Annotated in this window: 55 protein-coding genes and 1 other RNA gene (1 of these 56 cut by a window edge); 26 read left to right on the forward strand and 30 right to left on the reverse strand. The window is 72.4% G+C overall.

Annotation, left to right across the window (positions count from 1 at the left end):
- Positions 1-602: 602 nt before the first annotated feature.
- The 3 genes from GXW74_RS11255 to GXW74_RS11265 are packed head-to-tail and all read right to left on the reverse strand — an operon-like array spanning position 603 to position 1,719.
- On the reverse strand, positions 603-959 hold the full coding sequence (locus GXW74_RS11255; protein WP_338148208.1) for a Rieske (2Fe-2S) protein: 357 nt from the start codon (positions 957-959) through the stop codon (positions 603-605).
- On the reverse strand, positions 956-1,387 hold the full coding sequence (locus GXW74_RS11260; protein WP_211846601.1) for an EVE domain-containing protein: 432 nt from the start codon (positions 1,385-1,387) through the stop codon (positions 956-958). Before GXW74_RS11260 ends, GXW74_RS11255 begins: the two co-directional genes overlap by 4 nt.
- Positions 1,384-1,719 carry a YciI family protein gene (locus GXW74_RS11265; RefSeq protein WP_246523207.1) on the reverse strand — a complete coding sequence of 112 codons (336 nt, stop codon included), beginning with the start codon at positions 1,717-1,719 and terminating at the stop codon, positions 1,384-1,386. The genes GXW74_RS11260 and GXW74_RS11265 overlap by 4 nt, the downstream gene beginning before the upstream one ends.
- Before the next feature lie 61 nt (positions 1,720-1,780).
- Here GXW74_RS11265 and GXW74_RS11270 point away from each other — a divergent pair, with 61 nt between their 5' ends.
- From GXW74_RS11270 to ccmI, 7 genes are all read left to right on the forward strand, one after another.
- On the forward strand, positions 1,781-2,584 hold the full coding sequence (locus GXW74_RS11270) for a heme ABC transporter permease (RefSeq protein ID WP_408903868.1): 804 nt from the start codon (positions 1,781-1,783) through the stop codon (positions 2,582-2,584).
- Positions 2,581-2,724 carry a hypothetical protein gene (locus GXW74_RS11275; RefSeq protein ID WP_211846602.1) on the forward strand — a complete coding sequence of 48 codons (144 nt, stop codon included), beginning with the start codon at positions 2,581-2,583 and terminating at the stop codon, positions 2,722-2,724. Before GXW74_RS11270 ends, GXW74_RS11275 begins: the two co-directional genes overlap by 4 nt.
- An 84-nt stretch (positions 2,725-2,808) precedes the next feature.
- Complete coding sequence (ccmE, locus tag GXW74_RS11280; protein WP_211846603.1) at positions 2,809-3,324, forward strand: cytochrome c maturation protein CcmE; 516 nt, start codon at positions 2,809-2,811, stop codon at positions 3,322-3,324.
- A gap of 253 nt (positions 3,325-3,577) precedes the next feature.
- Positions 3,578-5,536 (forward strand): heme lyase CcmF/NrfE family subunit, encoded by a 1,959-nt coding sequence (locus GXW74_RS11285; RefSeq protein WP_211846604.1) that lies wholly within the window; start codon positions 3,578-3,580, stop codon positions 5,534-5,536.
- Positions 5,533-6,117: a DsbE family thiol:disulfide interchange protein gene (locus GXW74_RS11290; protein ID WP_211846605.1), complete on the forward strand. Its 585-nt coding sequence runs from the start codon at positions 5,533-5,535 to the stop codon at positions 6,115-6,117. The genes GXW74_RS11285 and GXW74_RS11290 overlap by 4 nt, the downstream gene beginning before the upstream one ends.
- 194 nt (positions 6,118-6,311) lie before the next feature.
- Positions 6,312-6,821, forward strand: coding sequence for a cytochrome c-type biogenesis protein (locus GXW74_RS11295; protein WP_246523208.1), 510 nt, complete (start codon positions 6,312-6,314; stop codon positions 6,819-6,821).
- Positions 6,818-7,618 carry a c-type cytochrome biogenesis protein CcmI gene (ccmI, locus tag GXW74_RS11300; RefSeq protein ID WP_211846607.1) on the forward strand — a complete coding sequence of 267 codons (801 nt, stop codon included), beginning with the start codon at positions 6,818-6,820 and terminating at the stop codon, positions 7,616-7,618. The genes GXW74_RS11295 and ccmI overlap by 4 nt, the downstream gene beginning before the upstream one ends.
- A gap of 342 nt (positions 7,619-7,960) precedes the next feature.
- Here the strand turns inward: ccmI and GXW74_RS11305 are convergent, their stop codons facing one another.
- The 3 genes from GXW74_RS11305 to GXW74_RS11315 form a co-directional block, all read right to left on the reverse strand.
- A complete protein-coding gene (locus GXW74_RS11305; protein WP_211846608.1) occupies positions 7,961-8,545 on the reverse strand; it encodes a protein-S-isoprenylcysteine O-methyltransferase in 585 nt (194 codons plus the stop codon).
- Positions 8,542-9,735, reverse strand: coding sequence for a hypothetical protein (locus GXW74_RS11310; protein WP_211846609.1), 1,194 nt, complete (start codon positions 9,733-9,735; stop codon positions 8,542-8,544). The genes GXW74_RS11305 and GXW74_RS11310 overlap by 4 nt, the downstream gene beginning before the upstream one ends.
- A gap of 528 nt (positions 9,736-10,263) precedes the next feature.
- A complete protein-coding gene (locus GXW74_RS11315; protein WP_338148209.1) occupies positions 10,264-10,848 on the reverse strand; it encodes a TlpA family protein disulfide reductase in 585 nt (194 codons plus the stop codon).
- Positions 10,849-10,864: 16 nt separating this feature from the next.
- Between GXW74_RS11315 and argH the strand changes: the two genes are divergently transcribed.
- Complete coding sequence (argH, locus tag GXW74_RS11320) at positions 10,865-12,253, forward strand: argininosuccinate lyase (RefSeq protein ID WP_338148210.1); 1,389 nt, start codon at positions 10,865-10,867, stop codon at positions 12,251-12,253.
- Entirely contained in the window at positions 12,250-12,378 is a 129-nt protein-coding gene (locus GXW74_RS28390; protein WP_272877267.1) for a hypothetical protein, read from the forward strand. The genes argH and GXW74_RS28390 overlap by 4 nt, the downstream gene beginning before the upstream one ends.
- A gap of 317 nt (positions 12,379-12,695) precedes the next feature.
- Here GXW74_RS28390 and GXW74_RS11325 read toward each other — a convergent pair whose 3' ends face one another.
- Positions 12,696-13,406 (reverse strand): GntR family transcriptional regulator, encoded by a 711-nt coding sequence (locus GXW74_RS11325; RefSeq protein WP_211846612.1) that lies wholly within the window; start codon positions 13,404-13,406, stop codon positions 12,696-12,698.
- Between the two features lie 103 nt (positions 13,407-13,509).
- On the opposite strand from GXW74_RS11325, the gene GXW74_RS11330 reads away from it, so the two are divergent.
- The 3 genes from GXW74_RS11330 to GXW74_RS11340 are packed head-to-tail and all read left to right on the forward strand — an operon-like array spanning position 13,510 to position 17,020.
- Positions 13,510-15,231, forward strand: a complete 1,722-nt coding sequence (locus GXW74_RS11330) for an acetolactate synthase catalytic subunit (RefSeq protein WP_211846613.1) — start codon at positions 13,510-13,512, stop codon at positions 15,229-15,231.
- 2 nt (positions 15,232-15,233) lie between these two features.
- On the forward strand, positions 15,234-16,265 hold the full coding sequence (locus GXW74_RS11335; RefSeq protein WP_211846614.1) for a zinc-dependent alcohol dehydrogenase: 1,032 nt from the start codon (positions 15,234-15,236) through the stop codon (positions 16,263-16,265).
- Positions 16,262-17,020, forward strand: a complete 759-nt coding sequence (locus tag GXW74_RS11340) for an SDR family NAD(P)-dependent oxidoreductase (protein ID WP_211846615.1) — start codon at positions 16,262-16,264, stop codon at positions 17,018-17,020. Before GXW74_RS11335 ends, GXW74_RS11340 begins: the two co-directional genes overlap by 4 nt.
- 145 nt (positions 17,021-17,165) lie before the next feature.
- On the opposite strand, the gene GXW74_RS11345 is transcribed toward GXW74_RS11340, so the two are convergent.
- From GXW74_RS11345 to GXW74_RS11370, 6 genes are all read right to left on the reverse strand, one after another.
- A complete protein-coding gene (locus tag GXW74_RS11345) occupies positions 17,166-18,131 on the reverse strand; it encodes a Bug family tripartite tricarboxylate transporter substrate binding protein (protein ID WP_211846616.1) in 966 nt (321 codons plus the stop codon).
- 25 nt (positions 18,132-18,156) lie between these two features.
- Positions 18,157-19,098, reverse strand: a complete 942-nt coding sequence (locus tag GXW74_RS11350) for a Bug family tripartite tricarboxylate transporter substrate binding protein (RefSeq protein ID WP_211846617.1) — start codon at positions 19,096-19,098, stop codon at positions 18,157-18,159.
- A gap of 280 nt (positions 19,099-19,378) precedes the next feature.
- Complete coding sequence (locus tag GXW74_RS11355; RefSeq protein ID WP_211846618.1) at positions 19,379-20,935, reverse strand: acyl-CoA carboxylase subunit beta; 1,557 nt, start codon at positions 20,933-20,935, stop codon at positions 19,379-19,381.
- A gap of 34 nt (positions 20,936-20,969) precedes the next feature.
- On the reverse strand, positions 20,970-21,506 hold the full coding sequence (locus GXW74_RS11360) for a biotin transporter BioY (RefSeq protein WP_211846619.1): 537 nt from the start codon (positions 21,504-21,506) through the stop codon (positions 20,970-20,972).
- 16 nt (positions 21,507-21,522) lie between these two features.
- Positions 21,523-22,905, reverse strand: a complete 1,383-nt coding sequence (locus tag GXW74_RS11365) for an acetyl-CoA carboxylase biotin carboxylase subunit (RefSeq protein WP_211846620.1) — start codon at positions 22,903-22,905, stop codon at positions 21,523-21,525.
- Between the two features lies 1 nt (position 22,906).
- The gene (locus tag GXW74_RS11370) at positions 22,907-23,128 is read right to left on the reverse strand and encodes a biotin/lipoyl-binding carrier protein (protein WP_211846621.1); all 222 of its coding nucleotides are present in this window, start codon (positions 23,126-23,128) and stop codon (positions 22,907-22,909) included.
- Between the two features lie 90 nt (positions 23,129-23,218).
- Between GXW74_RS11370 and GXW74_RS11375 the strand changes: the two genes are divergently transcribed.
- The 4 genes from GXW74_RS11375 to GXW74_RS11390 all read left to right on the forward strand — a co-directional run bounded on the left by GXW74_RS11375 (position 23,219) and on the right by GXW74_RS11390 (position 28,488).
- Complete coding sequence (locus GXW74_RS11375; protein WP_211846622.1) at positions 23,219-23,902, forward strand: GntR family transcriptional regulator; 684 nt, start codon at positions 23,219-23,221, stop codon at positions 23,900-23,902.
- A gap of 79 nt (positions 23,903-23,981) precedes the next feature.
- A complete protein-coding gene (locus GXW74_RS11380; protein WP_211846623.1) occupies positions 23,982-26,351 on the forward strand; it encodes a CaiB/BaiF CoA-transferase family protein in 2,370 nt (789 codons plus the stop codon).
- Positions 26,352-26,405: 54 nt separating this feature from the next.
- A complete protein-coding gene (locus tag GXW74_RS11385; RefSeq protein ID WP_211846624.1) occupies positions 26,406-27,374 on the forward strand; it encodes a Bug family tripartite tricarboxylate transporter substrate binding protein in 969 nt (322 codons plus the stop codon).
- 7 nt (positions 27,375-27,381) lie between these two features.
- Complete coding sequence (locus GXW74_RS11390; protein ID WP_211846625.1) at positions 27,382-28,488, forward strand: enolase C-terminal domain-like protein; 1,107 nt, start codon at positions 27,382-27,384, stop codon at positions 28,486-28,488.
- 196 nt (positions 28,489-28,684) lie between these two features.
- Here GXW74_RS11390 and GXW74_RS11395 read toward each other — a convergent pair whose 3' ends face one another.
- The 7 genes from GXW74_RS11395 to ffs form a co-directional block, all read right to left on the reverse strand.
- Positions 28,685-29,584 (reverse strand): protein-L-isoaspartate O-methyltransferase family protein, encoded by a 900-nt coding sequence (locus GXW74_RS11395; RefSeq protein WP_211846626.1) that lies wholly within the window; start codon positions 29,582-29,584, stop codon positions 28,685-28,687.
- Complete coding sequence (locus GXW74_RS11400; protein WP_211846627.1) at positions 29,581-31,956, reverse strand: spermidine synthase family protein; 2,376 nt, start codon at positions 31,954-31,956, stop codon at positions 29,581-29,583. Before GXW74_RS11400 ends, GXW74_RS11395 begins: the two co-directional genes overlap by 4 nt.
- Complete coding sequence (locus GXW74_RS11405; protein WP_211846628.1) at positions 31,956-32,792, reverse strand: alpha/beta fold hydrolase; 837 nt, start codon at positions 32,790-32,792, stop codon at positions 31,956-31,958. Before GXW74_RS11405 ends, GXW74_RS11400 begins: the two co-directional genes overlap by 1 nt.
- Positions 32,793-33,052: 260 nt before the next feature.
- Positions 33,053-33,646 carry a recombination mediator RecR gene (gene recR / locus GXW74_RS11410; protein ID WP_211846629.1) on the reverse strand — a complete coding sequence of 198 codons (594 nt, stop codon included), beginning with the start codon at positions 33,644-33,646 and terminating at the stop codon, positions 33,053-33,055.
- Positions 33,647-33,892: 246 nt separating this feature from the next.
- Entirely contained in the window at positions 33,893-34,216 is a 324-nt protein-coding gene (locus tag GXW74_RS11415; protein WP_211846630.1) for a YbaB/EbfC family nucleoid-associated protein, read from the reverse strand.
- Positions 34,217-34,228: 12 nt separating this feature from the next.
- Entirely contained in the window at positions 34,229-36,163 is a 1,935-nt protein-coding gene (locus tag GXW74_RS11420) for a DNA polymerase III subunit gamma/tau (RefSeq protein ID WP_211846631.1), read from the reverse strand.
- A gap of 47 nt (positions 36,164-36,210) precedes the next feature.
- Positions 36,211-36,307: signal recognition particle sRNA small type (gene ffs / locus GXW74_RS11425), an RNA gene on the reverse strand.
- Between the two features lie 97 nt (positions 36,308-36,404).
- Between ffs and GXW74_RS11430 the strand changes: the two genes are divergently transcribed.
- The gene (locus GXW74_RS11430; RefSeq protein ID WP_211846632.1) at positions 36,405-36,875 is read left to right on the forward strand and encodes a YHS domain-containing (seleno)protein; all 471 of its coding nucleotides are present in this window, start codon (positions 36,405-36,407) and stop codon (positions 36,873-36,875) included.
- A 507-nt stretch (positions 36,876-37,382) separates the two neighbouring features.
- On the opposite strand, the gene GXW74_RS11435 is transcribed toward GXW74_RS11430, so the two are convergent.
- Positions 37,383-37,829, reverse strand: coding sequence for a MarR family winged helix-turn-helix transcriptional regulator (locus tag GXW74_RS11435; RefSeq protein WP_211846633.1), 447 nt, complete (start codon positions 37,827-37,829; stop codon positions 37,383-37,385).
- Positions 37,830-37,915: 86 nt separating this feature from the next.
- Here GXW74_RS11435 and GXW74_RS11440 point away from each other — a divergent pair, with 86 nt between their 5' ends.
- The 4 genes from GXW74_RS11440 to GXW74_RS11455 all read left to right on the forward strand — a co-directional run bounded on the left by GXW74_RS11440 (position 37,916) and on the right by GXW74_RS11455 (position 41,076).
- Entirely contained in the window at positions 37,916-38,863 is a 948-nt protein-coding gene (locus GXW74_RS11440) for a PLP-dependent cysteine synthase family protein (RefSeq protein ID WP_211846634.1), read from the forward strand.
- A gap of 408 nt (positions 38,864-39,271) precedes the next feature.
- On the forward strand, positions 39,272-39,796 hold the full coding sequence (locus tag GXW74_RS11445; RefSeq protein WP_211846635.1) for a hypothetical protein: 525 nt from the start codon (positions 39,272-39,274) through the stop codon (positions 39,794-39,796).
- A 63-nt stretch (positions 39,797-39,859) separates the two neighbouring features.
- On the forward strand, positions 39,860-40,783 hold the full coding sequence (gene nudC, locus GXW74_RS11450; protein WP_211846636.1) for an NAD(+) diphosphatase: 924 nt from the start codon (positions 39,860-39,862) through the stop codon (positions 40,781-40,783).
- Complete coding sequence (locus tag GXW74_RS11455) at positions 40,780-41,076, forward strand: hypothetical protein (protein WP_211846637.1); 297 nt, start codon at positions 40,780-40,782, stop codon at positions 41,074-41,076. Before nudC ends, GXW74_RS11455 begins: the two co-directional genes overlap by 4 nt.
- 702 nt (positions 41,077-41,778) lie before the next feature.
- Here the strand turns inward: GXW74_RS11455 and GXW74_RS11460 are convergent.
- Positions 41,779-42,288, reverse strand: coding sequence for a DUF2244 domain-containing protein (locus GXW74_RS11460; RefSeq protein ID WP_211846638.1), 510 nt, complete (start codon positions 42,286-42,288; stop codon positions 41,779-41,781).
- A 39-nt stretch (positions 42,289-42,327) separates the two neighbouring features.
- Between GXW74_RS11460 and nth the strand changes: the two genes are divergently transcribed.
- Together nth and GXW74_RS11470 are read left to right on the forward strand one after the other, a co-directional pair.
- Positions 42,328-43,035: an endonuclease III gene (gene nth / locus GXW74_RS11465; RefSeq protein ID WP_408903869.1), complete on the forward strand. Its 708-nt coding sequence runs from the start codon at positions 42,328-42,330 to the stop codon at positions 43,033-43,035.
- A 128-nt stretch (positions 43,036-43,163) separates the two neighbouring features.
- Positions 43,164-44,537, forward strand: coding sequence for an amidase (locus tag GXW74_RS11470; RefSeq protein ID WP_211846639.1), 1,374 nt, complete (start codon positions 43,164-43,166; stop codon positions 44,535-44,537).
- A gap of 250 nt (positions 44,538-44,787) precedes the next feature.
- Here the strand turns inward: GXW74_RS11470 and GXW74_RS11475 are convergent, their stop codons facing one another.
- Both GXW74_RS11475 and GXW74_RS11480 read right to left on the reverse strand, forming a co-directional pair.
- The gene (locus tag GXW74_RS11475; RefSeq protein ID WP_211846640.1) at positions 44,788-46,386 is read right to left on the reverse strand and encodes a GMC family oxidoreductase; all 1,599 of its coding nucleotides are present in this window, start codon (positions 46,384-46,386) and stop codon (positions 44,788-44,790) included.
- 132 nt (positions 46,387-46,518) lie between these two features.
- A complete protein-coding gene (locus tag GXW74_RS11480; protein ID WP_211846641.1) occupies positions 46,519-47,469 on the reverse strand; it encodes a LysR family transcriptional regulator in 951 nt (316 codons plus the stop codon).
- 111 nt (positions 47,470-47,580) lie between these two features.
- Between GXW74_RS11480 and GXW74_RS11485 the strand changes: the two genes are divergently transcribed.
- Positions 47,581-48,015, forward strand: a complete 435-nt coding sequence (locus GXW74_RS11485; RefSeq protein WP_211846642.1) for a DoxX family protein — start codon at positions 47,581-47,583, stop codon at positions 48,013-48,015.
- A gap of 161 nt (positions 48,016-48,176) precedes the next feature.
- On the opposite strand, the gene GXW74_RS11490 is transcribed toward GXW74_RS11485, so the two are convergent.
- Together GXW74_RS11490 and GXW74_RS11495 are read right to left on the reverse strand one after the other, a co-directional pair.
- Positions 48,177-49,010, reverse strand: coding sequence for a lipid-binding SYLF domain-containing protein (locus GXW74_RS11490; protein ID WP_211846643.1), 834 nt, complete (start codon positions 49,008-49,010; stop codon positions 48,177-48,179).
- 459 nt (positions 49,011-49,469) lie between these two features.
- Positions 49,470-50,105, reverse strand: a complete 636-nt coding sequence (locus GXW74_RS11495) for a histidine phosphatase family protein (RefSeq protein ID WP_211846644.1) — start codon at positions 50,103-50,105, stop codon at positions 49,470-49,472.
- Positions 50,106-50,178: 73 nt separating this feature from the next.
- Here GXW74_RS11495 and GXW74_RS11500 point away from each other — a divergent pair, with 73 nt between their 5' ends.
- Positions 50,179-50,679: a GNAT family N-acetyltransferase gene (locus GXW74_RS11500; RefSeq protein ID WP_211846645.1), complete on the forward strand. Its 501-nt coding sequence runs from the start codon at positions 50,179-50,181 to the stop codon at positions 50,677-50,679.
- A 36-nt stretch (positions 50,680-50,715) separates the two neighbouring features.
- Here GXW74_RS11500 and GXW74_RS11505 read toward each other — a convergent pair whose 3' ends face one another.
- Positions 50,716-52,164, reverse strand: a complete 1,449-nt coding sequence (locus tag GXW74_RS11505) for a glycosyltransferase (protein ID WP_211846646.1) — start codon at positions 52,162-52,164, stop codon at positions 50,716-50,718.
- 53 nt (positions 52,165-52,217) lie between these two features.
- Here GXW74_RS11505 and GXW74_RS11510 point away from each other — a divergent pair, with 53 nt between their 5' ends.
- Positions 52,218-53,012 carry a hypothetical protein gene (locus tag GXW74_RS11510; RefSeq protein ID WP_211846647.1) on the forward strand — a complete coding sequence of 265 codons (795 nt, stop codon included), beginning with the start codon at positions 52,218-52,220 and terminating at the stop codon, positions 53,010-53,012.
- A gap of 154 nt (positions 53,013-53,166) precedes the next feature.
- On the opposite strand, the gene GXW74_RS11515 is transcribed toward GXW74_RS11510, so the two are convergent.
- The 3 genes in view from GXW74_RS11515 to GXW74_RS11525 are tightly spaced (at most 46 nt apart) and all read right to left on the reverse strand, a layout consistent with a single transcriptional unit that may run on beyond the window.
- Positions 53,167-53,997, reverse strand: a complete 831-nt coding sequence (locus GXW74_RS11515; RefSeq protein WP_211846648.1) for an ABC transporter permease — start codon at positions 53,995-53,997, stop codon at positions 53,167-53,169.
- A complete protein-coding gene (locus tag GXW74_RS11520) occupies positions 53,997-54,749 on the reverse strand; it encodes an ABC transporter ATP-binding protein (protein WP_211846649.1) in 753 nt (250 codons plus the stop codon). Before GXW74_RS11520 ends, GXW74_RS11515 begins: the two co-directional genes overlap by 1 nt.
- A 46-nt stretch (positions 54,750-54,795) precedes the next feature.
- Positions 54,796-54,982 carry the end of a hypothetical protein gene (locus tag GXW74_RS11525; RefSeq protein WP_211846650.1) on the reverse strand. Its footprint extends 995 nt past the window's final position, so 187 of the gene's 1,182 nt are visible here — the last part of the coding sequence; its start codon lies off the right edge, out of view; it ends in the stop codon at positions 54,796-54,798.

Below are 54,982 nucleotides of genomic sequence, written 5' to 3' on the forward strand. Positions count from 1 at the left end.
AGGGAGGATGAGACCGGCCGGCACAGGCGCCCGCGAGGCGGCGGCAAGGTGCTTTCGGGGCGATCGCGGCGGATCGGTGGCGGGCGTGGCGGATCGGTGGCGAGGCGATGATGCGGCCTCCCTGGACACGGGAGCGCGTCGGGGCTGCGGGGAGGGGCCGCGCGCCGAAGGGCGGAAAGTTGAAGGGGCGCTGCCCCTCCAAGCCAGCCCGCCAGGGGCCCACGGGCCCCTGGACCGCGGCGAATTGGCACCGGGCATCGCGGTTCGGCGATTGTCACAGATTGCCGACGCGAGGCCGAGGGCCGGAAGTCCTGCGCCTACGATGCAGGATGCGCCTGAATCGTCCTGTCCCAACCTTGTGGCCCGGCGCCGGGTCCCGGTTTCCAGAGGCCCTGCGGCCTTTGGTGGGGAGAGGTCCGGAGCGGGGCAAAGCCCCTCTCCGCCTGCGATCTCCGCGCCTGCGGGCCGCCGCCCCTTCGCCCGTCCTCATGCTCATGCCCATCGGGCCTGACCGGGTTTCCCCGCAGGTCCGCTCGGAGCCCGTTTGGAAACGCGCCTCGCGGCGAGCTTCCGGGGCCGGTGCCGGACTTTCCGAACCGTCTCTAAAGCCCCGCATCCTCCGGCACCAGCACGCGGCCGTCCTCGTCGATACGCGCGTGCACACGCTCCAGCGCCTCACCGTAGCAGGGGCCGGAGGTGCAAATGCCGTCCTCGATGCGGAAGCGCGCGCCGTGGGTCGAGCAGACGATGTTCTGCTTCCTGGTGTCCAGGAAGCGGTCGGGCACAGGGTCCAGCGGCACGCCGATATGCGGGCAGGAATTCACGTAGACCCAGACCTGGTGGCCGCGGCGCACGGCGAACAGGCCGGTGAAGGCCCCGGGCGCCGCCGGGAAGCCCCTGGAATTGCCGTCCGGGATATCCTCCAGCGTGCAGAGCACGCGCTCGGCAATCGTCTTCACCGGCCGGTCCACCCGCCCATCTTCGCCAGGATCTGCCAGTGCGCCGGCGAGATCGGCATGACCGAAAGCCGCGACATCCGCACCAGCGCGATCCCTTCGAGCTTCGGTTCCGCCTTGATGGCGGCGAGCGTCACCGGCTGCGGCATCGCCGCCACCGCCTTCATGTCGACGCAGACCCAGGGGCTGCCGGCCTCGGCGCTGGGGTCGGGGTAGGCTTCCCGCACCACCTCCACCACGCCGACGATCTCCTTGCCGACATTCGAATGGTAGAAATAGGCGAGATCGCCAAGCTTCATCGCCGCCAGGTTGGCCTTGGCCATGTGGTTGCGCACGCCGGTCCAGGGTTCCACCCCGTTCCCGACCTGCTGATCCCAGGAGAAGGCGTCGGGCTCGGACTTCACCAGCCAGTAGTTGCGACCCCTGGTCATTCGGCCTTCATCCCGTCCTTGAAGACGATGCGGTACGGGTTGATCGACACCCGCGCGAAGCAGCCCGCCTTGGCGAAGGGGTCGCCAGCCGTCAACGCCTCCACCGCGGCGCGGTCCGGCGCCTCGATCACGCGGACGGAGCCGATCGAGTTGCCCTCGGCGTCCATCACCGGGCCGGCGATGACCAGCATCTCCCGGTGCTGCTCCAGCCAGTCGAGATGCGCCGCCCGCACGGCGCGGCGCGTCGCGGCCATGCCGGTCCTGTCCTCGATGGTCACGGCGAAGAGCATCCCACCCCCTGTCGCCCCGGCAGGGGGCGTCGCGATCGCCATCGGACGTAACGCCGCCAGGGCGCGGCTTCAATAACCCGCGCCTTTCGCCTAGTTAGGGGATGTGGATGGACGCCTGACCGCCGGCACCGGAGCCACCGCCGCCCGGCCGAACCCCGGGGGGCGGAGCCTCCACCGTTTCGCCAATCCCGGCCGCTTCCTGCGGGCGACCGGGCGGCTGATGCCGTTCCTCTGGGCGGCCGCGCTGCTGGTGCTTGGCGCCGGTCTGGTCTGGGGTCTGGTGCTTTCGCCGGCCGATTGGCAGCAGGGCGAGACCGTCCGGATCATGTACGTCCATGTCCCGATGGCCTGGCTCGCCATGGGCGGCTACACGGGGCTCGCCGCCCTGTCTGTCATGTCGCTGGTCTGGCGGCATCCGCTGGCGGACCTGACGGCGCGGGAGCTCTCCCCCGTCGGCGCCGCGGCCACCGCGCTGTGCCTCGCCACCGGCAGCCTCTGGGGCAAGCCGATGTGGGGCACCTGGTGGGTGTGGGATGCGCGCCTGACCTCGGTGCTGGTGCTGTTCTTCCTCTGGCTCGGCCATGCCGCGCTGGTCCGCGCCTTCGACGACCCGGAGCGCGGCGCCAGGGCCGGCGCCATCCTCGCCCTGGTCGGCATCGTCAACGTGCCGATCGTGAAGTTCTCGGTGGATTGGTGGAACACGCTGCACCAGCCGGCCTCCGTGGCACGGCTGGATGCGCCGGGGATGCATGTGGACATCCTCTATCCGCTCCTGGTCTGCGCGATCGGCTTTTCGCTGCTCTTCGCCGCCGTGGTGCTGGCGCGCACCCGCGCGGCGGTGATGGAGCGGCGCGTCCGTGCCCTGCAGCTCGCCCGCGCGCGGCGTGAGGAAGGGGCACCGGCATGACCCTGCACTGGTGGCACATCGCCGTCTCCTACCTGCTGACGCTGGTGGTCTTCGGTTCGCTCGCGATCGGCGCCGCCGCGCGGCACCGCGCGGCGAAGCGGCTGCTGGCGCAGCTCGACCCGCGGGGCGAACGGCCGTGACTTGCGCTGCGTCAACGCCGGGGGCACCCGGCCTTCATATCTGCAGGGCGCCGGATACCGCACCGGCCTCCGAGGCATAGACCCATGACCCGCAAGAAGCGCCGGCTGATGGTCCTGCTCCTGGCAGGGCTCGGGCTCGGCACCGCCACCGCGCTGACGCTGACGGCCTTCCAGGACAACCTGGTCTTCTTCCTCTCGCCCTCCGACGTGATCGCCCAGCGCCCGCCGGCCGAGCGCGCCTTCCGCCTCGGGGGCCTGGTCGAGGCCGGCAGCGTCGAACGCGTCACCGCCAGCGACGGCCGGCCCAGCGCGACCTTCCGGGTGACCGACGGGCCGAACACCATCACCGTGACCTATACCGGCGTGCTGCCGGACCTGTTCCGGGAAGGCCAGGGGGTCGTCACCCTCGGCAGGCTGCAGCCGGATGGCAGCTTCCGCGCGAGCGAAGTGCTCGCCCGCCACGACGAGACCTACATGCCGCCCGAAGTCGCCGACGCGTTGCGCCGCGCGGGGCATTGGAACCCGGCCCAGGGGGCAGCACCGCCGGCGGCGAGCTGGAACACGGCGCCACGCCAGCCGGATGGACGGAGCGGGGGATGATGCGGGCCGCTCGTTCGGCGGCGGGCGAACGGGGGGCCAGCCCCCCGCCCCCCCCGCCGGGAGGCAGAAGCCTCCCGGACCCTCGATTCCGATGGGGCGGGGCGCCGGTGGCGTATGCTGCGCCCCTCGATGTGGTCGTGCACGCGTGCCACTCGCCCCATTCATGGAGGGGCCCGGGGAGCCTGTCGGGTCCCCGGCGGGGGTCCAGGGGGCAGAGCCCCCGGTCACCCCACCCCGACCGGAACCACCCCGCATGATCCCGGAACTCGGCCATTTCGCGCTGGCCCTCGCCTGTGTCATCGCTGTCGCGCAATCCGTGCTGCCGGTGGTCGGTGCCGCGCGGCGCGATGCGCGCTGGATGGCGACGGCGGTGCCGCTGGCCCTGGGTCTGCTGCTGTCGGTCGGCACTGCCTTCGGCAGCCTGCTCTGGGCCTTTGCGGTCAACGACACGACGGTCGCCAACGTCGTCGCCAACAGCCATTCGGCGAAGCCGCTGATCTACAAGCTCTCCGGGAGCTGGGGGAACCACGAGGGGTCCATGGTCCTCTGGGTGCTCATCCTCGCGCTGTGCGGGGCGGCGGTGGCGGGTTTCGGGCGCAACCTGCCGACAGCGCTCAAGGCGCGGGTGATCGGCGTGCTCGGCTGGATCGCGACGGGCTTCCTGCTGTTCATCGTCTTCACCTCCAACCCCTTCGAGCGGGTCTGGCCGCCGCCGATGGACGGGCGCGGGCTCAATCCGGTGCTGCAGGACCCGGGCCTCGCGATGCATCCGCCGACGCTCTACTTCGGCTATGTCGGCTATGCGGTGACCTTCGCGTTTGCCGTGGCGGCACTGCTCGAAGGCCGCGTCGATGCCGCCTGGGGGCGCTGGGTGCGCCCCTGGGCGCTCGGCGCCTGGTGCTTCCTGACCGTCGGCATCACCATGGGGTCCTGGTGGGCCTACTACGAGCTCGGCTGGGGCGGCTACTGGTTCTGGGACCCGGTGGAGAACGCCTCGCTGCTGCCCTGGCTCGCCGGCACGGCCCTGCTGCATTCGGCGATCGTGGTCGAGAAGCGGGACACGCTGAAGATCTGGTCCGTGCTGCTCGCGATCCTCGCCTTCGCGATGAGCCTGCTCGGGACGTTCCTGGTGCGCTCGGGCGTGCTGAACAGCGTGCACGCCTTTGCCAACGATCCGGCGCGCGGCGTGTTCATCCTGGCACTGCTCATGGTCTATGTCGCCGGCGCCTTCGCGATCTTCGCCTGGCGCGCGCCGCGGCTCGCGCCGACCGGCATCTTCGCGCCGATCTCGCGGGAGGGCGCGCTGGTGGTGAACAACCTGCTGATCTGCTCGATCGCGGCGGTGGTGCTGGCCGGCACGCTGTGGCCGCTCTTCGCGGATATCCTGACGGGCGCGAAGATCTCGGTCGGGCCGCCCTTCTTCAACACGGCGACGGCGCCGCTCGCCATCCCGCTCGTCGTCGCCATGCCGGTCGGCGCGATGCTGCCGTGGAAGCGCGCGGATCTGTGGGCGGCGCTGCAAAGGCTGTGGTGGGCGGCGGCGGCGGCGCTGCTCATCGGCTTCCTTTCCCTGGCGGCGGCCGGGTATCCGGTCTGGCCGGCGCTCGGCATGGCGCTGGCGGCCTGGCTCGTGGCCGGCGCGGCGGCGGACATCGCCGACCGCATCGGCCTGCTCCGCCGCCCCTCCCAGGCCTGGCGCCGCGCGCTGAGCCTGCCGCGCGCGGCCTGGGGCGCGGCCATCGCGCATGGCGCGCTCGGCGTCAGTCTCGCCGGCATCGCGGGGATGGGGGTCGCGACCGACACGCTCGTCCAGCTCAACCCCGGCCAGAGCACGCGGCTCGCCGGCTACGAATGGCGCATGGACGGCCTGTCCGACGTGACCGGCCCGAACTACCGCGCGCGCCGCGCGACGGTGACGGTGCTGCGCGACGGCGCGGTGGTCACGGTGCTGCGGCCCGAACGCCGCAGCTTCGTCGTCGACAATCAGACCACCGCCGAGGCCGCGATCCACACCAACGCGATGCGCGATCTCTATGCCGTGCTCGGCGAGGAACGGGACGGCGCCGCGGTGCTGCGCCTGCATCACAACCCCTTCGCGCCCTGGATCTGGTTCGGCGGGCTCATCATGGCATTTGGCGGCATGCTCTCCCTGTCCGATCGGCGCATGCGCGTGGCCGCGCCGGCGCCGAAGGGCGCCACGGTGCCGGCATGAGCGAAACCCCCGCCGCCGCCCCGCGCAGCCGGCGCTGGATGCTCTACGCGCCGCTCGGGCTCGCCGCCGCCGGTGGCGCGGGCTTCTGGGCGATGCTGCGCGGCCTGCAGACCGGCGAGTACGACCCGCGGGGGGTGCCCTCCGCGCTGCTCGGCAGGGCAGCGCCGGATTTCGACCTGCCGGAGCTCGAAGGCGCCGGCCTGCCCGCGCTGTCCGCCGCCGACCTGCGCGGCCCGCTGCCGGCGCCGGTGCTGGTGAACTTCTGGGCGTCCTGGTGCGTGCCCTGCATCGTCGAGCACCCGCAGCTCATGCGTCTCGCCCGCGAAGGCGTGCGCATCCTCGGCATCAACTACAAGGACCGCGCGGCCGACGGCGCCGCCTTCCTGCAACGCCACGGCAATCCCTTCGCCAAGCTTGGCCGCGACGAACCGGGCCGCGTCGCGATCGACTGGGGACTCTACGGCGTGCCCGAAACCTACCTGATCGACCGGCAGGGGCTGATCCGCTGGCGCTACGCCGGGCCGATCACGCCGGACACGCTGGACCGGGACCTGCGGCCGCTGCTGCGGAGGTACGCGTGACGAATGTGGCGCGCGGGACCGGAGAGGGGCTTTGCTCCCCTCCGGACCTCCCCCCACCAGAGGCCACAGGGCCTCTGGACACCATGAATTGGGCAGTGGGAGGCAGGGGCGCCGAGCGACCGCACGCAGGGATGGGCATGCCGTCCCTCTCCCTCCAGCCACCCAGGTGTCGGTTTCCAAAGGCCCTGCGGCCTTTGGCGGGTGGGGTTCCGGGGAGGGCAGGGCCCTCCCCGCTTCACCGCGCCGCGATCATCCTCGCGTTCCTGCTGGTCGCCGCCCCGGCCCTGGCCGCCGTCGGCCGCCCCGAGGACCGTCTGCGCGACCCGGCGCTCGAATCGCGTGCGCAGGAGATCGGCCGCGAGCTGCGCTGCATGGTCTGTCAGAACCAGTCCATCGAGGACAGCGACGCGGACCTGGCGCGCGACCTGCGGCGCATCGTGCGGGAGCGCGTCGCGGCGGGGGACGACAATGCGGCGGTGATGCGCTTCATCCACGACCGCTACGGCGACTTCGTCCTGCTGCGTCCGCCCTTCACGCCGGTGACGGCGCTGCTCTGGGCCATGCCGCTGATCGCCCTGGGCGGCGGGCTGGCGGCGATCCTGCTGCGCCGGCGGCGCCCTGGCGCGTCGGGGATCGAGCCCGCGCCGCTGACCGAGGCGGAACGGCGCCGCCTCGCGGAACTGGAGCGCGGCAACGGCGCATGACCACCTGGATCCCGCTGGCCGCGCTGGCCGTGGCGGCGCTGCTGCCGCTTGCCTTCGCCCTGTTCCGTCCCCGCGCCGCGCGCGGGCGGCGGGAGGCCGACATGGCGCTCTACCGCGCCCAGCTCGACGAGCTCGACCGCGAGAAGGAAGCCGGACGCCTGGATGAGGCCGGCCACCGCGCGGCGCGCATCGAGGTCCAGCGCCGGCTGATCGCCGCCGCCGACCTGGCGGAGACCGGGACCACCTCGGGCCCCGCCAGCGCGCTGCTGGTCGCGCTGTTGCCGCTGATCGCCGCCGCCGGGCTGGGGCTCTATCTGTTGCGCGGCTCCCCCGGCATGCCCTCCGCGACCTTCGAGGAGCGCGCGGCGGCGGCGGCACGGGAGGACGGGCTGCTGGCGACGGTGCGCCAGCGGCTGGCGGCCCTGGACCCGCGCAGCGAACAGGCGCGGCAGGGCTATCTGCTGCTCGGCAATGCGGAACGCGGGCGCGGCAATGCGGAGGCGGCGATCGCCGCCTGGCGGATCGCGATCGAGGCACGCTTCGACGCCGGGCTCGCCGGCGACATCGCGGAGCTCGAGATCGCCCGCGGCGCCCCGGCCGAGGCGACGCCGTGGATCAGCCGCGCCCTTCAGGCAGCGCCGAACGATCCTCGGCTGCGCTTCCTTGCCGGGCTGGTGGAGGCGGAAAGCGGCCGGCCGGCCAATGCGCGGGCGCTGTGGCAGGCGCTGCTGGCGGAATCGCCGCCGGATGCGCCATGGCGCGGGCTGGTGGAGCGGCGGCTCGGCGCCCTGCCCTGACCGGCGGCGCCGGTGCCAGGACGTCCCGAAGGCCGGCCGGTGCCGGACTTTCCAAGCGGACTCCTATACCAATGGCCCGTTTGCCTGACCTGTGAAACCGAGAGGGGCCTTGCCCCTCTCGGGCTCTCCCCACCAAAGGCCCGAGGCCTTTGGAAACCGATACTTGGCGCCGTGCGCCACTGTCAGGATCAATGCCGAAACCTGCCCGAAGCGATTGGACTGCCTGAACCGCGCGACACCAAATGATGGTTTCCAAAGGCCTCGGGCCTTTGGCGGGGTGGCTTGGAGGGGCAGAGCCCCTCCAATTCCGCCCTCCCCGGTCATTCCAAAGGGCCGTTGGTGTTAGAGCAGGAATGGGACCACCCTGGCGGTGCGCGCCGCGTAGGCGTCCCAGGCGGCGCCGAAGGTTTCGCGCATCAGCGCTTCCTCCCGCCCGACGCGGAACAGGTAGAGCGTGCCGAAGCCGATCAGGCCCGCCGGGCCGACCAGCCAGTTCTGCAGCGTCAGGGCCTGGGCGATCGCCCACATCCAGAAGGCCGAGTACATCGGGTGGCGGACGAAGCGGTAGACGCCCTCGGTCACCAGCGAGTGTTCCTGCCGCACCGCCAGGGTGACCGACCAGTTGCGCCCGAGCGCCTTGTGCGTGGCGTAGAACAGCGCGAGCGCGGCGACGAAGACCAGAAGCCCCGCGATGGCGCGCGCCGGCGAGAAGGGCTGGTCCAGCGCCGCCGGGAAGCCGCTCGCGATGTAGATGGCGGGAATCACGCCCAGGCCGGTGAGGGAGATGCCCAGCAACAGCTTCTCCCGCACGTCCATGGCATCGCGCAGCAGCACGTTGCGCTTGGACTTGCGCTCGAATGGCCGGCGGATGACCCACCAGGCGACCATGCAGAGCCCGTGCAGCAGCTTGGCGATCAGGGGTGTCACGCGGCGTGCTCCAGCGGGGCGGTGGCGAGCCCGCCATCGGGGCCGATCAGGCGGTCGGGGAAGGGGTCGTGCCCCGCCGCGCCCGGCCCGCAGGCGAGCAGCCCCCAGTCGTAGAAATAGCGCCGGCCATTGCCGGTCACGTAGATGCGGTGGGCGCGCAGCACGGATCGCCGCACGCGGCGCCAGGCTGCGGTTCCCAGCATGGCGCGGGGGTGGATGCGCTCCAGCCGCGGCCCGCGGCCCGACAGGCCCAGCACCGCCACCGGATCGGCCCGGTGGAAGGAGACGAGATCGCGGCGGGAGGTGAATTCCAGCCAGGCAAGGTCCGGCGCAGCGGCGATGCGCGCCACCGCCGCCCGCAGCCGCCCCGCCTCCGGCATCAGCGCGATCTTGAGCAGGGAGGATCCGAGCCCGACCAGAGCCAGGCGCGGTGCCGGCCGCGGCGGCTCGGGTTCCTGCGCCAGGGCGGCGGCGAGCGCCTCGGTCAGCAATGCCATGCCAAGGCTGTGGCCGATCAGCACGACCTCATCCACGTCGGGCCGGCGGCGGGCAGCGACGATCTCGGCCGCGAAGCGCGCGACGCGGGCGGCGTGTTCCGGCCGCGTGCCGCGTGCCAGGTCGCGGGCGAAGACCCAGTCGGCGAAGAGGTGGCCAAGATGCAGCCGCCGGTCCGCGGCGAACACCAGCGCCATGCCGAGCGCGAGCCCAAGGCCGACCCCTGCCCAGCCGCCGAGCAGCAACGCCGCGGCAAGCCCGGCGAACAGCGCCCCCGCCAGCATGGCCACCGGCAGCGCGACGAAAAGCAGGTAGCGCCAATGTGCCGCGCGGTAGCGCGCGAGCGTGCCGTCCACCAGCAGGCGCATGAGTGCGACGCCGCCCCGCAGGATCCGTGCCGGCAGCGGCACGGCAAGGTCCCGGGCAATCAGGTCGTCCCAGGATAGGATGCGGATCTCGGCCTCGGTCGCCCAGTCGGGGCCGGTGAGCCGGGTGGGGAAGGTGAGCACCACGCCGTCGGCCGAGGCCTCTCCGGTGCCGGCCATGGCGGTCAGCCCCCAGCTTGCGGCGGTGCGGTGCAGCGTGCGGGCCAGCCGCCGGCGCTGAGTCTCGGCCGACAGCGGCTCGTAGCCCGGCACGTGCAGCACGAGGCGCCTCCGGACGGGCAGGAAGGTTCGTACTGGCGGGATCGTCATGGCGCCGCCTCCCCCTCGGGCCTTCCGGGGCGAGGTGTCAACCGGATTTCCGGCCCGATCGAAGCAATACCCTCAAGGCGGCATCGCCCGAACGGAATTCATGCGCCCGAGCTTCGTCGGCCGGGAAGCGCGGATCGAGGGGGCACCGCCCCATGCGCGCGAAGGCAAGGCAATGAGCGGACCGGAGAGGGGCTTTGCCCCTCTCCCGGCCTCACCCCACCAAAGGCCGAAAGGCCTTTGGAAGCCATGACTTGGTGTTGGGCAGGGCGGGAGTTTCGCGGTGGCGAAGGAGGTGCCGTGCACGGCGCCCGGCATTCCTTCCGGGCGTCCTGCCCGCAGCACACATTTTCATCTCGGCATGGCAGTCGTGCCCGGCACCAGGCGCCGGCGGTCCAGGGTGCACTGCACCCTGGCGGGGTGAGGTTTGGAGAGGGGCAGAGCCCCTCTCCGATCACCGGCGCCAGAACGTCCTGCCTATGGGGCCACGCCCGATCCGGAACTGCCGACCGGCGCCCATGCGGCAGGCTGCTAGGCGCCGCGCGTCGCCTCCGCCGGCCGCTGGCCGGCCAGGCGACGAATGAGGGCGACGAATTCCGGCGTGTCCCAGGCGGCATCGCCTTCGAGCCGCGCCCTTTCCCGCCCGCGCCGATCCACGATGACGGTGGTCGGCAGGCCCCGCGCCCCGAGTGCCCGCGCCGCGGCACCCCGCGGGTCGAGCCAGATGCCGAGCGACTGCAGCCGCGCCCGCTCATAGAAGGCCTGCACCACCGGCGCGCCGCCGCGGTCGGAGGAGAGCGGCAGCACCAGGATCGCCTCCCGCGCCAGGGCGGCCGCCAGGCGGTCGAGCGCCGGCATCTCGGCCACGCAGGGCGGGCACCAGGTCGCCCACAGGTTGATCACCAGCCCGCGACCGGCGAAATCCGCGATGCCATGGGCCTTGCCTTGGGCATCCGTGAAGGTCAGATCCGGCAGGTCGGCCTCGCCTTCCCGCAGGCGGTTCATGCCGTGGGGGGCGGCGATGGCTTGCCGCGCCGGAAGCGCGGCGGGTAGGGTCCCGCCCGCCGCCAGCGCCGGGGCGGCCTTGAGGACGGAACGGCGCGTCGGAACCAGCACGAAAGATATTCCCCCAGTGAGCAGCAACGCCAATCGGCAGTGGGGCGGGCGCTTCGCGGAAGGCCCCTCCGCCATCATGGAAGCGATCAATGCCTCGATCGGCTTCGACCGCAAGATGTGGCGTCAGGACATCCGCGGCTCCCTCGCCCATGCCGCGATGCTGAAGCATGTGGGGATCATCTCGGCGGATGACGAGGCGGCGATCCGCGACGGCCTCGGCAGGATCGGCGACCGCATCGAGAAGGGGGACTTCCCCTTCGACGAGGCCCTGGAAGACATCCACATGAACGTGGAGGCGCGGCTGTCCGCCATGATCGGCGACGCCGGCAAGCGCCTGCACACCGCGCGGTCGCGCAACGACCAGGTGGCGCTGGATGTCCGCCTCTGGGTGCGGGACGCGATCGACGGGCTCTCGGGCCAGGTGCAGGACGTGATGCGCGCCTTGGTCGCCCGCGCCGAGGAGCATGCCGGCACGGTGATGCCGGGCTTCACGCATCTGCAGCCGGCGCAGCCGGTGACGCTGGGGCACCATTTCCTCGCCTATGTCGAGATGCTCTCGCGCGACCTGTCGCGGCTGCGGGATTGCCGGGCGCGGATGAACGAATGCCCGCTCGGCGCCGCGGCGCTTGCCGGCACGGGCTTTCCGATCGACCGGCACATGACGGCGAAGGCGCTCGGCTTCGATGGGCCGACGCGCAACAGCCTCGATTCCGTCGCCTCGCGCGATTTCGCCGCCGAGTTCCTCTTCTGCTGCGCGATGTGCGCGACGCATCTGTCGCGCCTGGCCGAGGAGATCGTGATCTGGACGAACCCCTATTTCGGGTTCGTGAAGCTGTCGGATTCCTTCACCACCGGCTCGTCCATCATGCCGCAGAAGCGCAACCCGGACGCGGCCGAGCTGGTGCGCGGCAAGACCGGGCGCGTGGTCGGCGCGCTGGTGGGCTTGCTCACGGTGATGAAGGGCCTCGCCATGACCTATTTCAAGGACATGCAGGAGGACAAGGAAGGCGTCTTCGACGCCGCCGAGACGCTGACGCTCAGCCTCGCCGCCATGGCCGGCATGATCCGCGACCTGAAGCCGGATGTCGGGCGCCTCGCGGCGGCGGCCGGCGCAGGCTTCTCCACCGCGACCGACCTCGCGGACTGGCTGGTGCGGGAACTGAAGATGCCCTTCCGCGACGCGCACCACGTCACCGGCGCGCTGGTGGCGAAGGCGGAGGGGCTCGGCGTGGACCTCTCGGGCCTGACCATCGAGGAGATGCGCGAAGCGGAACCCCGCATCCACGAAGGCGTGTACGACGTGCTGTCGGTCGCCGCCTCGGTGCGGTCGCGCACCTCCTACGGCGGCACGGCGCCGGCCAATGTCGCGGCCATGGCCGCGGAGTGGAAGGCGAAGCTGGCATGACACGCGGGGTGCTGGCCGTGCTGGCGCTGGCGCTGCTGGTCGGCGCCTGCGGCAAGGTCGGGCCGGTGCGGCCGCCCGGGCCGCCGGAGCAGGTCACCTATCCGAGGCCGTATCCGAACCGCTGAACGCGACAAGGTCGGGGGGAGGGAACTCCCCCCGGTCCCCCCCTCCTTCCCTGGTCACCTGGATGGAGGTGCCGGCGTTGGCGGGCCGGCACTCATACCCGCGGCACGAGACATTGCCTCATGCCGAGGCCGTGACTGGGAACCCGGAATGCGGCCCGCCGGTGGTCCGGCGAAGCCAAGCAAACCGGAGGTTTGCGCCCGGCGTCTGAGGGCACGAAACGGCTGATACCGGCGGTCGCGAACAGCGGCCGATGCTACCAGACAACTGCGCGGGGATCCGGCTGCGGCACCACTTGGTGCCCGGCCTGTCCGCTCTGTCACCCCAGGGTGCCGGCATCGGCGGGCGGCCCGCTGCGGTTCGCCTTGAGCAGTTCGGCAAGCAGCGCGCCATGCTCCCGCAGATCGCGCACGATGGCGGCGCGCGCCCCCTCGGCGTCGTGCGCCTCCAGGGCATCGAGCAGGGCGGCGTGCGGATGGCCCTGGAGCGAGGTCGGCTGCGGCGGGTCGAACAGCAGGTTGATGGTCGGGCCCGCCTGCACCCACAGGCTCTCGACCACGCGCTGCAGCACAGGCATGCGCGCGATGGCGATGATCCTGAAGTGGAACCGCTCATTCTCCGTGAGCACGGTCTGCGCGTCGCCGATGCGCCGGCCCTCGATCAGCCGCGCATGGATGGCGCGCAGCTCGGCGACCTCCTCCGCCGTCACCAACCCCGCAGCACGGGCCGCGGCGCGGCCCTCGAGCTCGGTGCGCAGGTCCATGATCTCCGCGTAGCGGTCCGGCGCGAGGCGAGGGACCCAGGCGATGCCGCGCGCATCCAGGTCGAGCGCGCCCTCGGACACCAGGCGGAGCAGCGCCTCGCGCACCGGGGTCGGGCTCACGCCCAGCTCCTGCGCCAGCATGCGATGGACGAGCCTCTGCCCCGGGGCGAGCCGGCCGGACATGAGCGCGGCACGCAGGCGGCGATAGACCTTGCCCGCAAGGCTTTCCTCGCGATCGACCGGGGCCAGGGCGGTGTCCATGTCCATGAGGCGTGGATTGTTCGCGCGCCCCATTGACGCGTCAAGATGTTTGCCGTTTGCTATTGCAAACAACAAACGCAAATACCCCTCGCGATCAGGAAATGTCCCGATGCCCGACACCGGTGCCCCCGCCAACGCGACCGTCGCCCTGCGCCTGGCCGAAGCCTTCGCCCGCCATGGCGTGACCGTGACCTTCGGGCAGAGCCTGCCCTCGGCCTTCCACCTCGCCTCCCCCCATGCCGGCATCCGGCAGACCGTCTATCGGCAGGAGAACATGGGCGGGACCATGGCCGACGGCTACGCCCGCATCTCGCGCAAGGTCGGCGTCGTCACGGCGCAGAACGGCCCGGCCGCGACCCTTCTCGTGCCGCCGCTGGCGGAGGCGATGAAGGCGAGCGTCCCGGTCATCGCCCTGGTGCAGGAGGTGAACCGCGACACCGCCGACAGGAACGCCTTCCAGGAACTCGACCACATCCGCATGTTCGACGCGGTGGCGAAATTCGTCCGTCGCATCGACCGCGCCGACCGCCTCGACGACTACGTGGACATGGCCTTCACGGCGGCGACCTCCGGCCGGCCCGGCCCGGCCGTGCTGCTGGTGCCCGCTGACCTGCTGCTCGAACAGGCGGCGGCCTCGTCGCGACGGCGGGCCAGCCTCGGCGCCTTCCCGCTCGACCGGACGCTCGCGGATCCGGCGCGTATTGCGGAGGCGGCGGCGCTGCTCGCCAAGGCCGCGCGTCCGCTCGTCATCGCCGGCGGCGGCGTGCACCTCTCCGGTGCCGCGGAGGAGCTCGCCGCGCTGCAGCAGGATGCGCACCTGCCCGTCGCCACCACCTTCATGGGCAAGGGCAGCGTGGACGAGACGCATCCGCTCTCGCTCGGCGTGGTCGGCAACACGATGGGCCTCGGCGCCCGCACGCGCGACCTGCGGCCGATGGTCGAAGGGGCCGACGTCGTGCTGCTGGTCGGCAACCGCACCAACCAGAACGGCACCGATTCCTGGACGCTCTACCCGCGCGGCGCGCGCTACATCCACATCGATCCCGACCCGATCGAGATCGGCCGCAACTACGAGGCGCTGCGCCTGGCAGGCGACGCGAAGCTGACGCTCGCCGCGCTGCGCGAGGCGATGCTGGCGCAGGATCTCTCCGCGCGCGCCGCCGCGCGTCCGAAGGTGGAAGTGGAGATCGGCAAGGCCATCGATGGCTGGCGCAATCTCGTCGCCGGCGTCACCACGCGCGATGGCGGCCCGGTGCGCCCCGAACGCATCGCCGCCGAGATCGACAGGCGCCTGCCCGCCGATGGCATCATGGTGGCGGACGCCTCCTACTCGTCCAACTGGATCAACATCTACATGACGGCGCGCCGCGCCGGGCAGCGCTTCCTCACCCCGCGCGGCCTCGCCGGCCTCGGCTGGGGCGTGCCGCTGGCGATCGGGGCGCAGGTCGCGGCGCCGGACAGCCGCGTGGTCTGCCTCTGCGGCGATGGCGGCTTCGGCCATTCCTGGGCGGAGCTCGAGACGCTGCGCCGCCTGAAGCTGCCGGTCACCGTGGTGGTGCTGAACAACGGCATCCTCGGCTTCCAGAAGCACGCCGAGGACACGAAGTACGGCGACCACACCATCGCCTGCGACTTCGCCGAGGTGGACCACGCCGCCATCGCCCGCGCCTGCGGCGTCGCAGGCCTTCGCGTCGAACGCGGCGAGGATGTCGGCCCGGCGCTCGATGCCGCCTTCGCCTCGGGCAAGCCGGCGCTCATCGAGGTCATGACCGACCCGGACGCCAAGCCTCCGCTGACCATGTACCATGGCCACTACCCGGAGCCCTTCTGACCATGCTCGCGCTCTGCAAGACGCGCGCGGGCTTCGGGCTGGAGGCGCTGGACCTGCCGGCGCCCGCCTCGCCCGGTCCGGGCGAGGCGCTGATCGAGGTCGAGGCCGTCGGCATCTGCGGCAGCGACGTCCATGCCTATGAGTGGACCGACGGGTATGGCCACATGGTGCCGTACCTGCCGGTGATCATGGGCCATGAATTCGCCGGCCGTGTCGCCGCGGTCGGCGACGGCGCGCGCATCGCCGAAGGCACGCGCGTCGCCGTGCATCCGGCGGTGTTCCTCGGTGACGGCAAGGCGGCCTGGCCCGGCGATCCGCGCATCGGCGCCGAGCGGCGCGTGCTGGGGCTGACCGCGCAGGGTGGCTTCGCCCGCTTCGTGAAGGTGCCGGCGAGCAACCTGCTGCCGCTGCCGGCGGCGGTCGACGCCGAGCTCGGCGCGCTGGTGGAACCCCTCTCCGTCGCCGCGGAGGCCGTGCTGGTCGGCGATGTCGGGCTCGGCGACACCGTGCTGGTGCTCGGCCCGGGCACGATCGGACAGGGCCTTGCGCTGATGGCGCGCGCCGCCGGCGCCGGCCGCGTCATCGTCGCCGGCCGCGCCGATGCGCCGCGCTTCGAGGTGCTGCGCAGCCTCGGCGTCACCGACACGATCGACGTGGCGGAGGGCCCGCTCGCCGACCAGGTCCTGGCGCTGACCGGCGGCCGGCCGGTGGATGTCGTGCTGGAAGCGACGGGCCACCCGCCCTCCATCACGGATGCGCTGCCGGTGCTGAAGCGCGGCGGTGTGCTGGTGGTGGCCGGCATCCACGCGGCGCCGCTCTCCCTCCCGCTCACCACCTTCGTGCGCAACCGGCACCAGCTTCGCGCCTCGCACGGTTCGGAGCACGCCACCTGGGAACGGGTGATCGCGCTGCTCGCCCGCGACCCGGAGGCCTTCCGGCCGATGATCACGCACCGCCTGCCCCTCGAACGCGGGCTCGAAGGCTTCGAGCTCGCCCGTCAGCGGGCCGCCAGCAAGGTGATCCTGACCCCATGAGCAACGCCGATCGCGTCGCCCTCGTCACCGGCGCCGCCCGCGGCCTCGGCGCGGCCGTCGCCAGGCGGCTCGCCGCCGCGGGGCATCCCGTCGTCCTCGCCGACATCCTCGACCGCGTCGAGGAGACCGCCGCCGCGATCGTGGCGGAGGGCCACCAGGCCCGCGCCATCCGCCTCGACGTGGCCGACGAGGCCGCCATCGAGGCCCTGCCGGAGGTGCTGGGCGAGTGGTGGTCCCGGCTCGGCGTGGTGGTGAACAACGCCGGCATCTCGCCCAAGGTCGATGGCCGCAAGCGCCTGGTCGAGGAGATCCCGACCGAGGAATGGCGCCGGGTGATGGATGTGAACCTCACCGGCCCCTTCATGCTGTCGCGTGCGGCGATCCCCGTGCTCAAGCAGCGCCGCTGGGGCCGCATCGTGATGATGACCAGCCAGGCCGCCCGCGTGCCGAGCACCATCACCGGCGCCTACTACGGCGCCTCCAAGACCGGCCTGATGGGCTTCGCGCGCAACCTGGCGGCGGAGCTCGGCCCCTTCGGGATCACGGTGAACAGCGTCGCGCCGGGCCGCATCAACAGCGACATGGTCGCCGGCGCGGCCCCCGGCATGAACGAGGCCTTCCTCGCGCGCATCCCGCTCGGCCGCCTGGGCGAACCGGAGGAGGTCGCCGAGGTGGTGAACTTCCTCGTCTCCGATGCCGCCGGCTACCTGACCGGCACCACCATCGACGTGGGCGGCGGCAGCTTCATGCCCTGAACGGCCGCTCGGGAAGGCCGACCCGGCCACCCGGCCGGGATGCCGTCCTCGGGAGGCCGGACGGCAGCGTGCGCCGATGCAGGCATCGGGAATGCGCCGTTCGGCGCATTCCCGGACAGGGTTCCGGACTGCACGCCGGGCGCTGCTACTCCGCCCGGATCCCCGCCGCCCGGATGGTCTCGCCCCAGGCCTGGCGGTCGCGGGCGATGGTGCGGGCGAAGGTGGCCGGGTCCTCGAAGTTCGGCGCCAGGCCACTGTCGATCAGGCGGCGGCTGAGCGCGGGATCGGCCACCGTCGCGCGGATGGCGGCTGCCCAGCGCGCGATCGCCTCCTCCGGCATGCCGCGCGGACCGCAGACGCCGAACCAGCCGATCACCTCGAGCCCCGGCACGATGTCCGGCAGGCGCGGGGCGTCGGGGAATTCCGGCCAGCCCGCCCGGTCGCCCATCGCCAGCAGGCGGAGCTGCCCACCCTGGATCTGCCGGATGACGTCGCCGAGATTGGTGATGAGGATGTCGGCGCGGCCGGCGATGACGTCCACAGCGGCCGGCGCCGCACCGCGGTAGGGCACGTGCACCATGTCGATGCCCGCCATGCGCTTCAGCCGTTCGGTGGACAGGTGTTGCGCCTGGCCGTAGCCGGCGCTGGCATAGGTCAGCGCGCCGGGCCGCGCGCGCGCCGCGGCGATCAGTTCGCCCAGCGTCCGATAGGAACTGCCGGCGCCCGTCACGACGACGTAGGAGGAACGCGCGACATTGGCGACCGGCACCAGGTCCTGCCCGACATCGATCGGCAGGTGCATGCCCGGCATCTCGGGGCTGATCGTCATCGGGCCCATGGGGCACAGCAGAACCTGGGACCCGTCGGCCGGGCCGCGCACCACGAACTCCGCGGCGATGAAGCCGTTGGCGCCGGTGCGCGTATCCACCACCGCGCGGTGGCCGAAGGCGGCCGCGACACCCTCCGCGACGACGCGCGCGGTGATGTCCGTGGTGCCGCCGGGGGCGTAGCCCACGACGATGCGTGCCGGCCGGTCCGTCGGCTGCGCCATCGCCGCGCCCGCGGCGAAAAGGGCGGCGCCCAGGCACGCCGCGATCCATCGTCTGTTCATGTCCGTCCTCTCCCCTTGTCGGTGTTCACTCGACGCGGATGCGCGCGGCGCGGATGGTCTCGCCCCACATCGCGCGGTCGTCGGCAATGGTGCGGGCGAAACGCGCAGGATCCTCGAAGCGCGGCGTCAGGCCGTTCTCCAGCAGCCGCCGCTGCAGCGCCTCGTCGGCGAAGCCCGTGCGCAGGGCTTCCACCCAGCGCGCCACCGCGGCCTCCGGCATGCCGCGCGGACCGCAAAGGCCGAACCATCCGCTGATGGCGTAGCCGGGCAGCGCCTCCGAAACCTGGCCGGCATCCGGGAAGCGCGGGGAACCGATGCCGTCCGCGAAGGCCAGCAGCCGCAGCCCCTCGCCCACCTGCCCGGCCACGTCGCCGAGATTGGTGATGATGAGGTCGGCCCGCCCGGCCGCGACGTCCAGCACTCCCGGCGCCGCGCCGCGATAGGGCACGTGCACGAGCTCGAGTCCGCCCATCTGCGCGAAGCGCGCGCCGGAAAGGTGCGAGACCGCGCCGATGCCCGCGCTCGCATAGGTCAGCGTGCCGGGCCGCGCGCGCGCCGCCGCGACCACCTCCGCCACGCTGCGATAGGGCGAGCGGGCGGACACGACGATCACCTGGGTGGAATGCACGAGGTTGGCGATGGGCACGAGGTCGCGCGCCGGATCGATCGGCATCTGCGCACCGGGCAGCTCCGGCGTGATGGTGAGCAGCCCGGTCGAGCACTGCACCACCGTGTGCCCGTCCGCCGGGCTGCGCGCGGCCTCGGCGGCGGCGATGAAGCCGTTGGCGCCGGTGCGGATCTCGACCACCGGGCGCTGGCCGAAGCTGGCGGCGACCGCCTCGGCGGTCAGCCGGTTGACGATGTCGCTGGTGCCGCCGGCGGCGAAGCCGCCGAGGATGCGCACCGGGCGGTCGGGGAAGGCCGCGGCAGGCGCGGCGGCGAGGATGGCCGCGGCGAAGACGGCCATGCGGGTGGCGCGGGAGGGGCGTCGCCCCTCCCGGGCCCACCCCACCAAAGGCCCGGGGCCTTTGGAAACCATCACCTGGCGCCCGGCGCCATTGGCGGAACCGGCATCTGCGCGCAGAGGGCGTCGAGACGGGACGGAATGCCCGCCGCGCCCGGCACCAGGAGACGGCTTTCCAAATGACACGGTCATTTGGTGGGGAGGGTTCGGGAGGGGCGAAGCCCCTCCCGCCCAAGGGTTGCTCATGTGCATCATTGTCGTTTCCCCCCGGAGTCGCGGCCCGTCAGGGCCGCATCTGCAATCGCGACGGTACCGGCTGGCGCAACGGATCGGCCATGCGCGCGAAGTCGCAGAGCAGCGGGCGCGTCGCCCGCGGGTCGATGATCTCCTCGACCCAGAAGGTCTCCGCCGTGCGGAAGGGGGAACGGAGCTGGTTCAGCCGCTCCTCGATCTCCGCGAGTTTCGCGGCCTTGTCCTCCGCCGCGTCGATCTCGGCGCGGTAGGCCGCCTCGATGCCGCCTTCCAGCGGCAGCGAGCCCCAGCGCGCCGACAGCCAGGCATAGCGCAGCGAGAGCCGGCCCGCCGGTTGATGCGCCGCGCCCGCCACGCCGAAGGCGTTGCGCACGATGATGGTGCACCAGGGCACGGTGGCCTGGTTCATCGCCGCCATGGCGCGCACGCCGTGGCGGATGGTGGCGCTGCGCTCGGCCTCGAGCCCCACCATGAAGCCCGGGCAGTCCATCAGGTAGACCACCGGCAGGTGGAAGGTCTCGGCGAGGTCGATGAAGCGCACCGCCTTCTGGCAGGTGTCAGAGGTCCAGGAGCCGCCGTAGAAGAACGGATCGCTCGCCATCAGCGCGACCGCCCGGCCGTCGAGCCGCGCAAGGCCGGTGATCAGCGACCGCCCGAACAGCTTGCCCATCTCGAAGAAGGAGCCGCGATCGACCACGCTCTCGATGATCGGCCGCATCTGGTAGACGCGGCGCCGGTCGCGCGGCACCGCGTTCATCAGCTTCTCGTCGCGGCGCTCCGGATCGTCCTCGCAGGGGATGACGGGCGAGACATCGTGCACCGAGGACGGCATGTAGGAGAGGAAGCGGCGGGCGCAGTCGAAGGCCTCCTCCTCCGTCTCCACGGCGTGGTCCACGCCGCCGGCCTTGCACTGGGTCTCCCAGCCGCCGAGTTCCTCCTTGGTGACCGGCGCGCCAAGGCGCGAGACGACCGGCGGTCCGGCGACGAACATCGCGGACTTCTTGGTCATCACGGAATAGTGGCTGGCGGCGAGACGCGCCGCGCCAAGCCCCGCGACGGAGCCAAGCCCGAGCCCCACCACCGGCACGGCCGAGAGGTTGAGCGTGGTGTAGTTGAACAGCCCGGTGCCGCCGACGCCGCCGGGCAGGTTGGCGCGGCCCGTCGTCTCGATGGTCTTCACCGAGCCGCCGCCGCCCGAACCCTCGATGATGCGGATGATGGGCATACGGAATTCATTGGCCATCCGCTCCGCCATCAGCGGCTTCTCGCGGATGGTGGCATCGGCGGAGCCGCCGCGCACGGTGAAGTCGTCGCCGACCAGCACGACGCGGCGGCCGTCCACCGTCGCGCGACCCCAGACGCAGTTGGACGGGGTCAGCTCGACCAGCCGGCCCTGCGCATCGTAGCTCGCCTTGCCGGCGATCGCGCCGACCTCGTGGAAGGAGCCGGGATCGGCGAGCTTCTCGACGCGCTCGCGCACGGTCAGGCGGCCGGCATCGTGCTGGCGCTTGACCTTGTCCTCGCCGCCCATGCGGCGGGCGAATTCCTCGCGGATCCGCAGTTCCTCGAGTTCGGGCTGCCAGGTCATCGGCCTGGCCTCGCTGGTGGTCTTTTCCGGACGATCAAGCACGACGCATACCTCGCAGAGCCGACAGCAGCGCGACGCCCAGCGCGGTCTTCACCGCGGTGCCGGGCAGGAAGGGGAGCAGCCCGACCGCGATCGCGCGATCGAAGCCGATCATCAGGCCGAGCCAGGCAAGGCCGCAGGCGAACAGCACCGCGTGCCCGGCCAGGAAGGTCGCGGCGCTGCGCGCCACCCCGCGCGTCCAGCCCTGTGCTGCGAGCCAGCCCGCCAGGGCTGCCGCCGGCACGAAGCCGACCAGGAAGCCGCCGGTCGGCCCGGCCAGCGCGGCGGGCCCCGCGCGGAAGCCCGCGAAGACCGGCAGGCCCATCAGCCCCTCGGCGAGGTAGAGCAGCACCGTCGCGGCGCCGAGGCGCCAGCCGTAGGCCGCGCCGACCAGCAGCACGACCAGGCTCTGCATCGTCATCGGCACCGGCTGCATCGGCACCTGGATCTGCGCCGAGGCGGCGATGGCAAGGCTGCCGCCCAGCGCCAGCAAGGCAGGGCGGACGAGATCGAGGGCACGGCTGGCGATCATGTCGGGTCTCCGTGGATCAGGCGGCGCTGCGCGCGGCGGCGTCGCGCGCGCGGAAGTCTTCGAGGAAACGGGTGTCGACGCCGCCGGCCTGCATGTCCGCGCTGCGCAGCACCCGCGCGAGGAAGGCCGCGTTGAGGCGGACGCCTTCCGCCGCGCAGCTCTCCAGCGCCGTGGCGAGGCGCTCCAGCGCCTCCGCCCGCGTCGGCGCGTGGGCGATCACCTTGGCGATCATCGGGTCGTAGAAGGGCGTCAGCGTGTCGCCCGCTCGCACCCCGGCATCCACGCGCAGGCCGGGACCGGGCTCCGCCAGCCGCAGCGCGGCGATGCGGCCGGGCGAGGGCAGGAAGTTGCGCGCCGGGTCCTCGGCGCAGAGCCGCGCTTCCACGGCATGGCCCGCCAGGGCGACCTGGTCCTGCGCCAGCGGCAGCGCCTCGCCGGCGGCGATCCGCAGCTGCCATTCCACGAGGTCGAGGCCGGTCACCATCTCGGTCACCGGATGCTCGACCTGCAGGCGCGTGTTCATCTCGATGAACCAGATGCGCTCGGCCGCCAGCGGCTGGGAGGCATCGGCGACGAATTCCACCGTGCCGGCGCCGACATAGCCGACCTGCCGCGCCAGCGCGGTCGCGCGGCGGCCGAGCTCGGCGCGCAGCGCGCCGTCCATGCCGGGCGCGGGGGATTCCTCGACGAGCTTCTGGTTGCGCCGCTGCGGCGAGCAGTCGCGCTCGCCGAGATGGACGACGCCGCCGGCGGCGTCGGCGAAGACCTGCACCTCGATGTGGCGGGCGCTGGCGACGAGCTTCTCCAGCAGCACCGCGGTATTGCCGAAGGCCGCGGCTTCGCGCTGCGCGGCCGCGAGCGCGGCGGGGAATTCCTCGGCCGAAGCGGCGCGCCGCATGCCGCGCCCGCCGCCGCCGGCCACCGCCTTGATCATCACCGGGAAGCCGATGCGCGCGGCTTCCGCGGCCAGGCGCTCCGGCGACTGGTCCGCGCCGTCATAGCCCGGCAGGGCGGGTACGCCGGCGCGGCGCGCCACCTCCTTCGCCGCGGCCTTGCCGCCCATGGCGCGGATCGCCGCCGCCGGCGGGCCGATGAAGACCAGGCCGGCGGCCGCGCAGGCCTCGGCGAAGTCGGCATTCTCGCTCAGGAAGCCGTAGCCCGGATGCACCGCCCGCGCGCCGCTGCGCCGCGCCGCGTCGAGGATCGCGGGGATGGAGAGGTAGCTGTCGAGCGGACGCGGCGGGCCGATGCGCTCCGCCGCGTCGGCGGCGGCGACGTGCAGCGCCGTCGCGTCCGCGTCCGAATGGACCGCCACCGTCGGGATGCCGAGCCGCCGGCAGGTGGCGGCGATGCGGCAGGCGATCTCGCCGCGGTTGGCGATCAGGACGGGGCCGATCACGTCACGCCACCAGCGTCGCGACGGCCTGGCCTTCCTCGATCTGATCGCCCTCGGCGACCAGCACGGCGAGCACCATGCCGTCGGCCGGCGCCATCACCGGGATCTCCATCTTCATGGATTCCAGGATCACCAGGGTGTCACCCTCGGCCACGCGGGTGCCGGGGGCGGCCTCGATCTTCCAGACGGCGGCCGTGAGTTCGGCGACGACGGTGATCTCGGCCATGATGGTTCCTCCTGGGACGAAAATTTGTTATCACAAATGTCCGTCCTTTGGCGGCGCTGTCAAGCGGGTGTGATGAGGGGGAGGAAGCTCGTGGACGTCGAGGTGCAGCCAGCCAGCCCGGAGCGCGTGGCGGTCCGCGTGCACCAATGGCTGCGGCAGGAACTGATGCGCAGCCGCTTCCGCCCGGGCGAGAAGCTGAAGCTGCGCAGCCTGGCGGCGGAGCTCGGCGTCAGCCTGACGCCGGTGCGCGAGGCGCTGGCGCGGCTGGTCAGCGAGAACGCGCTCGAACAGGTGGACCACCGCTCCGCCCGCGTCCCGATCCTGTCGGACGAACGGCTGCGGGAGGTCTGCGAGCTGCGCATGGAGCTGGAAGGCAAGGCCGCTGAACGGGCGGCGGAACGGGCCACCCCGGCCGATGCCGACCGCCTGGCCGCCATCCACGCCCGCATGACCGAGGCGCGCATCGCCGGCCGCGCGCCGGAGATGCTGGTCGAGAACGAGCGGTTCCACATGGAGCTGTGCGCGCTGTCCGGGATGCCCGTGCTGCTCCACATCATCGAGGGGTTGTGGCTGCGCTGCGGCCCCCTGAACTTCTCGCTGCTCAGCATGCGCTTCCTCCATCGGCCGGAGGAGCACCCGCACCACGAGATCATCCGCGGCCTGCGCGCCGGCGACGGGGCGCTGGCGCGGCTCGCGGTGCAGCGGGACATCGCGGTCTACTCGGATGCGATCCTGCGGCGCCTGCCGGCCATCAACGCGGCGGCGAAGGGTTGACTCGGGAGAATTTCTGAAATTTAGTGATCACAAATTCGGCTGCTGCCCGAACGGGTGTGGCCAGGAGGAAATCGTCCCGATGCCGCGTGACAGCGACGCCCCCCTGCCGCTCGCCCATCTGCGCGTGATGGAGGCAGGCGAGGGCGTCGCCCTCGCCTATGCCGGCAAGCTCTTCGCCGATTTCGGCGCGACCGTCGTGAAGCTGGAACCGCCGGGCGGCGACCCGCTCCGCCGGGCGCCGCCGCTGGTCGAGAGCGGCGCCGGTCCCCAATCGGCACTCTTCGCCTGGCTCAACACCAACAAGCGCAGCGTGACGCGCGCGCCCGACGCCGGCGCGTTCGACGTGCTGCTCGACGCCCGCCCACCCGGGGCGCGCGGCGGGGAGGCACCGATCACGGCCCTGATCTCCTGGTTCGGCGAGAGCGGCCCCTATGCCGGCTTCGCGGCGACGGACGTCACCTGCCGCGCACTGGCCGGCGTCCTTGCCGGCACCGGGCCGGCGGAAGGTCCGCCTGCCATGCTCGGCGGCATCGCCGGCGCGGTGGTGGGCGGCATCGCCGCCTTCAATGCGGTGGCGGCCGCGCTGTTCTCCGGAGCGCCGCGGCGGCTCGAGGTCAGCATCCACGAAGCCAATGTGGCCATCGCGGAATACCAGGCGACGCAGGGGCTGACGCATCCCGAGGTGGACCGCCGCCATGGCGTGAACCGCTTCGCGCCGACCAGCCCGCTCGGCGTCTATCGCTGCAGGGAAGGCTGGCTCGGCGTCACCATCGTCACGCCGGCGCAGTTCCGCGCCTTCTGCGACATGATCGGCGCGCCGGAGCTCGGTCGCGACCCGCGCTTCGTCATGGGCATCGACCGGCTGCGCCATGCCGACGAGCTGGAGGCGCTGTTCGTGCCGCGCCTCGCGGAACGGACCGCCGATGAATGGTTCGCCGAGGCGCTTGAACGCCGCCTGCCTTTCGCCGTGGTGCCGGACATCGCACGGCTGCTGGCGACGCCCACCCATCGCGCCCGCGATGCCTTCGGCACCGTGCGCATCGGCGAGGCCGCCTTCGAGGGCCCGACCGTGCCGCAGCGCCTGACCCGCACACCGCCGCTCGCCGGCGGCCGCGCGCCGCTGCCCGGCGAGCATGACGCCGCGACCTTCCCGGCCCGGCCGGCCGCCGCGCCCCGCCGCGCCGGCGGCCTGCCGCTCGCCGGGCTGCGCGTGGTGGACCTGTCGATGGGCTGGGCCGGGCCGCTCTGCACGCGCCAGCTCGCCGATCTCGGCGCCGAGGTGCTGAAGGTCGAGGCGTTGCAGTACCCGGACTGGTGGCGCGGCGTCGATCCGCGCGACGCCTTCTTCGCCGAGCGGCAATACGAGAAGGACATCCGCTTCTGCGTGCTGAACCGCAACAAGGCGGGGATCACGCTCGACCTCTCCTCGGCCGAGGGCGCGGCGCTGCTGCGGCGCCTGGTGCGCGATGCCGATGCGGTGGTGGAGAACTACGCGCGCGAGGTGCTGCCGAAGCTCGGCCTCGACTACGCCGCGCTGTCGCGGGAACGGCCGGACCTGGTGATGGTCTCGATGCCGGCCTTCGGCGGCACGGGGCCCTGGCGGGACGCCCGCGCCTACGGCTCGACGCTGGAGCACGCCTCCGGCCTGCCGAGCGTCTCCGGCGAGGCGCATTGGCCTCCCACCACCAACCAGCTCGCCTACGGCGACCCGATCGGCGGGCTGAACGCCGCCGCTTCGCTGCTGGCCGCCCTTCTGCACCGTGCGCGGACGGGCGAGGGCCAGCATGTCGACCTCGCCCAGGTCGAATGCATGTTCCCGCTGGTCGCGCCCTGGATCGTGGCGCAGTCGGCGACGGGCTCGCCCGGCCCGCGCCTCGGCAACCGGCACCCGGAGCATGTGCCGCATGGCTGCTTCCCCTGCGCCGGGGAGGGATGGCTCGCGGTGGCGGTGACGGACGAGGCCGCCTGGCATGGGCTGTGCCGCGCCATGGGCCGCGCCGATCTCGCCGCCGACCCGGCGCTGACGGCCGCCGCCGGCCGGCGCGCACGGGAAGTGGCGCTGGAGGCGGCGATCGCCGACTGGACGCGCGGGCGGGATGCCGAGCTCGCGATGGCGGCGCTGCAGGCCGAAGGCGTCGCGGCCGGCGTGGTGCGCTGGCCGACCCGCCTCTACGAGGATGCGCATCTGCGCGCGCGCGGCTTCTGGCAGGAGACGGACCGCGCCTGGCTCGGCCCGCACCGCCAGCCCTCCGCCCCGTTCCGCGACGCCGGCGGCGCACCCTTCGCGGTGCGCCGCCCGGCGCCGACGCTCGGCGAGGACAATGCCGCGGTGCTCGGCGGGCTGCTCGGTCTGGCCCCGGCGGAGCTCGCGCGCCTCGAGGCCGCGCGGGTGATCGGCACCGAGGCGATCCCCGTCTCCCAGCGCAAGGCCCGTGCCGCCGTGGGCTGATGTCACGCAGAACGGCCGCGGAAAGCGGCCGGCCAGGAAGGAGGAAACCAAAGGATGACCATCCGCATCGGCCGCCGCGCGCTCGTCGCCGGCCTCGCAGCCCTGCCCGCGGCGGCGATCGCGCAGGACATCGGCTGGCCTTCGCGGCCGCTGCGCATCGTCTATCCCTTCGCGCCGGGCGGCGGCGACTTCCTCGCCCGCGCCATCGCCGAGAAGCTGCGCGAGACGATCGGCCAGAGCGTGGTGGTGGAGAACCGCCCCGGCGCCAATACGATGATCGCCGCCGAGCACGTCGCTCGGTCGGACAAGGATGGGTACACGATCGGCTGGGTCGCGACCTCGACCCTGGTGATGAACCCGAACCTCTATCCGAACATCCCCTACCGGCTGGAGGATTTCGCGACGCTGCGCATGGCCTATCGCGCGCCCGTCGCCTTCGCCGTCAGCGCGGCGTTGCCGATCCGCACGGTGCAGGAGGCGATCGCCCACATGCGCGCCAAGCCCGGGGAAGGCGTGGGCAGCGTCGGGAACGGCAGTTCGCCCCACGTCTTCATCGAGATGATGGCGGGCCTCACCGGCGTCAGCATCGAGAGCGTCGCCTATCGCGGGGAAGCGGCGATCGTCTCCGACCTGATGGCGGGCCGCGTGCCCTTCTATGCGGGGTCCACCAATTCGCTGCTGCCGCATCGCGAGGGCGGGCGGTTCCGCATCCTCGCCGTCTCCGCGCCGGAGCGCCTCGCCGTGCTGCCCGAGGTGCCGACCTTCCGGGAGGCGGTGCATCCCGACCTCGTCATGCGCTACTGGCACGGCCTGGTGCTGCCCGCCGGCGTGCCGCAGCCGGTGCGGGTGCGGCTCGCCGATGCGATCGGCGCCATCTTGCGCACCGACTTCCTGCGCCAGCGCGCGACGCCGGACATGGAACTGGCCGATGTCGCGCTCGATGACTTCGCCGCGCTGATCCGCGACGAGCAGGCGCGCTACGGGCGTGTCATCCGCGAGCGCAACATCACCGTGCAAAGCTGACCGCGCGATGAGGATCACCGACGTTACCCTGGCGCTCTTCGCCTGGAAGGGGCTGCCGAGCATCTCCTACGGCGCCCATGCGGCCGGCGGCGGCGAATCGACGCTCGGCCTGCTCGCTGTCGAGACCGACGAGGGCGTGACCGGCCACGCCTTCCTCGGCAGCGCGACCAACGGCGCGGACACCGAAGCGGCGGCGCTGATCCGCACGCTGAAGCCGATGATCCTGGGCGAGGACCCCTTCGCGCGGGAGCGGCTGAACACGAAGCTCTGGAGCCGCCTGCGCCAGACCACGACGCGCGCCATCGGAGCGATCGACATCGCGCTGTGGGACATCGCCGGCAAGGCGCTCGGCGTGCCGGTATGGAAGCTGATCGGCCGGACGCGCGACGCCATCCCGGCCTATGCGAGCTCCGCCGTGCTGCCTTCCGCCGCCGCCTATGCCGAGGAAGCGCTGCGCATCAAGGAGGCCGGCTGGGCCGCCTACAAGATCCACCCGCCGCAGCGGCTGCGCGACGACATCGCCGCCTGCGAGGCGGTGCGCCGCGCCGTCGGCGACGACTACCGCGTGATGCTCGACTCCACCTGGGGCTACGACTTCCCGACCGCGCTGCGCGTCGGCCGCGCCATCGAGGAGATGGGCTTCTACTGGTACGAGGACCCGCTGCACGACCAGGATGTCTACAACTACGTCAAGCTGCGCCAGACGCTGCGCATCCCGATCATGGCGACCGAATATCCGATGACGGGGCTCGAGAGCTATCCGGTCTGGCTGATGAACCACGCGACCGACTACCTGCGCGGCGATGTCACGGTGAAGGGCGGGATCACCACCTGCCTGAAGACCGCGCACCTCGCCCAGGCCTTCCGCATGAACTACGAGATCCACCATGGCGGCAACTCGCTGAACAACCTGGCGAACCTGCACATCGCCATGTGCATCCCGAACACCGAGTTCTTCGAGGTGCTGCTGCCCGAGGAAGCGCAGAAATACGGCCTGCTGGAGGAGATCGAGATCGGCGCGGACGGCATGGTGCGCGCGCCGGACAAGCCGGGCCTCGGCGCCGAGATCGACTTCGACCTCATCCGGCGGAACGGGATCGCCGTGCTGCGATGAGCGGCCCGGGGTGGCGGCGGATGCGGTGAAGGCGTGTGCGCGGCCGCATCCGGGCTCACGGCTCGGCCGGGAGGGGCGTTGCCCCTCCCGGACCCTCCCCACCAAAGGCCGAAAGGCCTTTGGGAACCGGAACCAAGGGTGCCGCAGGTCCGGGGGATCGTGTCTCCTGGAGGGGGAGTTCCTTCCCCCCGGGCGATCACCCTGCCGGCTGCACCGGCGCCGGTTCCTGACTCGGCGCGCCCTGCGGCCGCGGGCGGCTCATCATCGTTCCTGTCATGGGAATGAAATAGACGCCGACATCCTTGCGGCTGCGCACACGCCCGTCCTCGTCCTTCGTGTAGATGTAGAGGAACTGCCCGCGCCGGAACGGCTGGCCGATCGGGATCACCAGCCGCCCGCCCGGCTTGAGCTGCTGGATCAGCGCCGGCGGCACGTATTGCGCCGCGCAGGTGACGATGATGGTGTCGAAGCCGCCCTGCACTTCCGGCCAACCGAAGAAGCCGTCGCCGACGCGGGTTTCCACGTTGGCGTAGCCGAGCGGCGCGAAGATGCGCTGCACGGCGGTGCCGAGCGGGTTGATGATCTCGATCGAATACTGCTTCGCGACGATGCGCGACAGCAGCGCGGACTGGAAGCCGGAGCCGGTGCCGATCTCGAGCACCACATGCTCGGGCTTCGGGGCGCAGGCCTGGGTCATGTAGGCCTGGCCGAGGTAATCCGACAGCGCCGAGCCGTAGCCGATGCCCCAGGGCTTGGGGTCGCCCTCATAGGCATTGCCGGCCTGGTTGGCGCGGCTTTCGTAGTAGTAGTGGAAGTATTCGCGCGGCACCTGCTCGAAGGCGCGCATCACGGCGGGGTCGGCTTCCCCGTTGAAGCGGGCCTTGAGGTAGGATTCGATCCGCCGCAGCGCCGCCGGCTTGCGGGCCTGGATGGCGGCGAAGGCCTGCTCGGTCATCTGCGTCTCGCGGCCGGATGCGCGCATGGCGGCGAGGTAGGCGTCCCGCGTCCAGGCCGTGCCGCCTTGCGCACGAACCTGCGGCGGCGCGGCCAGGACGCCGAGCGCGCCGAGCAGCAGGGGACGGCGGGGCAGTGTCATGAAGGGCTCCTTGGCCAGGACAGCACTGCGCCTGTGTAACAAATCATTCCGGCCGCCAGAAGCCAGGACAGGCCCGCCCCGTGGCCGAGCAGGTTGGCGAGCGGCGTCGCCACCACGGAGAAGGCCCCGTTCAGCGCCCAGGCCCAGGGCAGCAGCGCCGGCCCTTCCCGCTGGAAGCGGTCGAGGCCGAGCGGGAAGGGAAAGCCCAGCGCCAGCGAGATCGGCGCGAGCGAGACCACCAGCAGCCCGGCGCGCAGGATCCAGGGCAGGTCGAGCGCCGCCAGCACCGCCGGCCGCACGGCGAGCAGCGCCAGCCCCGCGCAGCCGACCGCCACCAGCACCGCGACCCGCAGCGCGCGCGCCGGGGCCGTGACCCGCCCCGCCCACATCGCGCCGAGGCCGGAGAAGACCAGCATCGTCGTCAGCACCAGCGCGAAGCCGGAGGTGCGGTCGCCGAGCAGCAGCGCGGCATGCTCGATGAAGGCGATCTCGATCAGCAGGAAGCCGAGGCCGAGCGCCGGGAAGTACACCAGCGCGCGGCCGAGCACCGGCAAGGGCACCCGCAGCGTCCCGCGCGCAAGCAGCGGCAGCAGCGACACCAGCAGGGCTAGAACGATCGCCTGCGCCAGCACGGCGACATTCACCAGCAGGCCGATCTCCTGCTGCGGCAGGATCTCGATGCGATCCAGCGCGGCACCAAGCGAGGGCAGCCGCACCAGCGGCGACAGCCAGGGACGGTCGGCGGTGACCGGGGTGCGGTCGAAAGCATCCTGCGGCGGCGTGCCGGCGAGCACCTGCTCGGCTTCCCGCGCCACCGCGTCCTGCGCCTCCCCGCCCTGCTCCACCGTGCTGCTTTCCAGCGAGACGGGCGGCAGGTCGTTCCAGATCTCCCGCCCCTCGGCAGGCAGGCCGGGGGCGTAGGAAAGGTCGAAGGAGCGTTCGTCGGCGAAGGCGACCAGGCGCTGCACGCGCGCCTCGTCGAAGGGCTCGCGCGCGATCAGCACGCGCAGGTTCCAGGCGGAGCGGATCACCACGACATGCCGCACCGGTTCGGCGACGCCGGCGAGGCGCAGTGCCTCCCGCGCCGTCGCCAGCACGCGCACGGCGTAGACGGGCAGTTCGCGGATGCCGATCGGCACCGAGATCATGCCGCCCGCGTCCAGCCGCGTGAGCCAGGCGGCCAGCGCCTCCGCCGTGTAGAGGTTGCGGTTCTGCTCGTCGGCGCCGAGGAAATCCCCGGCTATATCCACCAGGTCGAAGCGCCCGGCGCCGGTCAGCGGGTGCGCGGCGGAAATCGTCACGCGCGGATCGGTCGCCGGCGCAGGTGACGGCCCGAGCCCGTGCAGCAGCGCATTGCGCAGCACCGGTTCGGGTTCGATGACGGTCACATGCGATGCGCCGAGCGCCAGCGCCTCCGCCGCACGGAAGCCACCCGCGCCGCCCAGCGCCAGCACACGCGGTGCCTCCAGCAGCGCATAGGGCGCGCCGTCCAGCGACGCCGCCGCATGCGCCGAAGCGGGCTGCTCCATCGGCAGCGCGGCGATGCGCGCCCCGTCGCGATAGAGGCCGAAGCTGCGCGGCGGCGCCGGCACGCCGAGCGCGCCGGCATTGTTCGACACGTCGGTGTCGAGCCGCTCGGTGAAGTTGTCGAGCAACTGGTAGACGCCGCGCGGAGACAGCACTTCCGCCACCACCCGGCTCTCGGGCACGTTCATCGGCGCGTAGATCGCCTTGAACTCGTTCACCCGCGGCGCGGCCAGGCCGAGCACCGCCGCCTCGGTCGCCGCCAGCACCGCCAGCGCGCCGACGCGCCACCGCGTGCCGCCCGAGATCATCGCCGCCACCGCCAGCAGCGGCAGCAGGGCGGGCACCAGCGCGAAGGGATGCAGCACGAACATCAGCAGCAGCGCCAGCACCGCACCCGTGCCCGCACCGAGCAGGTCATAGCCGTAGACCCGCCCGACCTCCCCCGCATGCACGACGAAGTTCAGCGACACCGCGAGGCCGGCGAGGAAGAAGAAGGGGAACAGCGCCGCGTAGTACAGCGCGATGTTGACGAGCTGCGCCTCGGCGGTGGCGGGGTTCTGCAGTTCGAGCGGATTGAACCCGTTCAGCGTCGCGCCGATCCATCCCGCGCCGCCCACCGCCAGCATCGCGACCGGCAGTGCCGGCAGCAGCCAGCGCGCCTGGCGCAGGAAGACCTCCCGCCCCAGCACCATCACCACGCCGGAGACGGCGAACCCCGTCATGGCGATGGAGATCACCCAGTAGCCGTACTCCGACCAGCTCGCGACGGCGAAGAAGCGGGTGAGCGCGATCTCCACGCCGACGGCCGCGCCGGCGATGAGAAACAGCGGTATCAGGGATGGCATCAGGCCCAGGCCGCCCTGCGCGCGAGAAATTCTTCCATGGACGCATTGAAGCGCGCCGGCTCGTCTACGAACAGGGCATGGCCGGCGCCGTCGAAGACCTCGACCATCGGCTGGGGGTGGCGCTGCGCCACCGCCTCCGCCTGGCCGCGCAGCCGCGGCGTCACCGCGTAGTAGACCGGCCGCCGCACGGCATAGAGGCTGTCCCGCCAGAACTCCCGCGGCCGCGGATAGGACAGCAGCCGGATCGAGGCCTCCACCGGCATGCGCTGCGCCTCCCGCGCGATGCCGTCGAGATACGCCTCATCCTGCGGCGTGCAGTACATGGAACGCACGAAGCCGCGCACCGTCGCATCCCGCCGGCGCCGCAGATTGGTGAAGAAGCTGGACGCCCGCGGCGGCGGCGGCCTGCCCTCGCCTACCGAATTGTCGATCAGCACCAGCCCCGCCAGCCGCCCATCGCCGGCCATGTCGGCATAGGACAGGGCATCCAGCACGCCGAGCGACCACCCCGCCAGCACCACCCGCCCGCCGCCGAGATGCGCCAGCAGGTCGCGAATGTCCTGGCCGCGCCTGGTCGGATCATAGCCGCCGGCCGGCACCTCGCTCTGCCCCTGCCCGCGCGGGTCGAGCGACACCACGCGCCAGCGCCGCGACAAGGCCTCGATCTGCGGCTCGAAGATCCGCGCGGGCATGCACCAGCCCGGCACGAACACCACCGTCCGACCCGACCCGGCCTCCAGATACCGCAACCGCACGCCGTCACTCGTCCGGAACCAGCGCGCCTCCGTCGCGGCGTGCACGGCGGGCGCGGCGACGGCACAGGCCGCGAGGGCCACCAGGGCGCGGCGGGTGGCTTTGACCGGGGCGGGCGTGCCGCAGGGGGGCGCCGCCCCCCTGCACCCCCCGCCAGAGGCCGAAAGGCCTCTGGACACCAATACATGGCCGGGTCGGGGGAGGGGCACGGAGCAGGCCCTGACGTCGGCGATCGCGTGGAGCCCCTCCCCCGACCCGGCCATCTGGAGGGTTCCAAGGGCCCTTTGGCCTTTGGCGGGTGGGTGCGGGAGGGCAGAGCCCTCCCGCGGCGCAACCTTCCCCGTCACAGCGGCCGCCGCGCCTTGAACGCCGCCGCCAGCGTGCCGTCGTCGAGCACGTCGAGTGCCCCGCCGATGGGCACGCCCTGGGCCAGGCGGGTGACGACGCAGCCGGTCGGTTTCAGGCGGTCGGTCAGGTAGTGGGCGGTGGTGGCGCCGTCGACGGTGGCGGGCAGGGCGAGGATCACTTCCTCGATGCCGTCACCTTCGATGCGACGGAGCAGCGGGGAGATGGAGAGGTCATCCGGGCCGGTGCCGCCGAGGGCCGAGAGCAACCCACCGAGTACGTGGTAGGTGCCCCGGTGCGCATGGGCGCGTTCCAGCGCCCAGAGGTCGGCCACGCCTTCGACGACACAGACGAGCTTCCGGTCGCGATGGCGGTCGCTGCAGATATGGCAGGGGGATTCCGCGTCGAGATTGCCGCAGACCTCGCAGGGTCGGACGCTATCCGCGGCGGCGCGCAGCGCGTCGGCGAGGGGCAGCATCTTCCCCGCCGGGTCCATCAGCATCTTCAGCACGGCGCGCCGCGCGCTGCGCCGGCCAAGGCCAGGCAGGCGGGAGAGCAGGGAGATCAGGTGCTCGATGGGGTCGTTATGCATGGTGGCTGACCAGTGGGGCGCTACCGCCGCGGACCTCCTCCCGTCCCATGTCGCTCACTGACGATCGAGGCCGGCGAGCGGAACGCTCCTTGAAAGTCTCGGCCAGGACCATGCTGCCACCACCGCCCCTCCCGCCACCGCGAGCGGCCCGCCGCGCCCGGCGCCAGGTCCCGGTTCCCGAAGGCCTTTCGGCCTTTGGCGGGGGGTGAAGGGGGGCGGCGCCCCCCTTCCGCGTGCCTGTCACGCTCAGAACGGCAGCTTCATCCCCGGCGGCAGGGAAATGCCGGCGGTCGCCTTCTGCATCTCCTCGGCCATCGTCGCTTCCACCTTCTGCTTGGCGTCGGCGTGGGCGGCGACGAGCAGGTCCTCCAGCACCTCGCGCTCGTCCGCGTTCATCAGCGACGGGTCGATGGTCACGCGGCGCAGGTCGCCCTTGCCGGTCAGCCGCACCTTCACCATGCCGCCGCCGGAGGAGCCCTCGACCTCGGTCGCTTCGAGCTTCGCCTGCATCTCCTGCATGCGCGCCTGCATCTGCTGCGCCTGCTTCAGCATGTTGCCGAGGTTCTTCATCGTTCCGTGCACCTATGCGTCGTCGTTGATGTCGTCGTCGTCGGACCAGGCCGTCTCGGCCTCGGGGGGCGCGAAGTCGCGGCCGCCCAGCTCGTCGTCGTCGGGTTCCGCGGTGGCGGCGGCCGGCGTCATCGGCAGGCCGTAATCGTCGGCGGTGGCGTCGCGCACGGCTTCGATGGTCGCGCCGGGGAAGGCGGCAAGGATGGCCTGCACCAGCGGGTGGTTCTGCGCGGCTTCGCGGCGGCCGGATTCGGCGCTGCGTCCCTGTTCGGCGAGGGTGGGCTCGCCCTCCTCGTTGCTGATGGTGACGGTCCAGCGGGCGCCGGTGCGCTCGGCGAGCAGCGCGGTGAGCTGCGCGGCGAGGTCGCGCGGCGCGCTCGGGCGCGGGCGGATCTCGACGCGGCCGGGCGCGATGCGCACGGGGTGCACGTCGTGCAGCAGATGGGCGTGCAGCAGCGGCTTCACGCCGGAGGCGAGCGCCACCACCTCGCGCCATTCGCGCAAGGGGGGCGCGGCGACGGCCGGTGTGGGCGATGCGGCCATGACGGCCCCGCCCCCCGCGACCGCGCGCAGCCCGCCCGATCCACCGCCAGGCGCGGGGCGCGGGGCGGCATCGCCGCCGCCGGATTCGGTCAGCCGCTTCACGAGCTCGCCCGGCGTCGGCAGGTCGGCGACGTGCGCGAGGCGGATCAGCACCATCTCCGCCGCCGCGCGGCGATCGACGCCTTCCTGCTGCACCTCGGCGATGCCCTTGAGCAGCATCTGCCAGGCGCGGGCGAGCGTCGGCACGGACAGGCGCAGGGCCAGCGCGGCGCCGCGGGTGCGCTCGGCCTCGGGCAGCGTCGCGTCGTCCTTCAGCGCGGGGGCGGCGCGGAAGCGCGTCAGCAGATGCGTCAGTTCCGCGAGGTCCTGCAGCACCGCGAGCGGATCGGCGCCGACCTCATGCGTGCGGTCCAGGATGGCGAGCGCGGCCGCGACATCGCCGCCCATCACCGCTTCCATCAGGTCGAAGACCATGAAGCGGTCGGCGAGGCCGAGCATGTCGCGCACGCCCTCGGCCGTCACCGCGCCGCCGCCGGAAAGGCCGATCGCCTGGTCCAGCAGCGACAACCCGTCGCGCACGGAGCCATCGGCCGCGCGCGCGACCATGCCGAGCGCCTCGCCTTCGACCTCGACGGCTTCCTGTTCCGCGATGCGGCCGAAATGCGCGCGCAGCACATCCACCGGCACGCGGCGCAGGGAGAAGGTCTGGCAGCGGCTGCGGATGGTGACCGGCACCTTGCGCAGCTCGGTCGTCGCCAGGACGAAGGTGACCGAGGGTGGCGGTTCCTCCAGCGACTTCAGCAGCGCGTTGAAGGCCTGGTCGGTCAGCATGTGGACCTCGTCCAGGATGAACACCTTCTGGCGTCCCTGGGCGGGGCGGAAGCGCAGGGCTTCGCGCAGTTCGCGCACGTCGTCGATGCCGCGGTTGGAGGCGGCATCCATCTCCACCACGTCCGGGTGGCGGTCGGCGAGGATCGCCTTGCATTCGGCGCAGACGCCGCAGGGGTCGGCGGTGGGGCCACCCTTGCCGTCGGGGCCGATGCAGTTCAGCGCGCGGGCGATGATGCGCGCGGTGGTGGTCTTGCCGACGCCGCGCACGCCGGTCAGCAGGAAGGCGTGGTGCACGCGGCCCTGCGCGAAGGCGTTGCGCAGGGTGCGGACCAGGGCTTCCTGGCCGATCAGGTCGTCGAAGGTGGTCGGGCGGTATTTCCGCGCCAGCACGCGATAGGGGCCGGTCGCGGCGGCCGCGGGCTTCGGCACCGGCGGCGGGGGTGCGGCGGCGGGGGCCGGGGCGGGGTCCCCGAACAGGCCGGGGCCCTCCGGGGGCGGCGGCTCGGGAAGGCCTTCCTCGGCCAGCGCGTCCGCGTCCTGCGCGGCGGGGGAGCCAAGGAGGTCGGAGGCCATGCGTTCCCTGGGGCGGCGCGGCCGCTCGGGCCGGTGTGGCTTGAAGGGTGGAAGGCCGACGAACGACCCGGGCGAGAACCCGTTACGGCTGCTTCCTTCCGGACCTGACCGGGTTGGCGGGGAGCCCGTCCGCCGCCGACCTTCCGAGGGCACCATATCATGCCGGTGGCCCCGGACGCCAATGGGGGTGCGTAACTCCTGCGCCTCCGGCGGCGAAGCGGTGGGCGAAGGAGACACGGACATGGCCCTTTCCCGCCGCTCGATGCTCTGGATGGTCCCCGGCGCCACGGTCGCGGTGCCGTTGGGCACGTTGCTGTTTCCCGGGCCGGCCCGGGCCGCGCAGGTGAATGCCGAGGACGGGGTCGCTGTCCGCGGCACCGACGTCGTGGCCTATTTCACCGAGGGCCGCCCTACGCAGGGCCGGGCCGAGTTCACGCGGATGTGGCGTGGCGCGGCCTGGCGCTTCGCCTCCGCCGCCAACCGCGACCGCTTCGCCGCGGAGCCGGAGCGGTACGCGCCTGCCTATGGGGGCTTCTGCGCCTATGCGGTCAGCGAGGGCTACACCGCGCCGATCGATCCGGCCGCCTGGCGGATCGTCGATGGGCGGCTGTTCCTGAACTACGACCGATCCGTGCAGCGGCGGTGGGAACGGGACATTCCGGGGCGGATCGCGCGGGCGGATGCGAACTGGCCTGGGCTGTCGACGCGGTAGGGCCTCTTTCGCCGGCCCGCACCCGCAGGCCCGGCTTCGGGCGCGACCTTGCCCATTCTCGGGCGGCAGGCCGCCGGGCCCTTTTCGGCCATGGGGCGCCGGCGGCGTGTCCTCGCTGCGTTGCGAACATCTTCCCGGGAGGCGGAGAGGGGCGCCGCCCCTCTCCGGACCTCACCCCGCCAAAGGGCCTTGCCCTTTGGAATCCCGGTACCCGGCACCGTGCGCCCCGACACCCGCGCCGGCGCGGCGCAACCGACATGCCAGGCGCCAAGTGATGGTTTCCAAAGGCCTCTCGGCCTTTGGTGGGGTGGTCTGGAGGGGCGACGCCCCTCCAACCCTCCCGCGAAGGCCCCGGCGCCCCCTCATGCCAGCGGCCGCTATTCGCGACCGCAGGTATCCGCCCTTTCATGCCCTCAGACGCCGGGCGCAAACCTCCGGTTTGCTTGGCTTCGCCGGACCACATTCGCGGCCGCGGCACGAGTCAAGAACTCGTGCCGCTCGTATCATCTACCTGGCGAGGGTTTCCGTCGCTTCCGCCAACCGCCGCGCCAGCCCGCCCGAGAGATGCGCCTCCAGCGCCGCCTGTGCCTGGCGCCAGAGCGGCAGGGCTGCCTCCAGCCGGCGCAGCCCGGCCTCGGTAAGCCACACGGCCCGCCGCCGCTGGTCCGTCTCGGCGGTCACGATCTCCACCAGCCCTTCGCGTTCCAGCGTGCGCAGGTTGCGCGACAGGGTGGACTGATCGAGTCCGCTGCGCCGTGCCAGGGCGCCGAGCGTGTCGTCCGGGGCGGTCGCGATCTGCGCCATCAGCCCGACCTGCGCGACCGGCATGCCGCAGCCGGCCATTGCCCGGTCGAGGAACTGGGTGATGCGTCGTGCGGCGAGGCGGCTGTTCCAGCCGGCGCAGTCGGCGAGCAGCGCCCGCGCGGCGGGCCGGAGGGTGGATTTCGGTTGCATCGTGGCGCTCCTGAACATATGTAGCCACAAATTTTGTAGATACAAATAAATTCCCGCCGCCCGGCCAAGGCAAGGAGAGCGCCGCCATGCCGCATCCCCCGCGGACCATCCTCGACACCATCGGCAATACGCCCCTGCTCGCCCTTCGGCACATCGCGCCGGCAAGCGGTGCGCGCGTCCTGCTCAAGATCGAAAGCGCCAATCCCACGGGCAGCATGAAGGACCGCATGGCCCTGGCGATGATCGAGGCCGCCGAAGCCGATGGCCGCCTGCGCCGGGGCGGGCCGGTCGTCGAATACACCGGCGGCAGCACCGGCGTGTCGCTCGCCCTGGTCTGCGCGGTGAAGGGACATCCGCTGCACATCGTGACCTCGGATGCCTTCGCGCGCGAGAAGCTCGACCACATGCGCATCCTCGGCGCGCGGCTCGAGGTGATCGCCAGCGAGGCCGGCCGCATGACCGAGAAGCTGACGCGCGACATGATCGCCGCGGCGGGCGTCATCGCCGGGCGGACCGGCGCCTTCTGGACCGACCAGATGAGGAACACCGACCAGCTCGCCGCCTATCGCGGCATGGCGGCGGAGATCGATGCGCAAGCCGAAGGTCCGGTCGCTGCCTTCGTGCAGGCGGTCGGCACCGCGGCCAGCCTGCGCGGCGTGGGCGAGGCGCTGCGCGCCAGCCAGCCCGGGATGCGCATCGTCGCGGTGGAACCCGCCGAATCCGCGGTTCTGTCCGGCGGCCCGACGGGGGCGCACAGGATCGACGGCATCGGCGCAGGCTATGTCGTGCCGCTGTGGCAGCCGGAGATCGCCGATGCGATCGAGACTGTCCCGACCGCCGAGGCCGTCGCCATGGCGCTGCGGCTCGCTCGCGAGGAGGGGCTGTTCGCCGGCACCTCCACCGGCGCCAATGTCGTGGCCGCGCTGCGTGTCGCGGCGCGGCTGGGGCCGGATGCCCGTGTCGTGACCGTGATGTGCGACACCGGCATGAAGTACCTCGGTACGCTGGGCCCGGCAGCCGCCGCCCAGGCATGATGTCCTGACCACGGCGTTCCCGGCATCGCCGGGGCAGGCGATGGATCAGCGGGCCGCCGAATGCAGGGGCCTGTGGCCCCGGAACTGGGGGCGGCGGGAGTCCGGGACGGGAGGGCTCGGCATGTCCTGCCGGCTTCGGCCCGCGGCGAAGCCTGCGGATTCGCGGTTTGTTGATTCTTCTCACCGCATTGGGATCTGCGCCGGCGGCCCGGGCCGGATATGCACCGCGCCGCAGAGGAACATGCAGGAACAGCCGTTACGCCCGGCAAGGCTTTCGCGCTTTCTAGCGCCAGCGGATCGGCATGCGGCCGAACCCGTACGGAACAACACCTCATGCAGGATGTGCTCGCCCTGGCTCCGAAGGCCCCGCGCGACTCCGCCCCGGCGGAGGACGAAGACTGGTTGACCATGGCCCAGGCCGACCTCGAGGCAATGCACGAGGAGGCACTGTCGCTGCTGCGCGCCCCGGGCGCGCATGCGCCCTGCGCCCCACGCCATGCGGTGAGCGTGGTGCTTCTCCAGCAGCTCATGGTCGCGCGCAAGGTGGTGGACGCCCTGCGGGTCGCGCCGGCGGAAGCGCAGGCGGCGATGCGGTCCGACCATGCGCTCGGCTACTTCTTCGGCCTCGCCTCCGGCGGCAACGATCTGGCCGCCGCGTCGCCCGCGGAACGGCGCGTGGGCAGTGCCCTGCTGATGGTGCACAGCCTCGTCTTCGGGCGGCAGGCCGCCGAACGCCTGACTGCGGATCTCGACTCCGGAGCCGTCACGGTGGTCGGCGAGGCCTTCGGCGAAGGGCTGCTGGCCGCGGCGACGGACCTCGCGGAGTTCCGCCGCTGGCTGCGCGGGGATGGCGGCGCCCTGCCGGGCGGGCTGCTGGACGGCCTGCCCTGGCCGGGCCTGGCGCGGGAAAACCCCGGCGGGAGCCGGCACTGACGGAGCGGCGGCGCAGCCTCTCGGATGGACGATCGCGGGACCCCGTGGCAGGTTCCGGCCCGCATGCTCTCCATCCCCGCCAGCCGCCCCAACGCCTATACCGGCAGCCCGCTCGACCGCGCGGGTGAGAAGCGCGACGATGCCGAGTTCATCGGCGCGGCGCTGACCCATCCCGACACGCTCTTCGCCCCGGTCTGGCGCGCCCGCAGCCTGATGAAGGGCGTGGCGGAAGGTGCGCCGGAGGCCGTGCTGCTGACCGGCGGCGCCGCCGACGCCGTGCGCATGGCCGACGGCCCCTGGGCCTTCCTCGGCCTGTGGGAAGGCCGGCCGGTCTTCGCCGTCGATTGTTCCCACGCCGACGACCCGTTGCCGCTGCTGCCGGAAGGCATGGGCGCCTTCACCGACCTGCGGCAGGTGGCCGGGCTGCTGCCGCCGGGGGAGGCGAGCGTGCTCGCCCATGCCCGCGGGCTGATGCATTGGCGCACCAAGCATCGCTACTGCGGCATCTGCGGCAGCCGCTGCGAGCCGCGCTCGGCCGGCCATGTCATGGTCTGCCAGGGTTGCGGCGCGCAGCATTTCCCGCGCACCGACCCCGCCGTGATCATGCTGGTGGTGCGTGGCGATTCCTGCCTGCTCGGCCATTCGCACCGCTTCCCCAACGTAACCATGTATTCGACGCTCGCCGGCTTCGTCGAACCGGGCGAGAGCCTTGAGGAAGCGGTGCGGCGGGAAGTGAAGGAGGAAGCCGGCGTCGATGTCGGCCGCGTGCTCTACCATTCCTCCCAGCCCTGGCCCTTTCCCTCCTCCATCATGCTCGGCTTCCACGCCGAAGGCCTGTCGGACGAGATTCGCATCGACCCGGAGGAACTCAAGGACGCGCGGTGGTTCTCGCGGGATCAGCTCCGCGACCACCAGGCGCTCGGCTTCTCCCTGCCGCGGGCGGACTCGATCGCCCGCCGGCTGATCGAGGACTGGCTTGCATCATGACGCGTGTCCTTGCCGCCTGCGCCCTGCTGGCCTTGGCTGCCTGCCAGAATCCCCTGCTGGAATTGCTGCCGAACGACCCCAGCCCGGACGCCGAGATCTGCCGCCGGGAGGCGCTGAACGATCCCAACGTGCGCCGCATCCGGGAGTCGAATGTCTACGACAACACTTCCCAGCAGTTCATCGTTCGCCGTGAGCTGAGGGAGGCGCTGCCGCGCGCCTACGACAATTGCATGCTGCGGCGGGGCGCGGTGCCGGCCGGCGGGGTGGAACGGGTGCGCCGCACGGATTGGTGAAGGCTGGGGGGTTCCACCTGGCAGGTTGCCGGGGAAGGCGGACGGAGGGGCGCCGCTGCGGTGGCGCGAGGGGCAAGCCGGAGGGGCTTCGCCCTTCCAGACCACCCCGCCAAAGGCCGAAGGACCCCTGGAATCCATCACCTGGCGTTGGGCAGGGCTGGAACTCCGCGGCGACGAAGGATGCGCCGCGTCCGGAGCCCGGGACACTTTCCGCGCATCGTGCCCATGGCACCCTTTGTCGCATCGGCGCGGCAATCTTGCCCGGCATCAAGGATCGGCCGGTCCAGGGTGCCCTGCACCCTGGCGGGGTGAGGCTCGGAGAGGGGCAGAGCCCCTCTCCGACCAAAAGCGCCAAGAATTCGCGCCCGCGGGCCGGCGTCGGACATGGAAAAGCGCCGCACGGCGCTTTTCGAAACCTACTCTGATACCAACAGCCACTATTCGCGACCGCTGGCATCCGCCCTTTCATGCCCTCAGGCGCCGGGCGCAAACTCCGGTTTGCTTGGCTTCGCCGGACCACCGGCGGGCCGCATTCGCGGCCTTGGCACGAGTCAGGAACTCGTGCCGCTGGTATGAGCCAATGCGAACAGGATCCGCCCTAAAGCGGTTTCCGTTCGCCTTGGCTCACGGCAACCGCTCCAGCCTTCTGTTTTCGCAAGCATCTTTGCCCGATCAGGTGATTCCACCTGATCGGGATCTGCTCTAGCCATCCCGCAACTGCGGATTGTCGAAATCCGGCCGCCGGGCGCGCGCCAGAGCCTCGGCCAGCGCATCGCGCAGGCTCATCTTCTCCTCGGCAGACAGGTCGCGGCCGATCTCGACCGCGCGCCCGCGGCTTTCGAGCCGCAGCACCCCCGCATGGGCCGGGTTCTCCCGGTAGGTCAGGCGCGCCCAGTAGGCATCCAGCACCGTCTCCTCCCGCCGCCCGCGCGCATCGGTGCGGCAGACGCGGAACTCCCCCCGGGTGAGCAGCAGCACCTCGGTCGCGCGCGCCGCGCCGCGCGCATGCAGCGCCACCAGCACCAGGGCGAAGCCCACCTCCAGGCCTAGGAAGGGCAGGATCGGCCAGGCACCGAGGGCGAGGAACATGGCCGCCGCCAGCCCGGCGAAGCCGCCGAGCAGCCCCGCGAGCACGCCGAAGCCCGCACGCGTGAAGGATCGCGGCGGGGTGCAGACGGCCTGGAACAGGACCGGCTCGGCGGGGGCTGCCATCGCAACGCAACATAGGCGAGGATCGCGCCGACGCCATCCATGACCACCAAGCCCAGACGCCCCGACCATGGCAGCGCCCGCGAACCGCGCCGCGCCCGCCTGATGCCCGCCGCCCAGGCGGAGTCCTTCATCCGCGCCCTCGCCACCGCCAACCCGGCGCCGGAGACGGAGCTGATCTACCACGACCCCTTCACCCTGCTGGTGGCGGTGGTGCTCTCCGCCCAGGCCACCGACGCGGCGGTGAACCGCTGCACGCCGGCGCTGTTCGCCGCCGCGCCGACGCCCGAGAGGATGGCCGCCCTGGGGGCCGAAGGTATCGGGCCGTACATCCGCTCGATCGGCCTGTGGCAGGCCAAGGCGAAGAACGTCGGCGCCCTCGCGCGGGACCTTGTGGACAAGCATGGCGGTCGGGTGCCCGGGGATCGCGAGGCGCTGGAAGCGCTGCCCGGCGTCGGCCGCAAGACGGCGAATGTCGTGCTCAACATCGCCTTCGGGCAGAACACCATGGCGGTGGACACGCACATCTTCCGCCTCGGCAACCGTTGCGGCCTCGCGCCGGGCAAGACGCCGCGGGACGTCGAGGACATGCTGGTCAGGCGCTGCCCGCCCGACCTGCTGCGGGACGCCCATCACTGGCTGATCCTGCACGGGCGCTACGTCTGCAAGGCGCGAGCGCCGGAATGCTGGCGCTGCGTCGCCCGCGCCTTCTGCAACTACCGCGACAAGGTGCTGGCGCCGCCGGCCTGAACCGCCGCATGGCGCGCGTCACGCGCCGCGCGACGGCGCCCGGCGCCTGCTTGCGCGATCCGCCTCGCCCTGCTGGAACCGGACCGCGGCGTCACCCCCGTCACGGTGCGCACTCGGAGGCCTCCCCCATGACCGACGCGCTATGGCGCCTGCCCGCGACCGACCTTGCCGCGCGCTTCCGCCGAAGGGACGCGACGCCGGGCGCGGCGCTGGAGGCCATCCTCGCGCGCATCGCCGAGGCCAACCCCGCGATCAACGCCTTCGCCACGCTGGACGAAGCCGGCGCCCGCGCCGCCGCGCGCGCGGCCGATGCGCGCTTCGCCGCCGGCGCGCCGCTCGGGCCGATGGATGGCATCCCGGTCTCGATCAAGGACAACATCACCGTCGCCGGGCTGCGCTGCGCCTGGGGGAGCGAATTGTTCCTCGACCACGTCCCGGAGGCGGACGAGACCCCGGTGGCGCGGCTGCGCGCGCAGGGCGCGGTCATCCTCGGCAAGACCAACGTCTCCGAATTCACCATGGGGCCGGGCCAATGCGCGACCCGCGCCTTCGGCGTCACCCGCAACCCCTGGAACGCGGCGCTGACGCCCGGCGCCTCGACCGGTGGAGGCGCGGCGGCGGTCGCCTCCGGCATGGGGCCGATCGCCCTCGGCACCGATGGCGGGGGTTCGATCCGCCGGCCGGCGAGCCATTGCGGCCTGCTCGGCCTGAAGCCGAGCACCGGCCGCGTCGCGCGGCGCAACGGGCTGCCGGTGATCCTCGACGATTGCGAGGTGATCGGGCCGGTGGCGCGCACCGTGGACGATCTGGCGCTGGCGCTCGCCGCCATCCAGGGACCGCTGGAGGAGGACCGCCTCTCGATCGGCGTGCCGGGCCCGATGCGGGAACCGGCACCGCCCAAGGGTCTGCGCATCCTCTACGTGCCGCGGGTCGGCACCTGGGCGGTGGATGCGCCGATCGCGGAATCCTGCGCCGCCGCGGCGCGCGCCTGGGAAGCGCTCGGCCACCGGGTCGAGGAGGGCACGCTGCCGGTCGAGCTCGACCTGTTCGACCGCCACTGGCCGGACATCGGCGCCGCCGGCCTCGCCTGGCTGCTGCGCGGGCGCGACTGGCGCGGCCGCATCGGCGCCTACTACGAGGAGATGATGGAACGCGGCCAGCGCCTGACCGCGGCCGACTACATCGATGCGCTCGCCGCCTTTCGCGAGGTCCAGGCGCGATTTGCCGGCGCCTTCCGGCAATGGGACCTGATCATGACGCCGTCCGCCGGCGCGCTGCCGTGGAGCGCGGAGGATCCGGGGCCGCCGCACCACCGCGCCTTCACCGGCATCGTCAACGCCGGCGGACTGCCGGGGGTGAGCATTCCCTGCGCGCCGTCGGGCGATGGCCTGCCGATCGGCTTCCAGCTCATCGCGCCCTTCGGTGGGGATTGGACCCTGGTGGCCATGGCTCGGCAATTCGAGTCGGCGCGCCCATGGGCGGAACGCTGGCCGGGGGGCTGACGCGCAAGGGGAGGGCGCCGCCCTCCCCGGAACCCCTCCCGCCAAGGGCCGAAAGGCCTTTGGGAGCCGTCACCTGGAGCATGCCCCAAGGAGGGCGGCCGCGAGCATCCGCCGCCGGCGCGCGCACGCGCGTGCCTGGCTTGCGCGCCGGGCGTTGGTGCGCTGGGCGCAATGGCGCCTTCCGCGCGCGTCACGGCGGGGTCGCGGGTCGTCTCATCGGGCCTCCGGCCGGGCGCAGGCGCGGCGACCTTCAGCCCCGCACGTCCTCGGCGATCAGGTCGGCCGCCTTCTCGGCGACGCTCAGCACCGTCGCGTTGATGTTGCAGACCGGGATGTCCGGGAAGACCGAGGCATCCGCCACGCGCAGTCCCTCGATGCCGCGCAGCCGCAGCCGGGCATCGAGGGGGGCCGCCGCATCGCCACCCATCCGCACGGTGCAGCAGGGGTGGTAGACCGTCCCGCCCGTCGCCTTGGCGAAGGCGAGCAGCGCCTCATCGGTCCCGGCCTGCGGCCCCGGGCGGAGTTCGTGCGCGACGATGCCGCGCAGGGGCTCCGCGCCCATCCAGCGGCGCGCGAGGCGGATGCCACGCACCACGCAGTCCTCGTCCGCGCGCTCGGTCAGGAAGCGCGGGGCGATGGCGGGCGCGTCCTCGGGGCGGGGCGATTTCAGCGTCACGCTGCCGCGGCTGTGCGGCCGGCACTGCCAGACGCCGAGGGTGAAGCCAGGCTCCGCCTCCGGCACGCCGATGCGGCCATCCTGCCAGGAGATCGGGCCGCCGTTGATCTGGATGTCCGGCGCTTCCAGCCCATCCTGCGTGCGGGCGAACAGCGACATCATCCCCGGCGACCAGGTCAGCACGCCCTTGCCCCGCGTGATCCAGCGCAGCACTTCGAGGCCGAGCCGCGGCCAGACGATGCGGCGATTGGCGCTCCAGCGATGGTCGGTGAGCCGGTAGTTCAGCCGGACGATGTAGTGGTCCTGCAGGTTGCCTCCGATCCCCGGAGCATCGAGCACCGGCGCGATGCCGTGCTGCGCGACGTGCCGCGCCGGCCCGATGCCCGAGAGCATCAGCAGGTGCGGCGAGCCGATCGCGCCGGCCGACAGCACCACGCCGAAGCGCGCGCGGATGACCTGTTCCTGCCCTCCGCGGCGGATGGCGACGCCCGTCGCGCGCCCGCCTTCCACGACGATGCGCAGCGCCAGCGCATTGTCGATCACCGCAAGGTTCGGCCGCGACAGCGCCGGCACGAGATAGGCGCGCGCCGCCGAGATCCGCCGCTGCCCCCGCCGCGTCTGCTGGAAGGTGGCGAAGCCCTCGCGCCGCGGCCCGTTCATGTCCTCGTTGACCGGCAGGCCGATCGCTTCCGTCGCGCGGGCGAAGTGGTCGAGCAGCTCGGGGCGTTCCGCCAGGTGCTCGATCGGCTGTGGTCCCGTCGTGCCGCGCCCCTCGCCGCCGCCGGCAAAGGATTCATGACGCATGAAATAGGGCAGCAGGTCGTCCCACCCCCAGCCGGTGCAGCCTTTCTGCGCCCAGAGGTCGTAGTCCGACGGATGCCCGCGCACATGCCCGAGCCCGTTGATGGAGGAGGAGCCGCCCCAGACCCGCCCGCGCGGATAGTCGAGCGCCCGGTTGCCGGTGGCCGCATCGGGTTCGGTGCGGAACCCCCAGGTCAGCCGCGCGTGGTTCAGGATGCGCGCATAGCCGGCGGGGATGTGGATGTAGGGGTGGCGGTCGCGGCCCCCGGCCTCGATGACCGCGACGGTCGCGCCGTTCGCGGACAGCCGGTTCGCCAGCACGCAGCCGGCGCTGCCCGCGCCGACGATCACATGGTCGAATGTCGTGTCCATCCGCGCATCGGAGCGTGCGCGGGTCCGGCGGTCCAGGGGCCTTTCGGCCCCCCCGCCCGGAATCCGCCGCTGATGCGGGCGCCCGCGATGGCGACCCGGAGGGGGCGAGGGAGGCGTCGCCTCCCGGTTCCTTCAGTCGTCGACCCCGCGCGGAGCGTCCCCGGCCTCCACCGCCGGCACTTCGCGCGCCACCGCCAGCATCAGCCGCCGCAGCCAGGCATGCCCGGAATCGCTCTCGAAGCGACGATGGAAGATCATCGACAGCCGCGTATGGCGGATCAGCACCGGCGATTCGCGCACCGCCAGCCCATGCGCTTCCGCCAGCCGCAGCGCGAGCCGCCCCGACAGCGTCATCACCATGTCCGTCCGCGCCAGGATGTCCGGCACCGCCGAGAGATGCGCCACCACCGCGCCGAGCCGTCGCCGCTTGCCGCGCGTCGCCAGCGCGACGTCGAGCGCCCCATCGCGCGATCCGTTGGGGGAATGGAGCAGGTGCGGGAAGGTGATCAGCCGGTCTTCGTCGAGCACGCCGCTCGCTAGCGGATGGCCCCGGCGCATCAGGGTCATGAAGCCTTCCGGCAGCAGGCGGACGCGGGTGTAGATCGCCGGCGGCTCGGGCAGCACGCCGATGGCGAGCTCGGCTTCCCCGCGTTCCAGCAGCGACTGCCAGTTGGTGCGGTCGGCATGGCGGATGGCGAGCAGGCAGCCCGGCGCTTCCCGCACCATCCGTTCGAGCAGCATCGGCGCCAGCACCGCTTCGGCGTATTCGCTGAGCGCGATCGGGAAGACGCGGTCGGAGGTGGCGGGGTCGAAGGGCGCGTGGACGGCGAGGGTATCGCGCAGCCGGTCGAGCACCTCGGCTACAGGAGCGGCGAGGGCGAGGGCGAGTTCCGTCGGCTCCACCCCGCCGGGCCGGCGGAGGAAGAGCTCGTCGTTCAGTGCCGCGCGCAGCCTGGCGAGCGCGTTGGACACCGCGGGCTGGGACAGGTTCAGCCGCTGCGCCGCGCGGGTGACGTGGCGTTCCCGTGCCACCGCGTCGAAGACGCGGAGCAGGTTGAGGTCGAGGGTCGCGACGTCCGCCATTCGTGGCGGTGATGATGGACGTTCCGAAGGCCCGTTGGAAGGTGCCGACCCTCCGGAGGCATGGTCCCTGCCAGAGAAGGCCAGCCGGCCTCGCATCCAAGGACACCGACCATGATCGATGTGAAGACCACCACCCCCTACTCCGCCTTCCTCCTCCGCGTCAGCCTGGGCCTGCTGTTCCTGGCCCATGGCGGTCTGCTGAAGCTCGCGACCTTCGGCCTGTCGGGCACGATGGGCTTCTTCGGTTCGCTCGGCTATCCACCGGTCTTCGGCGCCATCGTCGCCTTCGCCGAGGTCGGCGCCGGCATTGCGCTGATCGCCGGCGTCGGCGTGCGCATCGTCAGCCTGCTGGCGCAGCCGATCCTGATCGGCGCGACCCTGCAGCACCTGCCGGCCGGCTGGGTGTTCAGCCGCCAGGGCGGCGGCTGGGAATTCCCCGCCTTCTGGACGGTGGCGCTGCTGGTGCAGGCCGGTCTCGGTGCCGGCGCCTGGGCGCTGGACGTGAACCGCCTGCTCGGACGCCAGCCGGCCGCGGCGAACGCCTGACGCATCCCGGAATGTGATCGGGCGGGGGGGGCGATCCGCCCCCTGCCTGCAGGTGACGGCCCCCGCCGCAGGCGGGGGCTTGTCGTTTCAATGCTGCCGGCCCGCGGAACCCTGCCGTGTGCCGCTCAGCGCAACACTACCGTGTGCCGCTCCGCGCAACACTACCGTGTGCCGCTCCGCGGCGGGGCCGGCAGGCTCTCGGACTGCACCCTCCCGGTGGTCGGGCCGGGGGCCGGCGTGATCACCGCCTGCGGCGGCGCGGAGCCCTGCGGCGGGGCCGAACCCTGCGGCGCCGACGCCGGCGTTGCGGCCGGCGCCTGGGAGAAGCGCATCAGCGCCGCCCGCAGCGGATCGGAGGCCGGGTTGTGCGCTTCCATCCCCACCACGACCTGGCGTGCCGAGACGTCGCGGCCGAAGTAGTTGCGCATCCACTCGCTGCGCGACGAGATCAGGTTGCCGTCGAGCGAGATGCCCGCGAACAGCCCGCGGGCGCGGGCGATGGTCACGATGTCGGCGCCGATCGCCGCCGTTGTCGCGCCGGAGATGCCGCGCCCCAGCGTGCCGAGCGCCACGCCGGCATCCGCGCCGAACCTGAACTGGCTGTCCAGCATCGCGTCCAGCGCCTTGTCGTTCATGATCAGCATCAGCACCTGCGCGTCCTGCACGCCGATCTGAAAGCCGATCGACCCGCCGCCCATGGTGAAGAAGGCCGGCGAGGACCAGGATCCGCTGCCGTCGCGCGCCACCATCACGCAGTCGCCGCCCGCGCCGCCGAAGATGAAGCCGGCGCGGAAGACCCGCGGGCAGATCATCGCGGCCCGCGAGCGGCCGAGCAGCGAGCGCGCATCCGCGCTCATGTCGCCGAGATCGAGGATCTCCTGCAGGGCGAGGGTGGAGCGGTCGACCAGCGACTGCTCCTCCGACTGGGCGCGGGCCTCCTGCGGCCCGAACGCAAGGACCAGGCCGGCGAGGACGAAAAGGGCGAGACGGCGCATGAAGCGAACCTCCCAAGCCTTTGAATGCTCGCCCTTCTAGCCCGATCGCCGGTGCAAGACAAAGGTTTCCCGATGGCGAAATCGTGAACGGGTCTGGGGGCCAGGAGCCGTTCGGCCCTGGGCGGGAGCCGATGCGAATGGCCGGTCGGGTAGACGGGGGGCTTTGCCGCTCCGGCCCCCCCCTGCCCCACGGGACCCCTTTCACCTTCCGTCACGACGCGAATCGGAGCCCCTCGGCCGAAAGACCCCTGGAAACCCCGACCTGGTGCCCGGTACCGCAGGCATGTTGGACCACTGCGGCGCGCTGTGCGCAGGCGCGGGCTTCGGCACTGTTCCCGACAGCGGTGCCCCGTTCCAGGTGGCGGTTTGCAAAGGCCTTTCGGCCTTTGCCGGGGAGGTCCGGAGGGGCGGCACCCCTCCGGCTTCCTCGCCCGATCCTCGCGCGGAAGAAGCGCCGCGCTACGCCGCCGCCGGCGGCGTCCAGGGCTCCTCGTTGACCGCGGCCACCCGCCAGTCGAGCCCGTGCTTCTCGATTCGCGTCAGGGACAGGTTCTTGATCGAGAACACCAGCGCCTGGTCCGGCGAAAGCCCCATCGCATGCGCCAGCATGGCCCGGATCGACCCGCCATGCGCGACGACGACGACGTCCTGCCCTTCCAGCAGCGTCGCCATGCGTTCGAGCGCGCCGGAAACCCGCGCCTGCATCTCGCGGAAGGATTCGCCCCCCGGCGGATGTTCCTCCCCCGCATGCGGCCAGAACGGGTGTGCCGGGCGGGTCAGCAGGGCGGGCAGCGCCTCATGCGGAATGCCCTGCCAATCGCCGAGGTGCTGCTCGGCGAACTCCGGCTCGATGTCGAGCCCGGTTTCGGGATAGCCGGCGGCGAAGACCGCGGCCGCAGTGGCGCGCGTGCGCGAAAGGTTCGTCACGAACCACCGCGCCGGCTGCGGCAGGCGGTGCGCCAGCCAGCGATACGACGCGGCCTCCTGCCGCAGCGCCAGGTCGCAGAGCGCGACGTCCATCGAACCGTAGAGCACGGCCCTGGCGGAAGGTTCGACCAGCGCGTGGCGGACGAGGAAGAAGCGAGTCGGTGTCACGGGCATCCTCTCATCCTCTACCGCAGCCGACCGGGGCTGGGGAGGGGCGCGCGCGCCGCGCTATGCTGGGCGCATGGACATCACAATCCACCAGGGCTGGGTGCCCGGCGCGATCGGCGACATTGCCGCCCTGCACGCCCGCCACTACGCCGAAAGCCACGGCTTCGACGCCTTCTTCGAGGCGAAGGTCGCGCGGGAACTCGGCGAATTCCTGCTGCGCCTCGACCCGGCGCGCGACCTGTTCCGCTGCGCGGTGGCCGGTGGGCGCGTCCTCGGCTCCATTGCGCTCGACTGCGGGGAGGATCCGGCCTCGGCGCATCTGCGCTGGTTCGTGCTGGACGCGTCGCTGCGCGGCAGGGGGCTGGGGCGGCGCTGGCTGGAGGAAGCCATCGCACAGGCACGACGCGCCGGCGCGCCGCAGGTTCACCTCTGGACGCTCGCCGGGCTGGATGCGGCAGGGCACCTCTACGAGCAGGCGGGGTTCAGCCTGGTGGAGGAGATCAAGGCGGAGCAGTGGGGGCGGCGCGTGACCGAGCGGAGGCTGGTGATGCCCCTCGGGCGTGCAGGAAGGTGAAGCGCGGCGCGAACGGCGCGCCGGCTTCGACCGGGGTCAGGCTGAACCGATGCGCCGCAGCAAGGCGCGCCGCCAGCGATTCAGGGGGCGCCTGACGACGGCGGGAACGGCGCGGCGCCAGATGCCTCGCAGCATCCGTTCCGCCCGCATGCCCGGCAGGCTCTGCAAGGCCTGCGCCGTCGACTGGTCGATCGCTGCGCGCAGCGCCGCGGGCAGTCCTGACGACAGCGATTCCTCGACGCTCGCGCGCAGCATCGGCGGCAGTCTCGCCGCCAGCGCTCCGTCCACCGTGGCGGCGAGGCTGCCCTGCAACGGGCCTGCGAGAAGATGGCTCGATGCCTCGGCGACGGCCGCGCTCGCCATTGCGGGCAATCGCGCCGACAGCGTCGCCTCCAGGGTCGCCGAAAAGCCGCCCTGCAGCGCATCGAGCGCCTGCCGCACGGGGTCGGGCCGGAACCCGACGACCTCCTGTGCCACGGCGCGCCAGGGGCGCTCGGCCGCTGTCGGAAGCAGGTTCTCGAGCCAGGCCGCCGTAGCCGCGGCCACTTCGGCCGCGGGGCATGGCGGTTCGGTCATCGCGGCGCGGTAGAGCTCCACATGCATGGCCGCGTAGGCCTCGGCCGTCGCTGCCTCGCGCAGCCGCGCCGCGATCCGGGCGGCATCCGCAGGGTCGTAGGCGGCGATCGCGGCGCGCAGCCCCTCCGCCGTCAGCGGCCGGGACAGCAGGCCAGCGCCGAAGTTGAGCCGGCGCCACTCCTCGAGCCGTGCGCCGGTCAGCAAACCGGCGAAGCCCCTGCCGTCCCCCACGACGACCGCACAGCCGACGGTGGCGGCTTCGAGCGCCATGCGCGCCGTCGCGAAGACGAGGTCGTACTTCGGCAGCTCGTCTTCCAGGCGATCTGTCACCCGGCCGGTCGCCGGGCCGAGCTCATCGAGGTCGATCGCAAGCTCCCCGCAGACGCCACGCACCAGTTCGAGATGCTCGGCGGTCTTCGTCAGCAGCAGGGCGCGCGCCGGCCGTGCCGGCAGGGGCAGGCGCGGGCGGAAGCGCTCCATGTCCACGGCGTTCAGGATGACGCTCAGCCGGTCCGCCGGCACGCCGCGGGACAGGCAGCGGTCCCGGCAGAGATCGTCGACGGCGATCCACCGGCGGATCTGCGGGTGCGGCCGCGGGGCCTCCACTTCGAAAAGCGCGCTGTGGCAGGCGAAGACCGCGGGCACGCCGGGGAAGGCGGCAAGTGCCATCGCGGCCGGGGGCGTGTGCTGCAGATGGAGCACGTCCGGCCGAAAGGGCAGTTCGGCAATCCGGTCCACCACGACATGGCCGCGGCGCCGCATGCGCACCGCCTGATCGCCCAGGGTCGGCGCGTACAGCATCGGCTGGTGCCCGGCGCGCCGCAGCCCGTCCGCCAGGAGCTCGACCACGGCCTCGGACCCGCTTCCATGCGCCACGAACAGGTTGGTGATCAGTACTCGCAGGCTCATCGGCCGTTTCCCTTGGTGGCGCCGCGGCCCGCAGATATGATCACGCCCGTATGATGACAGTTGAGGATTCGGCAGGACCACCCTTCCTCCTGCTCGCCCATCCGGGTCACGAACTCCGCCTGTTCCATTGGATGGAGCGACATCGGCCCTGCGTGTTCATCCTCAGCGACGGCTCGGGAGGCGCCGGCACGTCGCGGCTGTCCCATTCCCTGGCGACGCTCGACGCCGCGGGCGCGAGCGCGGGGGAGGTATTCGGGCAGATGCCCGATGTCGACTGGTACTCGGCGATGCTGGCGCGCGATGCGCGGCCATTGCGCCGGGTGGCCGACATGATCCTGGCGGCGGCCCTGCAGCGCCGGCCCGCGACGCTGGTTTCCGATTCGGTCGATGGCCACAATCCGCTGCACGACCTCTGCGAGGCACTCGCCATTGCGGTGACGAAGCGGCTGGCGGCGGAAGGGCTGGCGATCCGGCACCTGACATCGCCGGCGACCGCCGGAGCCATCGGACGTCACGCCGAGAGCTGGACCCTCGACGATGCGGCCGCGGGCCGGAAGCGCGCGGCGGCCGGGGCCTATGGCCCGCTCGCCGAGGAAATCCGGCGCGTCCTGTCGGCCGAGCCGGGGGCCTTGCGCAGCGAGCGCCTCCTGACCCCGACATTCGAATGGCCCGAGCATTGGCAGCCCGGGTGGGAAGCCTTCGGCAGGAAGCGCATTGCGGAAGGCCGGTTCCGACAGGCGATCACCTGGTCCGGGCATGTGCGGCCGCTCGCGCGGGCGATACTCGGTCCCGACGCGGCGGTCGGAAGGGAGCCCGAGCCCTTTCTCGCCCCGGCCGGGACCGCCTGATGCCAGCCGGCCGTTCGGCTGACCCGGTATCCGAGTCCTGGTTTTGCGCGCGGGCACCCCGCCGGCCCCCCGCGCCATGCCGCCGAACCTGGCCGATGAGCTCATCGGCCGGGCCCGGCGGCACGGCATCCCCGGAACTTCCTGGCCGCAGCATTCACTCCCCGATGTTCAGCAGGGCGCCGCGCACGCGCGCGGAATGGAACTGCGCCAGGAAGATCCAGGCGGCGACCGCCAGCCAGATGCCGTCGAGCACCACCGCCCAGGCCAGGTGGTCCCAGGCAATGCGGCCTTCGATCAGCGCGGCGCGCATGCCCTCGAAGACATGCGCGGCCGGGATCGACAGTGCGACCGGCTGCAGCCAGGCCGGCAGGACCGCCACCGGGTAGAACACGGCGGCGAACGGCGCGAGCCCGAAGGTCACGCCCCAGGCCAGCGCCTCCGCCCCCGCGCCATGACGCAGGATCAGCGCGGTGACGGCCAGGGCCACCGCCCAGCCCATCGCCATCAGCGCGGCGAGGAACACCAGCAGGACCGGGCCGAGGGTCCACACCCCGAAGCCATAGAGCAGGAAGGCCAGCACCATCGCCGGCCCCACGCCGGCCAGGGTGCGCAGCACGCTCATCACCGCGAGCCCCGCGACCAGTTCCCAGGGGCGCAGCGGCGAGACGAAGAGATGCCCGAGATTGCGCGACCACACTTCCTCGAGGAAGGAGATCGCGAAACCCATCTGGCTGCGCAGCGTCACTTCCCACAGCAGCACGCCGCCCAGCAGCACGCCCGCCGCGATGGTCGCGGCGTTGCCCGGCAGCTCCCGCGCCGTGCCGCCAGGCGCGCCAAAGGCCAAGTAGGCGGTGACGAAGCCCCACACCACCATCTGCAGCACCGGCCAGTACATCAGCTCCAGCACGCGCGGCCAGGACCGGCGATAGAGCGCCAGGTGCCGGTACATCAGCCCCCAGATGCGACGCGCCGAGGACCCGGCCATCACGCCACCGCCGCCTGCGCGCGCCCGCGCGCGATGTCGAGGAACACCTCCTCCAGGTCGTCGCGCCCGTATTTCTCCAGCAACGCCGACGGGCTGCCCGCATCCACCACGCGCCCGCCCTTCAGCATCAGCACATTGGCGCAGAGCCGCTCGACCTCGCCCATGTTGTGGCTGGCGAGCAGCATCGCCGCACCCTCCGCCGCGCGGTAGCGCTCCAGCGTGCTGCGCACCCAGTCGCCGGTGTCGGGATCGAGGCTTGCCGTCGGCTCGTCCAGAAGCAGCAGCGCCGGCTTGTTGATCAGCGCCTTGGCCAGCGCCACACGCGTCTTCTGCCCGGCCGAAAGCTGCCCCGCCGGCCGCTTGGCGAATTCGCCGAGGGCGAATTCCTCGACCAGCTCCGCGATCCGCCGCTCCGCTTCCGGCACGCCGTAGAGATGCGCATAGACGCGCAGGTTCTCCTCCACCGTCAACCGGTGCGGCAGCGCGATGTAGGGCGACGAGAAATTCATCCGCGCCAGGGCGGCGAAGCGGTCGGTCGCCATGTCGTGGCCGAGCGCCAGCACGCGCCCCGCGCTCGGCACCAGCAGCCCGAGCAGCATCGCGATGGTGGTGGACTTGCCGGCGCCGTTGCCGCCGAGCAGCCCCCAGGTTTCACCCATGGGCAGGGTGAAGGTCAGGCTCTCGACCGCCGGCTTCGCGCCCGGCGTATAGGTCTTGGTGAGGCCCTCGACGAGCAGCGCCGGCGTTTCCATGCGCGCCCATATCGGCGCACTTCGTCCGCGCGCCAAGCGCCCCGCGTCACGGCACCGGACGGCGGTTCTCGATCAGGCGGCCCTGGAACAGGGTGATGCCCATCTCCCAGCCCCAGGCGATGGCCGCCGGCCGGTCGACGCCGGCCAGCACGACCGAGTCGGGCTTCGCGGGCAGGCCGCCGCGCAGCTCCTCCGCCGCCGGACTGCCGAGCGGGGGCAGCGCCTCCGACCAG

It is taken from the genome of Neoroseomonas eburnea, assembly GCF_018129005.1.
Taxonomy (GTDB): Bacteria; Pseudomonadota; Alphaproteobacteria; order Acetobacterales; family Acetobacteraceae; genus Neoroseomonas; species Neoroseomonas eburnea.

Bases quoted from the DNA above. Each gene is read 5' to 3' on its own strand.
- GXW74_RS11480 (WP_211846641.1), bottom strand. From the start codon at position 47,469: ATGGCGGACGTCGCGACCCTCGACCTCAACCTGCTCCGCGTCTTCGAC.
- GXW74_RS11260 (WP_211846601.1), bottom strand. From the start codon at position 1,387: ATGACCAGGGGTCGCAACTACTGGCTGGTGAAGTCCGAGCCCGACGCC.
- GXW74_RS11415 (WP_211846630.1), bottom strand. From the start codon at position 34,216: ATGAAGAACCTCGGCAACATGCTGAAGCAGGCGCAGCAGATGCAGGCG.
- GXW74_RS11475 (WP_211846640.1), bottom strand. From the start codon at position 46,386: ATGGACACGACATTCGACCATGTGATCGTCGGCGCGGGCAGCGCCGGC.
- GXW74_RS11460 (WP_211846638.1), bottom strand. From the start codon at position 42,288: ATGGCAGCCCCCGCCGAGCCGGTCCTGTTCCAGGCCGTCTGCACCCCG.
- GXW74_RS11390 (WP_211846625.1), top strand. From the start codon at position 27,382: ATGAGGATCACCGACGTTACCCTGGCGCTCTTCGCCTGGAAGGGGCTG.
- GXW74_RS11370 (WP_211846621.1), bottom strand. From the start codon at position 23,128: ATGGCCGAGATCACCGTCGTCGCCGAACTCACGGCCGCCGTCTGGAAG.
- GXW74_RS11290 (WP_211846605.1), top strand. From the start codon at position 5,533: ATGAGCGAAACCCCCGCCGCCGCCCCGCGCAGCCGGCGCTGGATGCTC.
- GXW74_RS11510 (WP_211846647.1), top strand. From the start codon at position 52,218: ATGACAGTTGAGGATTCGGCAGGACCACCCTTCCTCCTGCTCGCCCAT.
- ccmI (WP_211846607.1), top strand. From the start codon at position 6,818: ATGACCACCTGGATCCCGCTGGCCGCGCTGGCCGTGGCGGCGCTGCTG.
- GXW74_RS11430 (WP_211846632.1), top strand. From the start codon at position 36,405: ATGGCCCTTTCCCGCCGCTCGATGCTCTGGATGGTCCCCGGCGCCACG.
- GXW74_RS28390 (WP_272877267.1), top strand. From the start codon at position 12,250: ATGACACGCGGGGTGCTGGCCGTGCTGGCGCTGGCGCTGCTGGTCGGC.
- GXW74_RS11435 (WP_211846633.1), bottom strand. From the start codon at position 37,829: ATGCAACCGAAATCCACCCTCCGGCCCGCCGCGCGGGCGCTGCTCGCC.
- GXW74_RS11335 (WP_211846614.1), top strand. From the start codon at position 15,234: ATGCTCGCGCTCTGCAAGACGCGCGCGGGCTTCGGGCTGGAGGCGCTG.
- GXW74_RS11395 (WP_211846626.1), bottom strand. From the start codon at position 29,584: ATGACACTGCCCCGCCGTCCCCTGCTGCTCGGCGCGCTCGGCGTCCTG.
- GXW74_RS11455 (WP_211846637.1), top strand. From the start codon at position 40,780: ATGACGCGTGTCCTTGCCGCCTGCGCCCTGCTGGCCTTGGCTGCCTGC.
- GXW74_RS11265 (WP_246523207.1), bottom strand. From the start codon at position 1,719: ATGGCGATCGCGACGCCCCCTGCCGGGGCGACAGGGGGTGGGATGCTC.
- GXW74_RS11310 (WP_211846609.1), bottom strand. From the start codon at position 9,735: ATGACGATCCCGCCAGTACGAACCTTCCTGCCCGTCCGGAGGCGCCTC.
- GXW74_RS11385 (WP_211846624.1), top strand. From the start codon at position 26,406: ATGACCATCCGCATCGGCCGCCGCGCGCTCGTCGCCGGCCTCGCAGCC.
- GXW74_RS11420 (WP_211846631.1), bottom strand. From the start codon at position 36,163: ATGGCCTCCGACCTCCTTGGCTCCCCCGCCGCGCAGGACGCGGACGCG.
- GXW74_RS11485 (WP_211846642.1), top strand. From the start codon at position 47,581: ATGATCGATGTGAAGACCACCACCCCCTACTCCGCCTTCCTCCTCCGC.
- GXW74_RS11285 (WP_211846604.1), top strand. From the start codon at position 3,578: ATGATCCCGGAACTCGGCCATTTCGCGCTGGCCCTCGCCTGTGTCATC.
- GXW74_RS11360 (WP_211846619.1), bottom strand. From the start codon at position 21,506: ATGATCGCCAGCCGTGCCCTCGATCTCGTCCGCCCTGCCTTGCTGGCG.
- GXW74_RS11350 (WP_211846617.1), bottom strand. From the start codon at position 19,098: ATGGCCGTCTTCGCCGCGGCCATCCTCGCCGCCGCGCCTGCCGCGGCC.
- GXW74_RS11445 (WP_211846635.1), top strand. From the start codon at position 39,272: ATGGCCCAGGCCGACCTCGAGGCAATGCACGAGGAGGCACTGTCGCTG.
- GXW74_RS11330 (WP_211846613.1), top strand. From the start codon at position 13,510: ATGCCCGACACCGGTGCCCCCGCCAACGCGACCGTCGCCCTGCGCCTG.
- nudC (WP_211846636.1), top strand. From the start codon at position 39,860: ATGCTCTCCATCCCCGCCAGCCGCCCCAACGCCTATACCGGCAGCCCG.
- GXW74_RS11325 (WP_211846612.1), bottom strand. From the start codon at position 13,406: ATGGACATGGACACCGCCCTGGCCCCGGTCGATCGCGAGGAAAGCCTT.
- GXW74_RS11520 (WP_211846649.1), bottom strand. From the start codon at position 54,749: ATGGAAACGCCGGCGCTGCTCGTCGAGGGCCTCACCAAGACCTATACG.
- GXW74_RS11340 (WP_211846615.1), top strand. From the start codon at position 16,262: ATGAGCAACGCCGATCGCGTCGCCCTCGTCACCGGCGCCGCCCGCGGC.
- GXW74_RS11500 (WP_211846645.1), top strand. From the start codon at position 50,179: ATGGACATCACAATCCACCAGGGCTGGGTGCCCGGCGCGATCGGCGAC.
- GXW74_RS11470 (WP_211846639.1), top strand. From the start codon at position 43,164: ATGACCGACGCGCTATGGCGCCTGCCCGCGACCGACCTTGCCGCGCGC.
- GXW74_RS11355 (WP_211846618.1), bottom strand. From the start codon at position 20,935: ATGACCTGGCAGCCCGAACTCGAGGAACTGCGGATCCGCGAGGAATTC.
- ccmE (WP_211846603.1), top strand. From the start codon at position 2,809: ATGACCCGCAAGAAGCGCCGGCTGATGGTCCTGCTCCTGGCAGGGCTC.
- GXW74_RS11345 (WP_211846616.1), bottom strand. From the start codon at position 18,131: ATGAACAGACGATGGATCGCGGCGTGCCTGGGCGCCGCCCTTTTCGCC.
- GXW74_RS11505 (WP_211846646.1), bottom strand. From the start codon at position 52,164: ATGAGCCTGCGAGTACTGATCACCAACCTGTTCGTGGCGCATGGAAGC.
- GXW74_RS11400 (WP_211846627.1), bottom strand. From the start codon at position 31,956: ATGCCATCCCTGATACCGCTGTTTCTCATCGCCGGCGCGGCCGTCGGC.
- GXW74_RS11440 (WP_211846634.1), top strand. From the start codon at position 37,916: ATGCCGCATCCCCCGCGGACCATCCTCGACACCATCGGCAATACGCCC.
- GXW74_RS11490 (WP_211846643.1), bottom strand. From the start codon at position 49,010: ATGCGCCGTCTCGCCCTTTTCGTCCTCGCCGGCCTGGTCCTTGCGTTC.
- recR (WP_211846629.1), bottom strand. From the start codon at position 33,646: ATGCATAACGACCCCATCGAGCACCTGATCTCCCTGCTCTCCCGCCTG.
- GXW74_RS11275 (WP_211846602.1), top strand. From the start codon at position 2,581: ATGACCCTGCACTGGTGGCACATCGCCGTCTCCTACCTGCTGACGCTG.
- GXW74_RS11515 (WP_211846648.1), bottom strand. From the start codon at position 53,997: ATGGCCGGGTCCTCGGCGCGTCGCATCTGGGGGCTGATGTACCGGCAC.
- nth (WP_408903869.1), top strand. From the start codon at position 42,328: ATGACCACCAAGCCCAGACGCCCCGACCATGGCAGCGCCCGCGAACCG.
- GXW74_RS11380 (WP_211846623.1), top strand. From the start codon at position 23,982: ATGCCGCGTGACAGCGACGCCCCCCTGCCGCTCGCCCATCTGCGCGTG.